Origin of the sequence: Rheinheimera tangshanensis (assembly GCF_014645135.1) — a bacterium.
GTDB lineage: Bacteria > Pseudomonadota > Gammaproteobacteria > Enterobacterales > Alteromonadaceae > Pararheinheimera > Pararheinheimera tangshanensis.
Map to the genome: position 1 here is coordinate 199,906 of NZ_BMLH01000005.1, position 57,671 is coordinate 257,576.

General features: G+C 46.2%; 58 protein-coding genes and 1 tRNA gene (1 of these 59 running past the window's edge). 16 read left to right on the forward strand and 43 right to left on the reverse strand.

Translation table 11 applies throughout. The features are described from left to right. Positions 1–178 precede the first annotated feature (178 nt). The 16 genes from IEW88_RS11590 to IEW88_RS11665 all read right to left on the reverse strand — a co-directional run bounded on the left by IEW88_RS11590 (position 179) and on the right by IEW88_RS11665 (position 15,969). A complete protein-coding gene (locus IEW88_RS11590) occupies positions 179–1,006 on the reverse strand; it encodes a flagellin N-terminal helical domain-containing protein (protein WP_188713508.1) in 828 nt (275 codons plus the stop codon). 251 nt (positions 1,007–1,257) lie between these two features. Further along, a complete protein-coding gene (locus tag IEW88_RS11595; RefSeq protein ID WP_185148647.1) occupies positions 1,258–2,808 on the reverse strand; it encodes a glycosyltransferase in 1,551 nt (516 codons plus the stop codon). 30 nt (positions 2,809–2,838) lie between these two features. Further along, positions 2,839–4,065, reverse strand: coding sequence for a flagellar hook-associated protein FlgL (gene flgL, locus IEW88_RS11600; RefSeq protein ID WP_053424493.1), 1,227 nt, complete (start codon positions 4,063–4,065; stop codon positions 2,839–2,841). Positions 4,066–4,067: 2 nt separating this feature from the next. Continuing rightward, a complete protein-coding gene (gene flgK / locus IEW88_RS11605) occupies positions 4,068–6,095 on the reverse strand; it encodes a flagellar hook-associated protein FlgK (RefSeq protein WP_147905263.1) in 2,028 nt (675 codons plus the stop codon). A gap of 86 nt (positions 6,096–6,181) precedes the next feature. Continuing rightward, positions 6,182–7,186: a flagellar assembly peptidoglycan hydrolase FlgJ gene (gene flgJ / locus IEW88_RS11610; protein ID WP_147905262.1), complete on the reverse strand. Its 1,005-nt coding sequence runs from the start codon at positions 7,184–7,186 to the stop codon at positions 6,182–6,184. Next, positions 7,187–8,284: a flagellar basal body P-ring protein FlgI gene (locus IEW88_RS11615; RefSeq protein WP_053424709.1), complete on the reverse strand. Its 1,098-nt coding sequence runs from the start codon at positions 8,282–8,284 to the stop codon at positions 7,187–7,189. A 13-nt stretch (positions 8,285–8,297) separates the two neighbouring features. Further along, positions 8,298–8,978, reverse strand: coding sequence for a flagellar basal body L-ring protein FlgH (gene flgH / locus IEW88_RS11620; protein WP_147905261.1), 681 nt, complete (start codon positions 8,976–8,978; stop codon positions 8,298–8,300). Between the two features lie 10 nt (positions 8,979–8,988). Then, positions 8,989–9,777 (reverse strand): flagellar basal-body rod protein FlgG, encoded by a 789-nt coding sequence (gene flgG, locus IEW88_RS11625; RefSeq protein ID WP_147905260.1) that lies wholly within the window; start codon positions 9,775–9,777, stop codon positions 8,989–8,991. Positions 9,778–9,799: 22 nt separating this feature from the next. Then, positions 9,800–10,543 carry a flagellar basal body rod protein FlgF gene (locus tag IEW88_RS11630; protein WP_053424488.1) on the reverse strand — a complete coding sequence of 248 codons (744 nt, stop codon included), beginning with the start codon at positions 10,541–10,543 and terminating at the stop codon, positions 9,800–9,802. Between the two features lie 159 nt (positions 10,544–10,702). Further along, positions 10,703–11,107 (reverse strand): hypothetical protein, encoded by a 405-nt coding sequence (locus IEW88_RS11635; protein WP_147905259.1) that lies wholly within the window; start codon positions 11,105–11,107, stop codon positions 10,703–10,705. A gap of 126 nt (positions 11,108–11,233) precedes the next feature. After that, complete coding sequence (gene flgE, locus IEW88_RS11640; RefSeq protein ID WP_147905258.1) at positions 11,234–12,535, reverse strand: flagellar hook protein FlgE; 1,302 nt, start codon at positions 12,533–12,535, stop codon at positions 11,234–11,236. Between the two features lie 20 nt (positions 12,536–12,555). Further along, positions 12,556–13,302 (reverse strand): flagellar hook assembly protein FlgD, encoded by a 747-nt coding sequence (locus IEW88_RS11645; RefSeq protein ID WP_053424485.1) that lies wholly within the window; start codon positions 13,300–13,302, stop codon positions 12,556–12,558. A gap of 10 nt (positions 13,303–13,312) precedes the next feature. Next, positions 13,313–13,729: a flagellar basal body rod protein FlgC gene (gene flgC, locus IEW88_RS11650; protein WP_053424484.1), complete on the reverse strand. Its 417-nt coding sequence runs from the start codon at positions 13,727–13,729 to the stop codon at positions 13,313–13,315. Next, a complete protein-coding gene (flgB, locus tag IEW88_RS11655) occupies positions 13,729–14,130 on the reverse strand; it encodes a flagellar basal body rod protein FlgB (RefSeq protein WP_053424483.1) in 402 nt (133 codons plus the stop codon). The genes flgC and flgB overlap by 1 nt, the downstream gene beginning before the upstream one ends. 62 nt (positions 14,131–14,192) lie before the next feature. Beyond that, on the reverse strand, positions 14,193–15,032 hold the full coding sequence (locus IEW88_RS11660; protein WP_221411454.1) for a CheR family methyltransferase: 840 nt from the start codon (positions 15,030–15,032) through the stop codon (positions 14,193–14,195). A 7-nt stretch (positions 15,033–15,039) separates the two neighbouring features. Further along, positions 15,040–15,969, reverse strand: coding sequence for a chemotaxis protein (locus tag IEW88_RS11665; RefSeq protein WP_147905257.1), 930 nt, complete (start codon positions 15,967–15,969; stop codon positions 15,040–15,042). Between the two features lie 152 nt (positions 15,970–16,121). On the opposite strand from IEW88_RS11665, the gene flgA reads away from it, so the two are divergent. The 3 genes from flgA (at position 16,122) to flgN (ending at position 17,666) form a co-directional block, all read left to right on the forward strand. After that, complete coding sequence (gene flgA / locus IEW88_RS11670; protein WP_185148646.1) at positions 16,122–16,817, forward strand: flagellar basal body P-ring formation chaperone FlgA; 696 nt, start codon at positions 16,122–16,124, stop codon at positions 16,815–16,817. A gap of 76 nt (positions 16,818–16,893) precedes the next feature. After that, positions 16,894–17,235 (forward strand): flagellar biosynthesis anti-sigma factor FlgM, encoded by a 342-nt coding sequence (gene flgM, locus IEW88_RS11675; RefSeq protein ID WP_147905255.1) that lies wholly within the window; start codon positions 16,894–16,896, stop codon positions 17,233–17,235. After that, positions 17,232–17,666, forward strand: coding sequence for a flagellar export chaperone FlgN (gene flgN / locus IEW88_RS11680; protein WP_147905254.1), 435 nt, complete (start codon positions 17,232–17,234; stop codon positions 17,664–17,666). Before flgM ends, flgN begins: the two co-directional genes overlap by 4 nt. A 63-nt stretch (positions 17,667–17,729) precedes the next feature. Here flgN and IEW88_RS11685 read toward each other — a convergent pair whose 3' ends face one another. Continuing rightward, positions 17,730–18,185: an LPP20 family lipoprotein gene (locus IEW88_RS11685; protein ID WP_053424478.1), complete on the reverse strand. Its 456-nt coding sequence runs from the start codon at positions 18,183–18,185 to the stop codon at positions 17,730–17,732. 154 nt (positions 18,186–18,339) lie between these two features. On the opposite strand from IEW88_RS11685, the gene IEW88_RS11690 reads away from it, so the two are divergent. Further along, positions 18,340–19,503 carry a flagellar assembly protein T N-terminal domain-containing protein gene (locus IEW88_RS11690; protein ID WP_147905253.1) on the forward strand — a complete coding sequence of 388 codons (1,164 nt, stop codon included), beginning with the start codon at positions 18,340–18,342 and terminating at the stop codon, positions 19,501–19,503. A 98-nt stretch (positions 19,504–19,601) separates the two neighbouring features. Further along, positions 19,602–19,676: transfer RNA gene (locus tag IEW88_RS11695), tRNA-Arg, on the forward strand. Positions 19,677–19,721: 45 nt separating this feature from the next. On the opposite strand, the gene IEW88_RS11700 is transcribed toward IEW88_RS11695, so the two are convergent. From IEW88_RS11700 to rppH, 7 genes are all read right to left on the reverse strand, one after another. Beyond that, positions 19,722–20,633, reverse strand: a complete 912-nt coding sequence (locus tag IEW88_RS11700; RefSeq protein WP_147905252.1) for a FlgO family outer membrane protein — start codon at positions 20,631–20,633, stop codon at positions 19,722–19,724. Positions 20,634–20,655: 22 nt separating this feature from the next. After that, complete coding sequence (locus IEW88_RS11705) at positions 20,656–21,402, reverse strand: FlgO family outer membrane protein (protein ID WP_053424475.1); 747 nt, start codon at positions 21,400–21,402, stop codon at positions 20,656–20,658. A 3-nt stretch (positions 21,403–21,405) separates the two neighbouring features. Continuing rightward, positions 21,406–21,948 (reverse strand): FlgO family outer membrane protein, encoded by a 543-nt coding sequence (locus IEW88_RS11710; RefSeq protein WP_147905251.1) that lies wholly within the window; start codon positions 21,946–21,948, stop codon positions 21,406–21,408. Positions 21,949–22,116: 168 nt separating this feature from the next. Then, positions 22,117–22,950: a thymidylate synthase gene (locus IEW88_RS11715; protein WP_147905250.1), complete on the reverse strand. Its 834-nt coding sequence runs from the start codon at positions 22,948–22,950 to the stop codon at positions 22,117–22,119. After that, positions 22,947–23,762, reverse strand: a complete 816-nt coding sequence (lgt, locus tag IEW88_RS11720; RefSeq protein WP_053424472.1) for a prolipoprotein diacylglyceryl transferase — start codon at positions 23,760–23,762, stop codon at positions 22,947–22,949. Before lgt ends, IEW88_RS11715 begins: the two co-directional genes overlap by 4 nt. A gap of 96 nt (positions 23,763–23,858) precedes the next feature. Next, complete coding sequence (ptsP, locus tag IEW88_RS11725; protein WP_147905249.1) at positions 23,859–26,126, reverse strand: phosphoenolpyruvate--protein phosphotransferase; 2,268 nt, start codon at positions 26,124–26,126, stop codon at positions 23,859–23,861. A 2-nt stretch (positions 26,127–26,128) separates the two neighbouring features. After that, positions 26,129–26,647, reverse strand: coding sequence for an RNA pyrophosphohydrolase (rppH, locus tag IEW88_RS11730; RefSeq protein WP_053424471.1), 519 nt, complete (start codon positions 26,645–26,647; stop codon positions 26,129–26,131). A gap of 381 nt (positions 26,648–27,028) precedes the next feature. Here rppH and mutH point away from each other — a divergent pair, with 381 nt between their 5' ends. Continuing rightward, positions 27,029–27,697: a DNA mismatch repair endonuclease MutH gene (mutH, locus tag IEW88_RS11735; RefSeq protein WP_147905248.1), complete on the forward strand. Its 669-nt coding sequence runs from the start codon at positions 27,029–27,031 to the stop codon at positions 27,695–27,697. On the opposite strand, the gene IEW88_RS11740 is transcribed toward mutH, so the two are convergent. The 10 genes from IEW88_RS11740 to IEW88_RS11785 all read right to left on the reverse strand — a co-directional run bounded on the left by IEW88_RS11740 (position 27,694) and on the right by IEW88_RS11785 (position 37,189). Continuing rightward, positions 27,694–28,536 (reverse strand): substrate-binding periplasmic protein, encoded by an 843-nt coding sequence (locus IEW88_RS11740; RefSeq protein ID WP_147905247.1) that lies wholly within the window; start codon positions 28,534–28,536, stop codon positions 27,694–27,696. The two genes, mutH and IEW88_RS11740, sit on opposite strands and share 4 nt — an antisense overlap. A gap of 160 nt (positions 28,537–28,696) precedes the next feature. Beyond that, the gene (dbpA, locus tag IEW88_RS11745; protein WP_147905246.1) at positions 28,697–30,073 is read right to left on the reverse strand and encodes an ATP-dependent RNA helicase DbpA; all 1,377 of its coding nucleotides are present in this window, start codon (positions 30,071–30,073) and stop codon (positions 28,697–28,699) included. 172 nt (positions 30,074–30,245) lie between these two features. Beyond that, a complete protein-coding gene (locus IEW88_RS11750) occupies positions 30,246–31,049 on the reverse strand; it encodes an acyl-CoA thioesterase (protein ID WP_147905245.1) in 804 nt (267 codons plus the stop codon). 41 nt (positions 31,050–31,090) lie between these two features. Next, positions 31,091–32,170 carry a fatty acid desaturase family protein gene (locus IEW88_RS11755; RefSeq protein WP_147905244.1) on the reverse strand — a complete coding sequence of 360 codons (1,080 nt, stop codon included), beginning with the start codon at positions 32,168–32,170 and terminating at the stop codon, positions 31,091–31,093. Positions 32,171–32,177: 7 nt separating this feature from the next. After that, on the reverse strand, positions 32,178–33,296 hold the full coding sequence (locus IEW88_RS11760; protein ID WP_147905243.1) for a flavin reductase family protein: 1,119 nt from the start codon (positions 33,294–33,296) through the stop codon (positions 32,178–32,180). A 660-nt stretch (positions 33,297–33,956) separates the two neighbouring features. Then, complete coding sequence (locus IEW88_RS11765) at positions 33,957–34,535, reverse strand: hypothetical protein (RefSeq protein WP_147905242.1); 579 nt, start codon at positions 34,533–34,535, stop codon at positions 33,957–33,959. 138 nt (positions 34,536–34,673) lie between these two features. Next, positions 34,674–35,129 carry a GNAT family N-acetyltransferase gene (locus tag IEW88_RS11770; RefSeq protein WP_147905241.1) on the reverse strand — a complete coding sequence of 152 codons (456 nt, stop codon included), beginning with the start codon at positions 35,127–35,129 and terminating at the stop codon, positions 34,674–34,676. A 110-nt stretch (positions 35,130–35,239) separates the two neighbouring features. After that, a complete protein-coding gene (locus IEW88_RS11775; protein WP_147905240.1) occupies positions 35,240–35,965 on the reverse strand; it encodes a transporter substrate-binding domain-containing protein in 726 nt (241 codons plus the stop codon). Between the two features lie 52 nt (positions 35,966–36,017). Continuing rightward, positions 36,018–36,515 (reverse strand): thiol peroxidase, encoded by a 498-nt coding sequence (tpx, locus tag IEW88_RS11780; RefSeq protein WP_053424463.1) that lies wholly within the window; start codon positions 36,513–36,515, stop codon positions 36,018–36,020. A gap of 41 nt (positions 36,516–36,556) precedes the next feature. After that, on the reverse strand, positions 36,557–37,189 hold the full coding sequence (locus tag IEW88_RS11785; RefSeq protein ID WP_147905239.1) for a methylamine utilization protein: 633 nt from the start codon (positions 37,187–37,189) through the stop codon (positions 36,557–36,559). 173 nt (positions 37,190–37,362) lie between these two features. Here IEW88_RS11785 and IEW88_RS11790 point away from each other — a divergent pair, with 173 nt between their 5' ends. Further along, on the forward strand, positions 37,363–38,610 hold the full coding sequence (locus tag IEW88_RS11790; RefSeq protein WP_147905238.1) for a hypothetical protein: 1,248 nt from the start codon (positions 37,363–37,365) through the stop codon (positions 38,608–38,610). Positions 38,611–38,622: 12 nt separating this feature from the next. On the opposite strand, the gene IEW88_RS11795 is transcribed toward IEW88_RS11790, so the two are convergent. Together IEW88_RS11795 and IEW88_RS11800 are read right to left on the reverse strand one after the other, a co-directional pair. Further along, positions 38,623–39,246, reverse strand: coding sequence for a LysE family translocator (locus tag IEW88_RS11795; RefSeq protein WP_147905237.1), 624 nt, complete (start codon positions 39,244–39,246; stop codon positions 38,623–38,625). A gap of 72 nt (positions 39,247–39,318) precedes the next feature. Further along, entirely contained in the window at positions 39,319–40,152 is an 834-nt protein-coding gene (locus IEW88_RS11800) for a DNA ligase (protein WP_147905236.1), read from the reverse strand. 257 nt (positions 40,153–40,409) lie between these two features. On the opposite strand from IEW88_RS11800, the gene IEW88_RS11805 reads away from it, so the two are divergent. After that, a complete protein-coding gene (locus IEW88_RS11805; protein ID WP_147905235.1) occupies positions 40,410–41,681 on the forward strand; it encodes a DUF3422 family protein in 1,272 nt (423 codons plus the stop codon). A gap of 147 nt (positions 41,682–41,828) precedes the next feature. Here IEW88_RS11805 and upp read toward each other — a convergent pair whose 3' ends face one another. Then, positions 41,829–42,482, reverse strand: coding sequence for a uracil phosphoribosyltransferase (gene upp, locus IEW88_RS11810; protein ID WP_147905234.1), 654 nt, complete (start codon positions 42,480–42,482; stop codon positions 41,829–41,831). Between the two features lie 140 nt (positions 42,483–42,622). Here upp and IEW88_RS11815 point away from each other — a divergent pair, with 140 nt between their 5' ends. The 4 genes from IEW88_RS11815 (at position 42,623) to IEW88_RS11830 (ending at position 48,268) form a co-directional block, all read left to right on the forward strand. Continuing rightward, positions 42,623–43,474: a M90 family metallopeptidase gene (locus IEW88_RS11815; RefSeq protein ID WP_147905233.1), complete on the forward strand. Its 852-nt coding sequence runs from the start codon at positions 42,623–42,625 to the stop codon at positions 43,472–43,474. Positions 43,475–43,642: 168 nt separating this feature from the next. Further along, positions 43,643–44,125, forward strand: coding sequence for an FKBP-type peptidyl-prolyl cis-trans isomerase (locus tag IEW88_RS11820; RefSeq protein ID WP_053424704.1), 483 nt, complete (start codon positions 43,643–43,645; stop codon positions 44,123–44,125). 121 nt (positions 44,126–44,246) lie between these two features. Continuing rightward, positions 44,247–45,089: a transporter substrate-binding domain-containing protein gene (locus IEW88_RS11825; protein ID WP_147905232.1), complete on the forward strand. Its 843-nt coding sequence runs from the start codon at positions 44,247–44,249 to the stop codon at positions 45,087–45,089. Positions 45,090–45,205: 116 nt separating this feature from the next. Then, the gene (locus tag IEW88_RS11830) at positions 45,206–48,268 is read left to right on the forward strand and encodes a transglycosylase domain-containing protein (protein WP_229670452.1); all 3,063 of its coding nucleotides are present in this window, start codon (positions 45,206–45,208) and stop codon (positions 48,266–48,268) included. Between the two features lie 61 nt (positions 48,269–48,329). On the opposite strand, the gene IEW88_RS11835 is transcribed toward IEW88_RS11830, so the two are convergent. From IEW88_RS11835 to IEW88_RS11850, 4 genes are all read right to left on the reverse strand, one after another. Continuing rightward, positions 48,330–50,744 (reverse strand): bifunctional diguanylate cyclase/phosphodiesterase, encoded by a 2,415-nt coding sequence (locus IEW88_RS11835; RefSeq protein WP_147905230.1) that lies wholly within the window; start codon positions 50,742–50,744, stop codon positions 48,330–48,332. Between the two features lie 5 nt (positions 50,745–50,749). Beyond that, positions 50,750–51,964 (reverse strand): hypothetical protein, encoded by a 1,215-nt coding sequence (locus IEW88_RS11840; protein ID WP_147905229.1) that lies wholly within the window; start codon positions 51,962–51,964, stop codon positions 50,750–50,752. Beyond that, on the reverse strand, positions 51,924–52,337 hold the full coding sequence (locus tag IEW88_RS11845) for a substrate-binding domain-containing protein (protein ID WP_147905228.1): 414 nt from the start codon (positions 52,335–52,337) through the stop codon (positions 51,924–51,926). Before IEW88_RS11845 ends, IEW88_RS11840 begins: the two co-directional genes overlap by 41 nt. Before the next feature lie 545 nt (positions 52,338–52,882). After that, positions 52,883–53,635: a type 1 glutamine amidotransferase domain-containing protein gene (locus IEW88_RS11850; RefSeq protein ID WP_221411453.1), complete on the reverse strand. Its 753-nt coding sequence runs from the start codon at positions 53,633–53,635 to the stop codon at positions 52,883–52,885. A gap of 106 nt (positions 53,636–53,741) precedes the next feature. Here IEW88_RS11850 and IEW88_RS11855 point away from each other — a divergent pair, with 106 nt between their 5' ends. Further along, the gene (locus IEW88_RS11855; protein WP_147905227.1) at positions 53,742–54,653 is read left to right on the forward strand and encodes a LysR family transcriptional regulator; all 912 of its coding nucleotides are present in this window, start codon (positions 53,742–53,744) and stop codon (positions 54,651–54,653) included. A 150-nt stretch (positions 54,654–54,803) separates the two neighbouring features. Continuing rightward, positions 54,804–55,328, forward strand: coding sequence for a lipocalin family protein (locus IEW88_RS11860; RefSeq protein WP_147905226.1), 525 nt, complete (start codon positions 54,804–54,806; stop codon positions 55,326–55,328). Positions 55,329–55,417: 89 nt separating this feature from the next. Here IEW88_RS11860 and IEW88_RS11865 read toward each other — a convergent pair whose 3' ends face one another. Together IEW88_RS11865 and IEW88_RS11870 are read right to left on the reverse strand one after the other, a co-directional pair. Beyond that, a complete protein-coding gene (locus IEW88_RS11865) occupies positions 55,418–55,669 on the reverse strand; it encodes a GlsB/YeaQ/YmgE family stress response membrane protein (protein WP_147905225.1) in 252 nt (83 codons plus the stop codon). Between the two features lie 19 nt (positions 55,670–55,688). Then, positions 55,689–55,904, reverse strand: coding sequence for a DUF3185 family protein (locus tag IEW88_RS11870; RefSeq protein ID WP_053424444.1), 216 nt, complete (start codon positions 55,902–55,904; stop codon positions 55,689–55,691). Between the two features lie 249 nt (positions 55,905–56,153). Here IEW88_RS11870 and IEW88_RS11875 point away from each other — a divergent pair, with 249 nt between their 5' ends. Together IEW88_RS11875 and IEW88_RS11880 are read left to right on the forward strand one after the other, a co-directional pair. Then, positions 56,154–57,197 carry an alpha/beta hydrolase family protein gene (locus IEW88_RS11875; protein ID WP_147905224.1) on the forward strand — a complete coding sequence of 348 codons (1,044 nt, stop codon included), beginning with the start codon at positions 56,154–56,156 and terminating at the stop codon, positions 57,195–57,197. A gap of 48 nt (positions 57,198–57,245) precedes the next feature. Then, positions 57,246–57,671: the start of an acetoacetate decarboxylase family protein gene (locus IEW88_RS11880; protein WP_147905223.1), read on the forward strand. 462 nt of this gene lie beyond the right edge of the window; only the first 426 of its 888 coding nucleotides appear in the window; the start codon lies at positions 57,246–57,248; the stop codon falls past the right edge of the window.

Below are 57,671 nucleotides of genomic sequence, written 5' to 3' on the forward strand. Positions count from 1 at the left end.
GCTTTTAATCCCTGCTTAATTAATGTATCGACCCGAGAAAGAAACTCTTTAGAAAAATATTCAAATAAAATTTGAAAAAGCTATTAAAAAAAATAAAAAAGGCTACACAATTTTGTGTAGCCAAAGAGCATAAAGCTCAGGAGTCGTCTAAATTTTTGATAGCAGTACTAACTAAGAATTAACCGCCTAACAGTGACAGCGCAGCCTGTGGCCGCTGATTTGCCTGCGATAAAATAGTGGTGCCAGCCTGCTGTAAAATCTGAGCACGAGTCAGCTCTGCTGTCTCTTTCGCGAAATCTGTATCCCGGATCCGGCTGCGGGCTGAGGAGATATTCTCCACAATGTTGGACAAATTTCGGATCGTTGACTGGAAGCGGTTTTGAATCGCACCCAAATCTGCCCTTTTGCTGTCAATCGCCTCTATGGCCGCATCAACAGAGGTGATAGCCGCAGATGCCAATCCAGTTGATGCGACTGACAACGGAGTAATACTCAGCCCCGAAGTACCGTAGCCATTGGTTCTTGATATGTTCACGCTGATCGTTTGACCCGCGTTTGCTCCGACCAAAAAGGTTGAAGAATACTTACCATCCAGTAAGTTCACGCCACCAAACTGAGTTGTGCTTGCAATACGGTTTATTTCAGTTTTCAGTGCCGACACTTCTTTTTGTAAGGCCGCACGGTCACCTGAGCTGTTGATACCGTTTTGAGACTGAATCGCCAGAGTTCGGATACGTTGCAGAGCGTTGGTGATCTCTTCCATCGCACCTTCAGCTGTCTGAGCTAACGAGATACCGTCGTTCGCATTACTGATACCCTGGTTCAAACCATTAATCTGTGACGTTAAACGGTTGCTGATCTGTAAGCCTGCAGCATCATCCGCTGCACTATTGATACGAAAACCAGAAGATAAACGTTGGAACGATACGTCTAATGATTTTCCTGAATTGATTAACTGCCGCTGAGCATTTAATGCTGAAATATTACTATTAACAAATAAGGCCATTTTATTTTCTCCTGAACATTATAATATATGCAGAGTATTTATTATTTTTAATCCCTGCTTAATTAATGTATCGGACAAAAGCAAAATTTCTTTAGGAGTTTTTTTATTTTATTAGTGATAAATCAGAAGGAGTCTTACATTACTTCAGTATAATTATTGTATATCGGCATTGAAGAGAAAAAGTTTAATCTTTTTTAGAAAAATTCTAAGCAAATCTAATTCCGGTAGATAGGCTTAGATTTCAGGAGGACTCAGACGGCAAAATGCTGATAAATGTACTGATCAAAATCAAGTAATAAGTGCTGAAGCAGACTGGCTGTATCAGTAGCAGCGTCATAGACAGCACGGCAGTGCTCATCGTAAAAACTACGACATTCAGATTCATTTAAATAGGTGCGAATAAACTCAACGCGTTCCTCATCATTGCAACAAACAAAAGCATCGCCAATATACTGATAAACGTCTCCAAAAGGTTCGGTTAAGACTGGAATGCCCAGACTCATCGCTTCTATTGCGGACGTCCCTCCTCCCTGGCGTTTTGGATTCAACATGAAATGACAGCTACCAATTAACTCGATAGCGTTGCTGACCAAACCGGTAAAATAGCTACATTGTTGAATCATAGCTGGCAATGCAGTCAAGTTGTCAGGCCCAATAAATACAAATGCTGCTTGGGGAAAATTTGTCTTTAACGTCACTAAGGTCTGAATGAAATCAGCTTTAATTTCCTGCTCCAATCGATGCCCCACCACAACGAAATTTAAAGCGCGATCCTCTATTGAGCTAGTGCGAAGACCTTTATTCTCTCTCAACCTGAAAGGTAAACGACTAATTAATACTGGCTTTTTATAGTCAATGTGCTGAAGACGCAGCTCATCACTCTTTGTCAGCTCCCTGTGTAATACAGGAACCGAATGTGGGGTAGTCACCAGCGATGTGACGCAAGGGATATTTAATACAGGTCGTTTTGCTGCTATCAACTCAAGCACTGGATTCATAGCTCCAACCCCAAGTATATAGCGAGGGTTAAGACTGTTTACTAATTGGATCAGCTCCTGTAAATGTTCAGGATCATCCATGGGAGCCAATTGAACGAAATCGAATTGTTCGCCCCAACACTCAACCATAACCCTGCCAGGCAATTCGGTCTCGGTTTTGTGATCAATGTTGAATAACGTATTATTTTTGAAGTACTCTGCTCTGACATTACCAAAGAACACCGGAGCTGGAAGCGGATATTTATACATAGTCACTTTAGGCACACAGGTCGTAGATATAACGATTGGATGCTTACCCATTCGCCGCAATGCGCTAGCATAATTGAGAGTAGTCAAGGTTGGGCCGTGAGACGAACCGACAAACAGATTCGTGAGCACGAATACAACGTCTTCATTCGCATCTGCTGTTAAATGGGCTGCCTGTCCAATAACACTGTGAGCCAAGGCAAACTCATCGCAAATAACTACAAATAAAGGATAAGTATCAATGCCCTGAGACTTTCCAACGAAACCAGCTCTGACTAACTGGCTATAAACCATGTATTTTTGACTTAGTGGCAAATCTCTAAACAGATTGTAGAAATCCGTTTTATCAACCTGTTCAGGTGCAATTAAATTCCATTGCATCCAATACCATAACTTGACCGGCGCGGATAATGGGCTAAAAGAGAACAATAACTCTGTTTTTTGCTCAACAGGAAGTGGCTCAAAGTTCTGCGCATCCCAGTTATGAAAATCTACAGTAGGCCAGACTTTTTCATTTAAATACAAATGATCGTAGTTCTTTAGCTCGTTCAGTAGCATGAATTTCCCTATCATCAACCCAGCTTATCCTTAATTAATATAATCAAACAAACTAATACCAGTGACTCTGCTAAAGGTTGCCTGTACGGCTTGTAGAGCAGTTTCTTGTTTGACTAATTCAGTAATGCCTGTGCTGTAATCAAGTTCTACTACATCTGCCTTGTGTGATTTAGTCGCAATAAGCACATCTTCATTACTACCAAAAATACTCTCGATGACATTTAAACGTCCGCCTATGGAGGACATAGCTGAATCAACTTTTGATGAAGCATTATCAATTTCTACAGTTGCATCCAGAATACGTTCATTTAACAGATTGCCACTGTCCCCGGCGTTAATCCCATTTATTAAGTCAGTTAAAGAATTGAGAATATTGGTTTTTTCCGGTGGCTGAAGACTAAAATCCACTGTACCTCCAGGCGCCGCACCTGTCACATCGATGCTCAAACCATTATAATTAATAGGTTCTCCCGCAGTGTAAGTACCGGTTACAGGAGGGACCTGCGATGCTCCATTACGCTGAACTTCATAGTTAGAAGGCGCAGAAAAGACTACAGTGTAATCATTATTCCCTGCCGTTAAACCGTCATAATTTTGCTTATAAAAATTATCGAATACACTTTGATTCGCCACAGATACTGAGGCTGAAGTCACTGGCGCCCCCACTGTTGGAGTCGTTGTCTGGAATCTCTTGTCGACACTATCAAAAATACTACGACCACTGTCATTGGCGGCTATAGATATAGACAAGGACAACTGAATAGATTTCTGACCTTCATCACCATTAAATTCGTATTTACCAGTGGTTGCATTAAGGCTATAAGGCTGAGTCTGGTCCTGAAAGCCAGAGAATAAAAAGCCACCCAACTCGTCGCGTCGATTCATCAGATCAAATAACTCGTCTCGGATGTTACCTAACTGTGCGCCTATAGCTTTACGATCATCTTCATCATAAGTACCATTGCCCAAAGACAAAGTAAGAACACGAGCTCTGTCCATAGCTCCGCGAATACTCTTATGGACCGTTTCCTGCAGTTCAAGACTATTACGAGCCGCAGCGTTATTGTTCTGATATTGAGTCGTCTGCTGAATATTCGCTTCCAGACCAACAGCTCGGGCGGCACCAGATGGATCATCCGCTGCAGTTAAAATCTTAGTCTGCTTATTTATCATTAAACTTGCAGTCTGTAATTTATCCTGGGTACTGATAATAGAATCCAGGCTCTGGGCATATTTCATATTAAAAGTGGTACGCATTATTACCTCGCCGCCTGCAACAGCGTGTCAAAAATGGTTTGTGACGTTGACAATATCTTGGCTGCTGCTGCATAGGTCTGCTGAAACCTGACCAGATCTGCAGCCTCTTCATCCAGACTGACGCCAGATAGAGATTCATGCCATGCCGTAGTTTGCTCTAACAAGGACTTAGAGGATGCTGCAGCAACACGAGCCTGACTGGTTTGAGTACCCACAGTCCCTATCAATTCAGAATAGGCCTGATTAAAGGTCTGGTATTTATCTGCATTGATTGTGGTTGCGGCATTAATACGCACCATATCTGCATTTTGTAAATTGCCCAGTAACAGACCATTTCTATTGTCCTCAAAACCACCAGTGTTGTAGCTGATACTGAATGTATCGCCCACTTGCGGCACACCTTTAACAGAAAAATCAAAACCAGCGTTAGTAAAGTTGACTGAAGCGCCTAACAGGTTCTGATAATCAGTGCCTGCAAATGTGACAGTTTCACTGATAGCAGGAGCACCAGAATCTTCTATCTGAAACTGATTATTCCCCAAGTACGTGATAGAAATAGGACCATCTGTGAAGTTTGCTGGCTGCGATAATCTGTTACCGGCTTGACCCACACTGCTGATCGTCAGCTTATCAATTTCTGCATTCCCCAAATTAGTCAGCGTTTTTTCACCTTTAAGTGGAGAGGCCAGGGCTATAGCCTCAGGCCTGTTGGTTGCTAAACTGATATTTTGAGCTGCAATACCCAAAGGTTTTAAGTCAAATTTATCCCCTGCCGCAAAAGCTGGCGCACCGTTAGTCAGTGTAATACTCAAACCGAAAAAATCGTTGGTATCATCAGAAGTCACAGTCGCAGGAAAAGTCACACCAGTGCGGCTTATTGCGGTGCCGGGTATCACATTACCGGACGCATCTAAAGCCTCGACCGTAAAGGCATCGGCGGCAGTAAAAGTGATACGTACATCATTGGCCGGAACATTTTTGCCTTGTCCAGGCGCTACGGAGGCAGTAATTGCCCCAGTACCAGTGTTGCTCGTAAAAGGCAAAGCAGTAAAATTTGGCAGCGTAAATAAATCGCCACCTAAGTTACCATCAGCATTCATCCCCAAGCGGTTTTGAGTATTCATCGCGTCGGTAAAAGCTAAAGCCAGTTGCCCCAACTCTCTTTGCGCAGGGTCCAGCACTTTAGTGCGAAACTCAAGCGAGGCGCCTATTTTGCCACCCAAATCAGTTTCAGCAACGTTAATCACCACATTCTGATTGACACCAGCCTTGAGCTGTAAAGTCTTACGATTTGGGTCTGGCTCACCTGCAACGGTAAATAAATTAAACTTACCATTTTCAAGCACTAAAGATTGGCCACTGCCCAGGAATACTTGTTTATCGCCATTTTCTGCATCAAGCACATTAATATCCACCAGAGCGGACAATTCTTTAATAGCCTGGTCTCTCTTGTCTAGCAGATCCAACGGTGGCGGCTTAGCTGGATTGGTTCCATAAGCCAGAATCTCCTGATTCAGACGAGCTATCACACCAATTTGCTCGTTTGCATCTGCTGCATCGGTTTCCAGTTGTTGACTTAAATATTTATTCTGCGCTGTCATTTGAGTAGATAGCGTATTGAATTTGTTTAATAAAGTTTGAGCTCCGCCCATCACTAATTGGCGTGAAGAGGAGTTAGTTGGGTCATTGATAGCGGTTTGTAGTTGGCTGAAAAAGGACGACATACCAGTGGAGATACTATTCGATTGATCTGACATCAAGGTATCAACTCTGCTTGCCTCAGATAAAAATTGATTGGCATAACTAACAGAGGAGGTATCACGCCACATTTGCTTCAGCGCAAAATCGTTCACCAGACGTTCGGTTGTGCCACGTCCAACGCCCAAGCCCAGTATATTCGATTCAAATTCAGTACGCTGCCTGGAGTAGCCTGGGGTATTCAGGTTAGCGATATTATTACTTGTGGTCGAAAGCAACGCTGTACTTGCCAGTATGGCTGAAGTTCCAATCCGCAGTAAATTATCCGACATCTCCATCTCCAGTAATGCTTAGCGCATCTTAGCTTTGCGAGTCGGTAGCCCCGACTCTATCTTTAATATGTATTCGCTACTCTTTATTATTTATTAACAAGCAGGTTTCGTGCCTGTTTGAACGTTTCACTGTTAAATACAGCCAAAATTTTCTGAGCGTAGTTTGGGTCTGTGGCATAACCTGCAGCCTGTAATTGCTGGAAATAAGCTTTAGGGTTATCAGCCATCGCCACGGCCTGCTGATAACGCGGGTTAGATTTAATAAAGTCGACATAATCACCCAAACTTTGCTCAGGCGACTCATAAGCACGGAATTTAGCTTTTTCTTTTTGTGCAACGCCCTGACGATACTCCAGAGTATCAACCACAGCCACATCACCCTGCCAACTATTGTGGGCTTTGATGCCAAAAAAGTTAAAGCTGTTATTACCTTCAGCCGTTTTAAAAGTACGTTGCCCCCAGCCTGTCTCAAGCGCGGCCTGAGCTAAGAGTGCTAAGGGTTCTAACCCCAGTTTCTGTGCTGCTTGTTTGGCGGCTGGCATTAGTTTTTGAATAAACTCACCCGGACTTTCAAAGCTCCAGTCTTCATTATCTGGATCCGGTTCAGAAGCCAAAGTTTCAGTAATCACCTGTGGCGCTTTTGTAACTATAGGTTGTGCAACTTCAGCTGTATTTTTAGCTGGAGCTATAGCAGGAACAGAGGTGTCTGCACTGGCTGTTTTATCTGGTACAGGCGCGGCTTCTGTTGGTAATTTCAACATAGATGCTGGCGTGGTTTTGCCTTTGGTAGGTCTTAGTTGTTGCACCAGCAAATCAGCCAAACCTAAACTGCCTTTTTCTGACAGTTCAGTCGATAGCTGTTTGTCGTACATATCCTGATAAAACTTAGTCGCATTACTGTTGAGAACGCCGTCATCTTCGAATACTTCGTTGGCTTTACGCATACTGCTGAGCAACATGCCCATAAAAATTGATTCGAATTGTTTAGCTGCTTGTTTTAGCGCAGCATCATCATCACCGCCTGAGCTATGTTTTAGCTGCGCCAGTCCGGTTAAGTCATGATAATTGACCTTGTTCTCAACTTGACTCATTTAGATCACCACAAGCTCGCCATGAATGGCGCCCGCTTCTTTTAAGGCTTCTAAAATGGCCATCAAATCCCCTGGCGCTGCGCCAACGGCGTTGATGGTGCTGACTAAATCATCCAGTGTTGTGCCTGGATCAAACTTAAACATACGTGACTGATCCGGGCGCACATCGATAATGCTGTTTTGCTCTACTGCGGTATCCCCGCCCGCTAAAACATTGGGCTGCACTACAGTTGGATTCTCAGCGATAGTCACAGTTAAACCACCATGAGTCACAGCAGCCGGAAACAACCGCACATCTTTACCTATCACTATGGTACCGGTTCTGGAGTTGATAATAATTTTAGCTGACTGACTGGCAGGCTCCAGGGTTAAATTTTCCAAAGTCGACAAATAAGACACACGCTGATCGATATCACGTGGGGCCCGAACCTGGACAGACGACGCATCCAGCGATTGGGCTGTACCTGGACCAATAAAATTATTGATCGTTTCAGCCAAAGTTTTGGCGGTGGTAAAATCTGAACTATTCAAATTAAAGGTAATAAAGTCACCGTCAGCAAAAGGAGACGGCACCTCGCGTTCAACAGTAGCGCCATTCGGAATACGACCTACGGTAGGAGTATTCACCAGAATTTTTGAGCCATCAGCCCCTTCCGCGCCTAAACCACTGACAATCAGCGAACCTTGGGCGACAGCATAAACGTTGCCGTCTAAACCTTTGAGGAAGGTTTGTAATAACGTGCCGCCCCGTAAGCCTTTCGCACTGCCCATAGATGACACTGTAATATCAATAGTCTGCCCGGGTTTACTGAACGCAGGTAACTCCGCATGCACTGCCACTGCAGCCACGTTTTTAATCTGTGATTTCATACCAGGCGGCATATTAATGCCAAAGTTACTCAGCATGGTTCTGAAGCTTTGTTCAGTAAAGGGGCTCTGCTCACCTGTACCAGGCAAACCCACCACCAGACCGTAGCCAACCAATTGGTTACTGCGAACCCCTTGTACACTGGTTAAATCTTTAATCCGGGCAGCTGAAGCCGGCAAACAAAAAGCACCGGATAACAGCACTACAAAAAGGCTTTGGATAAGTTTCATCATGTCACCTGCGTTAAAACGGCCACAATACGCCATTAAAGAATCGGGTTAACCAGCCTGGCCCCTGGCCGCCATGAGTAGCACCAGTGCCGCTGTATTCAATACGGGCATTAGCAATTTTGGTCGATTCCACTGTATTTCTCGAATCTATATCCTCGGCACGAATGACCCCTGTTAAACGAATAAACTCTTTACCCGTATTCAGCGTTAACCATTTCTCGCCACGGATCACCAGATTACCATTGGCCATGACCCGCAACACGTTGACAGAGATATCACCAACTAAACTGTTGCTCTGATCTGCTTTAGAATCGCCTTTAAAATCTGACGCTGAGTTGGCACCGAATTGCAGTGTATTTCCAAGTACACTGACATCACGGCCACCTAACCCCACCATAGGGTCAAAACTGGCGGAGCTGTCTTTACCAAACTCAGTTTTAGCTGTTTTGGACGCCTGAGTATTTTCTTTTAACACCACAGTGATAATGTCACCAGGACGACGGGCCTTGTTATCCGAGTACAAACCGTTCGACAAACCTTGTGCAAACAAAGAACCATTGTTGGACAAAGGAACGGCCTGTGGCTCAGGTGGCAAAGGCGCAAAGTTTGGGTCGTCCGGCATAGGCTCATTGAAGCCACCAGCGCAACCCACACAAAGTTGCAGTGTCAGTACCAGCAGAATTAACTTGTTCATCCACTTACTCCTACAGCTGCTGAATAGCAGTACCCAGCATCTGATCAACAGTTGATATCACTTTGGAGTTCATTTCATACACACGCTGACTTTCAATCAGACTGACCAGTTCTTCTGTCACATTCACGTTCGAAGTTTCCAGTGCGCCCTGAACTAAAATCCCGCGACCTTCCAGACCAGGAATACCTTGCACCGGATCACCGCTGGCCGCAGTGGCAGTAAATAAGTTCTGACCTACAGGTTCTAAACCGGCCGGATTCACAAAGTTAGTGACAGTTAACTGCCCTACGACAGCTTGGTCGACCTGACCTGGTAAACGCACAGACACTTCACCATCCTGTGAGATAGTGATGCTTTGGGCATCTTCAGGAATAACGATGTTGGGTTGAATTTGATAACCAGCCCCTGAGGTGACCAGATTGCCGTCACTGTCCGTAGTGAACTGGCCATTACGGCTGTAGGAGGTAGTACCATCCGGCATCAGCACCTCAAAGAAGCCATGGCCCTGGATCATCACATCCAGACTGCCTTCGGTCGTGATCATATTGCCTTGCGTAAAGCTTTTCTGGGTCGCGACCACTTTGGTACCTGCACCTAACATCAAACCATTCGGTAGCTCTGAGTTCTGAGAAGAACGTCCGCCTGGCTGGTTAATGTTTTGATACAGCAAGTCCTCAAATATCGCGCGACTTTTCTTAAAGCCTATAGTACTGGCGTTGGCCAGGTTATTGGAAATCACCGAAATATCACGCTGCTTCGCGTCTAAACCGGTTTTACTGATCCATAAAGCTGGATGCATGCTAACCTCCCAGGCTCAAGCCTTAGATTATTCTCATAATTTGGTTGTGTTGCCGATCAATCTCTTCGGCCGTTTTCATCATTTTGACTTGAACTTCAAACTGACGTTGTAAACTGATCATCTGGGTCATTTCACCCACTGCATTGACATTACTGCCTTCAACTGCACCGCTGAGCACCCTGACCGTTGCATCTAATTCTGCAACTTCACCATCTTTGCGACGAAACAAACCGTCCGTGCCTTTTTCAATATCCTGAAACTCTGGTTTAACCAGCTTTAGTCGCCCCACATCCTGCATTACATTTGCTGGCGCGCCTTGAGGTCGGATGCTGATGGTACCGTCTCCACCAATTTCCATTTTCGCTATAGGTAAAGGCAACTGAATAGGGCCATCTTCGCCTATCACATTTAAGCCTGAGGCTGTTTGCAGTACTCCAGTCGGACTTAGCTGTAAATTGCCTGCTCTGGTATAAGCTTCGTTACCTTCAGCGTCTTGCACCGACAACCAGCCTTTGCCCTGCACTGCGACATCAAGCTCACGCTCAGTGATAATAAAAGAGCCATCGTCAAAATTTTGACCTGGTCGCTCAGTCAGAGAAAAAACCCGAGTCGGCAACCCCTCACCAAAAGCTTGCATAGCACGAGCCTGCTCTAAATCAGCTTTAAAGCCCGTCGTAGTGCTGTTTGCAAGGTTATTCGCTTTGATGCTGATGCCATTCATATTTTCTTTGGCACCGCTCATTGCGATATAGAGTAAATGGTCCATAGTCTGGCCTCCACTTGAGATAAGTTAAGTAAAGCAAGACTGATGCCAACAAGGAAAATCAGAATATTTAGAAAGAGGCTCAAAAACTATATGTCTGTAGTTAATAGAAAAATTACAATCGGGATTCTTTGTAATTTGTGGCCATGACAATGACAGCCTCTAGCGGACTGAGCAGACAAACTTAAATCTGTTGATCACGGAAAACCTGGTCGTAGCTTGGGTGAAATTATTATTACTCACCTCAATTTGCGCCTTAAACTGAGTTGTAGCGGGTAATGACTGCGTAAGACTATGATTCTGACGTTCGGCACAATTATAGCTGCCTAGTAGAACATCGGACCCTGTGTACAACCGCACTACGCAATCAACAGCCAAAGCTCTGACCGGATTGAATCCAATCATCACCAACTTTTCCAGATGTTCTGGTTTCTGTATAGACAAAGTACGGATTTCAGATGCACCAGCTTTCAACACAAAATCGGTCGTCAACAGCACTTCCTGCTCAGACGCCACAGAAGAAAATGTCGCGAGCGTGCAAGAGAACAGAATAATTCTGAAGTTCACTATAACCTCCATATTCTCTCAGTGAGCCTTGGACGGATAAATTCGTCTGAGCACTCACAGAGAACGTAAAATACAGGGAATAAAAAAGCCCAAAGTAACAAGACTTTGGGCTTTTTGAGGATCTTATTATCGTATCTGCAGTACAGTATTTTGTAAGGTACTATTGACTTCAAGCGCCCTGGAGTTAGCCTGGAAGTTACGCTGAGCCGCAATCAAATCGACCAGCTCATTGGTTAGGTTGACGTTTGAACTTTCCAAAGCGGACGAGTTAATAGCTCCAAAAGTACCAGAATTGGCCTCACCAGCTAAAGCTTCACCTGACATCAGGCTTTGACGCCACGAGGTATTGCCAGACTGGGTTAAACCTTGTGGGTTAGCAAACTTCACCATAGCTACCTGAGCTAAATAGGTTTGATCACCATTAGAATAAGACGCCATCACTTTACCTGCCGCATCAATATCTACGCTGGTTAAACGCCCCACTGTAGTACCGTCGCCATCTAAGCTGCCCAGCTCAAACTTGGATGAGTATTGTGTTGGGTTTTTCGTATTGCCCTGATCTGTAAAGTTGATAGAAACATCAGTAGTGAACTGAGCACCGTTCGCCAATAAACCATCCAAGGTAGCTTTTGGCATCACCAACGAAGGCATAGGAATAGTAGTTGGGTTACCGTTTAAATCAAAATCCAACACAGGGGTTGCCGCAGGTAATGTAAAAGGTGTGCCCGTATTATCATCCAGCACCGCATACACTTCCCAGTCGTTATCTGTCACCGGGTTGGTACGACGGAAATACATAGATAAAATATGTGGCTCCCCCAAACTGTCATAGACAGTGGTAGAAGTCTGGTTATTATAGGTTGCCGAGTTAGTGGCATCAAAAGCCGGCAACGGGTTTGCTTTAGGTTGCTGACGTGAATCCAGGTTCATCGTCAGAAACACGTTTTGTGTCGCACGAGGCGCACCAGCCGTGTTCGGGATCTGAATAGGCTGAGTGGTACTTAAACTGACTGAAGTTGTTTCACCATTGGCTGGATTCACCGGAAAGCCCTGCAAAAATCCACCATTGTTATCAGAAATAAAGTTGTTCTTATCTAACTTAAAAGCACCAGCTCTGGTGTAGGAATAATCACGGTTACCAATCTCAGGAGAGATAGCAAAGAAACCATCACCGGTAATGGCTAAATCCAGTGAGTTATTGGTAAATTTTAACGAGCCTTGCGAGAACTGTTGTGCCACTTTAGAGGTGGTCACACCATCCCCTACTTTAGTTTTATTCGAGCTAAATACCGAAGCCGCATACACATCAGCAAATTCAGCGCGGGATTCTTTAAAGCCCGTGGTATTGACGTTAGCAATGTTGTTTGCCGTGGTATCAATATCTTTTTGAGCTGCAGCCAGGCCGCTTAACGCTATATTAAAACTCATAGATCACCTCAATTCGTTGATTAGGTAGCAATTTCTTCAATATCAGATAATTTTTTCTGGCCTTGGCCATACACATTCAATAACAGGCCTTGTGTGGTGCCGTTGCCTAAAGTAATACTGGTCACAGGGGCATAGATAGAAGTCACAATAGCTTCGTTTTTCCCGGCGATAGAACCTTCCACCGATATGGTGTAAACGCCTTTAGGAGCGAGCTCCATCACAGGATTGCCCTTATCATCCACCTTAGGTGTGCCATCTTCATTCAATACCTGAGTATCCGTAGTTCCATCCCAGGGCAGCTGTAAACGCCCGGCTACTGTATCTTTGTCAGGTAAGCTGACGGAGCGAATAACAACACCTTCAGCATTTTTGATCTGCACTTTGACGTTAGTTGCATTTTCAGGGAAGTTTGCACTAGCAACGACTTCATTTTTTCCGTCAAATACGATGTCATCTGATTTCACCAACACATACTGTCCAACCAGAGATGACGCCTGCAGCGCCTGACTGGAATTCATGGTGGTAGCAAAATCTTTAAAATTGGTATTCAGCGAAGAGATACCATCGGCCATAGTAAAATTGGTCATTTGAGCAATCATCTGATCATTCTCGACCGGTTTGGTCGGATCCTGATAGGCCAACTGCTGAGTCAACAGCGCAAAGAAATCAGATTGAGTTAAAGCGCCATTATTATTTTCTGTTGTAGTGGGTTTATCTCCCCAATACATACCATCCAGCGGATTCGTCGTATTATCTACTTTACTCATAGCCTACTCCCTAGCGTTGGCCTAGCATCAGCGTACGGCTCACCATTTGTTTAGCCGCATCAGCCACCTGCACATTGGTCTCGTAAGAGCGTGAGGCAGAAATCATGTTTGCCATCTCTTCCATGATGTTGACATTGGGTTTGTAGATATAACCTTTTTCATCAGACAAAGGATGATGTGGTGCGTACTCGACATTCAGCGGTGCATCAGATTCAACAATACCCAATACCTGGACCTTGGCGCCTTCCTGGCCCTGCTGAGCTTGCTCTAACGCAGTGGCGAACACAGGGTGGCGCGCTCTGTAAGTTTGGTCGACACTGCTACTAATACTATTGGCATTCGCCATATTACTGGCAGTGGTGTTCAGCCGCACTTGTTGCGCAGACATTCCGCTCCCGGCAATATCAAAAACGTTGTAAAGACTCATTATTGAGTACCTCCGGTAATAGCTTTTTTCAGGCCGCTTATGCGACTGTTCAGGAAATTCAGCGTAGTTTGATACTCCATGCTATTGCGGGTAAAAGCATTCCGCTCTTCATGGATATCCACAGTATTGCCATCCCCTGTGTCAGGTTGATTAGGAATACGATATTGAGAATCAGCATGGCGGGCTGTAGAAATTTCAAAATGCTTTGGGTCAGTCCGGCCAAGCGAACCTGACTGGCGCGACTGAGCACCCGCTAATGCGGTTTGAAAATCCATGTCTTTTGCCTTGTAACCCGGAGTATCGGCATTTGCGATATTTTCGGCCAAGACTTGAGAGCGTTTATCACGGATCAGTAGTGCATCGGGGTGAAGCCCGAATGCTTTATCGAAGCTGATTGCCATTATTGCCATCCTGTTTTTCAGAGATGGCAAATACTAAGCAAAACTCAGGCCAGAATTTATAGTCAGATTTTTTTGCGGTAGACAATGCCTGGATTACAACGCACCATATCAAAGTCGTTGTTCAGGCTAGAGAGAGACTCAGAAGCGCCCAAAAACAAGTAACCACGCGGGTTTAGGGCTTGAGAGAACTGTTTGATGATCTTCATTTTCACTTCAGGGGAGAAGTAAATAAGTACGTTACGACAGAAAATAATATCGAACTTGCCAAGCAAGGTATAACTGTCTAACAGATTCAAATGCCGGAAAGACACGTTTTTACGAACGGCATCTTTTAGCCGCATCATGCCGTTGCCTGAATCGTCAAAAAATTTACTGCGCCGCTCAGGTGATAAGCCCCGCGATAAAGCCAAGCCGTCATATTCAGCGCGCTGGCAATGTTCCAGCATCGCATTAGATATATCAGTGCCTAAAATATGTAAACCCATAGGGAAGGCAGAAGGCCGACTTTGCTGGTACTCCAGCCCTGTCATTGCGATAGAATAAGGTTCTTGTCCGGAAGAACTTGCAGCCGACCAAATTTTGACAGTTTTATGGTCTTTCTCAAACTCAGGCAGAATTTGCTTCTTTAAAAGTTCATAAGGGTAATTATCGCGAAACCATAAAGTTTCATTAGTCGTCATGGCATCGATAACAGCGGAACGTAGTTGCCGTTCAAAAGGACTTAACGTTTTGTTTAATAACTCTGACAGCGAAGATAAACCAAAACGCTGCATCAAAGGCGCCAGGCGACTTTTCACCAGATATTGTTTGTTGTCACCCAGCACAATACCGCACTGCTGCTCGAGAAAATCCCGAAACAATCGATACTCACTTTCCTGCAGCTCTTTGTTTGCCACTAACATAAAACCTCTAATCAGTATGCAACCATTTGCGCACGGATTCGGCTAATTCATCCGGGTTAAATTTCGCAATAAAATCATCAGCGCCCACTTTCTGCACCATCTGCTGGTTAAATACACCGCTAAGCGAGGTATGTAAAATAACATGCAATGGTTTCAATTTGGGATCCAAGCGAATTTCAGCAGTCAGAGTGTAGCCATCCATCTCAGGCATCTCGATATCGGAGATCAGCAAACCTACTTTATCCGTGACTGAGTTCTGGCAAGCGGTCGCCGTTTCCTGCAAAAAGGTTAAAGCTTCCCGACCATTATTCACCAGGTGCATTTTAACACCCAGGCCCTCTAACGCCCTTTTCACCTGATTTCTGGCCACAACTGAGTCATCAGCAATCAAAATTAATCTGTCGCCTAAATCTTCGCTGATGGTAGACGTCACTACTGAGCTGCTGATTGTGGTTGGCGATGGAGAAATTTCTTCCAGAATTTTCTCCACATCAATGATCTCTACCAGCTCTTTATCTATCTCAGTAATAGCAGTCAAATAACTCTGTTTACCACCTGTGCCTTTTGGCGGTGGCATGATAGAAGCCCAGTTAATATTGATAATGCGTTCAACAGACTGCACCAAAAACCCCTGCACTGAGCGGTTGTATTCAGCAATGATGATAAAAGAGTCTTTGGTGTTTTCTATTGCACGGCCACCTGTAGCCAAACTCAAGTCAATCACTGAAATGGTCTGTCCCCGGATATGGGCAATACCTCTGACATATTTATTGCGTTTAGGAATGGCGGTTAAGGGCGGACATTGCAACACCTCACGCACTTTAAATACGTTAATGCCAAAACGTTGATTACCCTGCAAGCGGAATAATAGAAGTTCCAGTCTGTTCTGGCCAACTAATTGAGTGCGCTGATTGACTGAATCCAGAATACCCGCCATTGAAGACTCCCTTACCTAAACGAATTCGTGAACCTAAAAAATCGGGAACGATTCTTGCTTGGACCACTCTAGAATGAAAAATGACTGAAAATTGACATACTTAAGTATGTTATAACCCTTTGCCGATAAAGCATAGCTGAAACCATATGAAAATGTACGATAAATTTTCGAAATACTCGCTGCTCTGCGCTTTTGCAGCCAGCACTTTTTGTGCGGTATTTTCACTACAAGCGGCAAGTTTTAGTCCTGCTCAGTTGACTGCTGCAACCTCTGACTGGTTAAAACAGCAAGACCAAGTACCGGCTGGTACCCACAGCCAGATCTCAGCATTGGACTCCCGGCTCCCAGATAAAGAGTGCGATCAGCCTTTGCAGTTTAGCTTTGCAGGGCCGGTGAACAATCAAGCAACAGTACAGATCCGCTGTCCAGGTCCAAAACCCTGGCAGCTTTTTGTTTCTGCACGCTTCTCTGAGCAAACTGAAGCTGTGATTAGCCTGCGAAATATTACTCTAGGTTCGCTGATCAGTGCCGATATGTTAACAGTGGGGCAAGCTGATTTACGTTTGGCGCGAGGCTCTTTAGTTAAAGAACCGGCGTCAGTGATTGGAGCCAGAGTAAAAAGAAGCTTATCAGCAGGACAAGTGGTGACATTGCAGGATCTTTGTCTTGTATGTAAAGGCGATATAGTTACAATTAGTGGGTTAAATAACGGCCTTGAGGTCAGAACCGCTGGCATAGCACAAATGGACGGCATTTTGGGTGACCAGATCAGGGTCAGCAACAGGCAATCCAATCGAATCGTTGTTGCAGAAGTAGTAGCAGTGAAAAAAGTCGAAATAAAATTTTAAATAATGCCTAAAGTTTTGTCAGTCGATGCCGTTATACAGAGTAAGGGATCCGAAACCGGATGAAGAGGATAGAGAAATGGCGATTAATGTAAACACTGGCCTGCCAGTCACTCAACAGGTGAAAGCAGATAAAGCCGAACAACAAAACATTCAAAAACAGCAGGTTGCACAACAACAGGCCGTTCAGCAGCAAAGCACAACAGGCACAGCTGCACAAAAACAGGATTCAGTTTCGCTGACATCTCAGGCCCAGCAGTTTAGTAAGGCCCAGGAAAAAGCAAAAGCAAGCTCAGGTATTGATCAAGAGAAAGTGGACAAGATCAAACAAGAGATCTCTGAAGGCAAATACAAAGTGAATGTAGAGCAGCTGGCACGCCGTATCGTTCAGTTTGAAGGCGAGTTCTTCAACAAAAAATGAGTAACGCCTACTCTTCTATCCTCACTTTGTTAAATGAGCAAGAGCAGCAGCTGGATGTGCTGCTTTTGTTGCTTCACAAGGAACTGGACGCCATCCAGAGCCGTGATGTTGAAGCATTAAAAACTAACACCGACGAAAAAATCCACATTCTTGACTTAGTTCAGGCCACTGACGAGCAATTAACAGCATCGCCTGAGCTTGACGCAGCTAAACAACAGGACTGGTTTAAAGAGCAGTTGCAACGTCTTGAAGAGAAACTGGCTCAATGTAAATTCCAAAATCAGGTCAACAGTCAAAGCGTCGAGCAAAGCCAACTGGTGATAGAACGCTTTAAAACTGAGCTGTTGCAAAGCCGTGGTCGGGCTGGTTTAACCTATACCAATAAAGGCAAAGCAGCTCAGGTTGATAAAGGGCCAGGCATTAAAGCCTAAGCTCCTTATCCAACAAAAAAACCGTCTGATGACGGTTTTTTTGTGCACTGATGTAAGAAGTGTTTAGTAATACTTCACATTTTTTATCCGACGGGCCGGTTGGCTATTTAAATACAAATCATAGACTTGCTTAAAATCCAGCTCCAGCTCTGTCGCATATACATCACCGACAGGATAAGTTTTCACTACGCGGGCACCACGAATAATGCCACTGACGGATGAGGTCAACTGATCATTTCCAACCATCATTTGTTGCATATTGGCTTTAGCGTCAATTCTTTGGCCATAGACCTGTTCGGCCAGTTCTCTGTACGCTTCCAGTTTCGAAGCTTTCATCGCCATCAGCATACGTTCCTGCTCAGTGGCACCTGGCTGCTGACTCAAAGGAGCATAGCCAACAGCTTTTAAAATAGGAAAACGCTGGGGCTCTACAGTTTCCCACTCCACGTGGCGATCCGCGACCAGACTGCAACCAGGTAACAAGGTTAGCAATAAGGCGCTGATGGTCAGTTTGTTCATAATGGCGTGCCTCTGCCCTTTTCTGCATCAATTCATTGTGGTAAACGATGCACAATTCATGCCTCTTCTACATTATTCTTGTTTTTGCCTCAGGCTCTGCATTCAGGCATAGCTTTTGCTACTGTAGTCTTAATTCTATTAATGAGGGTTCGTTATGCGTCTAACCGGGTTTCGCATATCACTGCTGGCTTGGCCACTGCTTTGCAGCTACGCCAACGCGGATTGGTATGAGGCCACAGGCCAGGCTGTACTGCGTGCTGGCGACATGACGTCAGCCAGAGCTGCAGCTACAGAAGATGCGGTACGTAAAGCCTTGTTGTATTCAGGGGCTTCAATCCGCACAGTACAACAGGTCACCGACGGTTTATTGACTCAGGAGTCGATGTTTTTACAAACTCAGGGCGAAGTACACAATGTACAAATCGTCTCTGAGACCGAAGAAAATGGCTACGTCAACGTCACCATCAGAGCGGATATTTACCCAGATCAAAATCAATGCGCCAATCTGCAATTAAAAAAAGAGCTGTTGATCAGCCCATTTTTTATCGAAAACAGAGAGCAGGCTATTGTAGGACAACTGTACGAACTGGATGAAGCGAGCACTAGTTTGTTTATTCAAAAACTGGAAGAGTCTTCAGGCTCGAGTCTGATCAAGTTACTGCCCCAATCCATCCGGCAACCAGAGCTGAGTTATGCCGATCGTGGTGCTTTACAGCGTAATTACGGTGGTCGCTATTTACTCAAAGCCAGCCTTGGAGATGTCTCGCTGGGTGAGCGAGTCGGTACCAATTGGTCGTTTTGGTCCGATCAGGACAGAGAACGTTTTTATCAGCTGCAACTGGAGCTCACTGATATTCAGGAGCAGAAAGTGTTGTTCAGCCAAAAATACCAAACCTCTGCGGTCTGGGGGTTTAACAGCACGACAGTGATCAGCCCCAAAACCCAACGTTTCTGGCAAACCGACTATGGTAAGTCGATAGAGCGAGTACTCAATGCCGCGGCTCAGGATGTAGAGGAAGCATTGCGCTGTGAAACTATACTGGCGGATATTACCCTGGTACAACAACACAAAGTGCTGCTCAATCTTGGCAGTCGACAAGGTTTAAAACTGGGGGATGAGCTGACTATTTTGTTCCGTCGCCAGCATAAAGATAGTTTTGGCCAGCTACAGGATCAACTGACCGTCAGTGAGCTAAAAGTTAAAATCACTGAACTGAACCACAAGAATGCCTGGGCTGAAAGCATCAATATGGATTTACTGGCTAATGTCCAGGTGGGTGACGCAGCTACATTGATCACGAACAAAGAACAGCCTTGATAAAACCAAAGCCTCTGAATTGCTCAATAAAGAACCTGTTGATTCAACTAGAGTTCACAGAAATCATCAGCTGTGCTAGTTTAAGGCCTTCTGAAATCCGCCCTATAGTTAAATGGATATAACGGCCCCCTCCTAAGGGGCAGTTACAGGTTCGATTCCTGTTGGGGCGGCCATTTTCCTGCTGATATTCTCTTTCGCGTTTCCCAACTAAACAGGACTTAAAGTTGCTGTAAGACCAGAGCAGGGATCAGAGTGCTCGCTGAACTTATCACGACATTATCTCTGGTTGACACGACCCTACTGGTAATTTGTAAACCACGGCGCGTTGGCGTCATAGTGCCCGTCAATACGTAGTCCATTCCCTGCGGATTTCTGAGCTTTGAGGTACTGCGGGATAAAGACAAATCGCCTGTTGGTCCCACAGTAATATGTTTGGTGAGCTTGTATTCAATCACTGCAGCGCCATAGCCTGGCAATACTGTGCTGAGCTCTTCAGCCAGTTGGTTCCCGATAGCGCTGGTTTGCTCGAGCTGGGAATCAAAAAGTACAAAACTCGCAACTCCAACCTTCACTCCATGTAATTGTTGGTTTCCAGCCAGTTTAAAGGCAAGCTGAGCCACATAATCGCTCAAAGATTTGCGACTTTGCTGAAACATAGCTGCGGATTGATACAGCTGTGGTTCAGTGCCTGCAGCGGCCAATTCAGATGGCAAGGTTCTGCGGCTCATTTGTTTTATCGCCAAACCAGGAATAGGTTGGCCATTGTTAACTGCTGCACTGTCCAGTTGCGAGCTGCGCTCCATACCCATAGCAGGCTCTGCTTCCTGATAAGGTTGAGTTAAACCAAACCATTCGGTATCTCTGTTCTGTGTCGTTGCGCCCAGAGTTTGCGACGATTCGGAGGACGAACTGGAATCACATCGGCAAAGCTCACCGGATGCACTGGCCACAACAGAGGACTCGACAGAACCGCTATCAGAGACCTGATGGGTGTCCGTGGTATCAGACTGGCTGGCTGTTGCTTCTGAGTGTTGGGCAGATGAGGTCGCGCAACCGGATAACACCAAGGCTACAGCTATCAGCAAGGCTTTAGCTGATGCGGCGGTCATAGCTGAATTCAATGAGTTCATAAAAAGATCCAGTGTCAAGGTACTAGGGAGTTTCAGCGGCTTTGAGCTGTAGCAGAGGTGCACTCTGAGTCGCTTTTAAGGCCTGAACCACATTTTGTGGAATAAAGGTCTGAGCCGTTGCCAATACTTTTTTATCATTCACATTGATCATACGGGCATTGACCAATACACCGTTCTGATGACGAACCAGAGTGCCACCCAACACCACACTGATGGGGTATTGTTGGGTCAGTTCCAGAAAGTCACGGCTAAAGGTAAAATCACCTGTGGGTGTAACCCGGATATAATCTGTGGTTTTAAAATCTGTCACCGCAATACCAAACTGAGTCGCTTCGTGCATAAAAGCTTCAGACAGCTGATTGCCTAATAAATCGCCTTGCTGATAATCGCCATCCAAATAAACAAAACTAGTGACTCCAAGGCTAAAGGTGGTACTTAACACTTCAAGATTGGCCGCTAAATCGTGCATCATACTTTGTACATAGTGATTCACGGTCACAGCAGGTTCAGGTTTGTAACTGGTTGGATTCATCCCCGCCATACGGGCGTGTTGTGCCGTCGCGCTGTCATATTGATTAACAAACAGCTGATCAGGCTCAACAACAGCATCATCTTTGCTGTAAGTCACCCGGCCTTGTTGCAGTTCAACTTTATTGGCGGGCACAACAGGTTTTCCTTGCGGATCAGTATCAATCAAAGGCGCACAACCAGAAACAGCAACTGTAGCCGTCATGCCACATAAAAGAATAAGCTGGCGAAATGTAGTCATAAATTAAGACTCCGAATTGCGATACAACTTATTATGGCGCAATTGCAACTGCTCGTTGGGCCATAACACGGCGACAGGAATAACACTGGATGCAGCAGCGAGTACGCGCTGACTTTTCAGGTCAATTAATTTGGCATTGACTGTGATATGAACTTCGCCTTCCGTCAAAGTGCCGGTAATTACATAACGCGCTTGCTGATCCTGCGCCAGCTGACTGACGTCACGACCTAAGGTATTTTCAAAACCAGGATGTACCAGTACAGCGTCGTTTAAACGGATCTCACTGACTTGATAGCCCAACTGAGTCGCGACAGTCTGCATACTTTCTTGCAGCTGCAAAGACGCATTGTAGCTGGAATGACGACTAGTATCCGGCGCCATCAGTTGCACGTCAGCAAAAGTAGTGACGGCAATAGCGCCGGATTCCAGAGGCTGGAGTTGATAAAAAAGTTGATCTGCTAAACGCTCAGTGTAATACAACAGAGGCGGATGCTGATCTTTCTGTGATAGTTCCGCCGGCTCGGCAACTTCTTGCCCTTGCGGCAAAAAACTGCAGCTGCATAACAGCAGAACTGTAATTACTAATCCGACTATCCGCACTCTGGCCCCCGGTGTAGCTGTCGATTGTTGGTCTCTGTCTGATACACAGCAAAATTAGTGCCATGAATCACGGACTTTTGCACAACGCTACACCGAGTGTTTTTAACAGCTATTTTAAATAGCTATAGGCGCTTTAATCGCAGGATGCGCCAAATAATTGACCAGCTCAAAATCGTCTATAGTAAAACCAAAAATATCTTTAATGGCAGGATTGAGTTTCATCTGTGGTAACGGATGTGGAGTACGGCTGAGCTGTTCATTCACCTGATCCAGGTGGTTGCTGTACAAATGCGCATCCCCAAAAGTATGCACAAAATCACCGGGTGTTAAATCACAGACTTGCGCTACCATCATGGTCAGCAACGCGTAGCTTGCGATATTAAAAGGCACGCCCAGAAAAATATCAGCGCTGCGCTGATACAACTGGCAGGATAATTTGCCATCGTGCACATAAAACTGAAATAAAGTATGGCAAGGAGGCAAGGCCTGTTTGCCCATAGCCGCATTGTCTTTTGGGCTGAACTTTGTATCTGGTAATACTGCAGGATTCCAGCCACTGACAATTAATCGGCGTGAATCCGGATTCGTTTTAATGTCATGAATCAGTTGGCTGATTTGGTCAATCACCCGACCATCCGGTGTTTGCCAGCTGCGCCACTGTGCACCATAAACAGGGCCCAAATCGCCCTGCTCTGTCGCCCATTCATCCCAAATCGTTACTTTATTATCTTTCAGATACTGAATGTTGGTGTCGCCTTTAAGGAACCATAGCAACTCATGAATAATGGACCGCAGATGACACTTTTTGGTGGTCACCAACGGAAAGCCCTGACTTAAATCAAAACGCATCTGATAACCAAACACGCTGATAGTGCCAGTGCCAGTACGGTCTGATTTTTTATGGCCATGTTCCAGCACATGGCGCATTAAGTCTAAATACTGCTTCATGCCTTGCTCTCTTTAGCTGAAATTTTATTCTGACGGCTATAGCCCCAGATAATAAGGCCTGAACCAGCAATAATCATTGGAATACAGAGCCACTGCCCCATCGACATACCCAGCGACAACAAGCCTAAATGCGCATCCGGCTCGCGGAAGAATTCGATAATAAAACGCGCTGTCCCATAGCCAAGCAAGAATAAACCCGCGACGTTACCGGCTGGTGGATTTTTGCGTTTGTACCATTGCAGCAAAATAAACAGGATGATGCCTTCAGCCAACAGCTCATACAGCTGAGACGGATGGCGTGGCAACATACCCGCATTAGGGAACAATACCGCCCATGGCACGTCTGTCGTGCGCCCCCATAATTCGCCGTTGATAAAGTTACCCAAACGACCAAAAGCTAAACCTAAAGGCAGCAGCGGCACAACAAAATCGCCCAGTTCCAGATAGCGCTTTTTATTGCGCCAGGCAAACCAGGCCATAGCGGCCATCACACCTAACACACCACCATGGAAGGACATGCCGCCTTCCCAGGTACGGAATAAATACAGTGGGTCGGCAATAAAGTTACTGAAACTGTAAAACAGTACATAACCCACCCGACCACCAACAATGACGCCTAAAAAGCCGAAAAACAGCAAGTCACTGACCTGATCGCGGGTCCAACCTGAACCTGGTTTATCGGCTTGCCGGTTCGCCAGCCAGTTCGCCAGTAAAAAAGCAATCACATACATAAGACCATACCAGCGCACGGCCACTGGCCCTATGCTGAAGATCACCGGGTCAATTTGCGGGAATAAGAAATAAGAATCCACTATGAAAAGTCCTGTTCTAATCAATAAATCAGTAGTGCATCCACCCGGATGCACTCATCTTGATAAGGTCAAACATTGTAACAGCCCTTGGTCCTTTTAGGCACGCAATTGGTTCAACAGCTGTTTTTGATCAAGGAATCGCTGTACGTGCAGACGAACTTGTTTTGGTGACTGACACGCCAGAATTTCTGGCAGCAGTAAGTGCAGCTCTGACATATTCACTCTGCGTAATAACCATTTAATTTTTGCCAGGTTACTGCTGTTCATACTGAATTTGTCATAACCCATAGCTGCTAAAATCAGCACACCAGCAGGTTCACCTGCCAACTCACCACAAATACTCATAGGCAACTGTAAACCCTGAGCCTGTAATGACATTTGATGCAAAGCACGCAGTACCGCAGGATGCATCGCATCATACAAACCCGCGACTCGTGGGTTGTTTCTGTCTACCGCCAATAAATACTGAGTTAAATCGTTGGTGCCGACAGAGCAGAAATCAATTTTACGTGCAAGTTCAGGCAACTGATACATGATAGACGGCACTTCAATCATCACGCCGACTTTAGCTTTCGGCAGCTGCACTTCTGTGCCTGCTAATTCATCCGTCAACTCGAAAGTTGCTTGTTTAATCAAGCGTAGCGATTCATCCACTTCAGCCAAATCAGAAATCATCGGCAACAGAATATGTAAGTTGCCCTGGCCTATATTGGCTTTGAGCATGGCGCGGATTTGAACCAGGAATATTTCAGGGTGATCCAAAGTTAATCGAATACCACGCCAGCCTAAAAAGGGGTTTTCTTCAATAATGCTGAAATACGGCAGAGCTTTATCACCGCCAACATCTAAAGTGCGCATCACCACGGCTTTGGTGGGGTGAGAAGCCAGCACTTTTTTATAAAGTTCGATTTGCTCCGCTTCGGTCGGGAAACGGTTGCGCATAATAAAAGGGAATTCAGTACGGTATAAACCAATACCATCTGTATAAGACGGCTGAGCACTCTCAAGCTCTATCGCCAGACCAGCATTGATCATTAAGCTAAAAGGTGCACCACAAGCGCTCTGGGCGTTTAAATGCATCTCAGACTGATAACGGGCGCTGAGCTGCGCATCTTCACTGATCAAGGCCTGGTATTCAGCCACTATGGCCTCAGCAGGACCTACTAAAATTTGACCACGGTAGCCATCGACAATTAAACGCTGACTTTGCCAGTGGAATAGTGGCAGCTCGTCCAGCCCCATCACAGCAGGAATACCCAGAGCACGGGCCATAATAGCGGCGTGTGAGTTGACAGAGCCTTTGAGCGACACTATCGCGACAAGCTGAGCACGAGGGATTTCTGCCAGCATAGTGGCGGTGACATTATCGGCCACTAACACAACTTTTTCCGGCAATTTATGATGGCGCTGTTCAGTATCAAGCAAATGATTCAGCACCCTCTGGCCTAAGTCCCTGATATCAGTACCGCGCTCGCGAAGATAGGGATCGTCCATATCGTCAAACTGGCGGGCAAACTTTTCAACCACACGTTTCAGTGCGCTTTTAGCACACCAGCCTTCGTGGATTTGTTTTTCAATTTCGCTACCCAGACTGGCTGCGTCCAACAACTGATGATAAACATCAAAAATAGCCAAAGCGTCTGCTGGCAAATGCCCGGCCATGCGCTCGGCTAATCGATTAAATTCTGCTTTGGTGATTTTGACGGCTTTGTAAAAGCGCGACAGCTCTTTCTCCGGATCATCGACCTTTTTCAGTGATATCGCATCGAAGTCACTGGAGGGCTCCAGCACAAAACCTTCGCCAATGGCTATGCCAGGAGCACCTGGTAAGCCCTGCAGCTGTCCTGTACTTTTTTGTTGTTTCGAATTCTGACTGGCAACCTGGCGCATCTCGGCGTTGACTAACACAGAGGCCAGCTGGACTCCGAGAGTAACCAAAAAAGATTCTTCATCTTCACTGAACACCCGTGATTCACCCTGCTGTATGGTTAAGACGCCAAGCACTTTGCGATGATGAATAATAGGGCAGCCTAAAAAAGCCGAAAAACGATCTTCACTGACTTCAGGGGTGACTTTAAAACGCGGGTGCAGATGGGCTTGCGCCAGGTTAATCGGCTCTTCACGCTGACCAACCCAGCCAATTAATCCCTCGGAGAAACCTATCGCAATGTGGCCAACAGCTTCAGGATTTAAACCGTCTGTGGCCATTAGCATAAAATGCTGCTGTTCATAGTCGGCTAAATAAACAGAACAACACTCTGTTTTCAGAGCATTTTTTACGTTCGAAACTAAGCCAGCCAATGCGTTATTCAGTACCGGCTCTTGCGCCACATCCTGCACTATGCGCCTTAACTGGCTCAGCATTCTTAACCCCTTCTGATTAACTTGTCATTTTTTCCATCTCTACGAAGATACGGCAATGCAATAGGGGCAAACTCTTTCATCACCTTGCGGTACACTTCCCGCTTAAAGGCGACGACCTGACGCACCGGATACCAATAACTAACCCAACGCCAGTCATCAAACTCCGGATGCGAAGTTTTTAACAGATTTACGTCTTCATCCTTACAGGTCAGGCGCAACAAAAACCATTTTTGCTTTTGCCCTATACACACAGGATTGCTGTCACGCCGGATTAAACGCTTGGGTAACTTGTACCTTAGCCAGTGTTTGGTGACCGCAATAATTTCTACATCGTGCGGCTGTAAACCAACTTCTTCGTTTAACTCGCGGTACATGGCTTGCTCAGGGGTCTCCCCTTCATCAATGCCACCCTGTGGGTACTGCCAGGAATGCTGACCGTATCTCCTTGCCCAAAACACCTGTCCCTGGTGGTTGTATATTACAATGCCGACGTTGGCCCGGAAGCCTTCAGCGTCGATCACAAAAACCTCTAGCTTAGTTACAGCTGTTGTTTCATCGATTCTTTCATAAAGTCACGACTTCGGCAAATTGTATTTTTTACAGAGTTATCCACAATTTAACTGATTAATTAGCGCTCACTGTGAACTTCTACACAGGCTCTGTACATAAAGCTGTGCATAAGGGTGTTTTTATTCTTGAATAACTTGCAAATGCTGGAATAACAGCCAAACCAGTATTGATAAATATTTATAAAAAACAGTAAGTTATATCGAAAAGCTTGGTATTTAAGCAGTGTTACAACTGTGCATAACTTGCTTTGCTTGCTTTTTGAGCAGCAAACCAAAGCAAAAAATGGTAATGTTTTTAAAGACCTGAAACACTGCTGTATAGAAGAAGTTTTTATGAGCCAGCCCCCGAAAAACATCGAAGAATTAGCGGAACGCTGCGCCATGATTGCTGGCCTGACCTTGGGCCAATTAGCAGAACAATGCCAGCTGCAGTTGCCTGCTAATCTGCAGCGCGACAAAGGCACAGTGGGCCAATTGCTTGAACTGGTGTTAGGCGCCAGTAGTGGCAGCAAAGCTGAACCTGATTTTCCACATTTAGGAGTTGAACTGAAAACCCTGCCTGTGGACAGCTTTGGTAAACCTCTGGAAAGCACTTATGTTTGTGTGGCACCTTTAACAGATGTTGCAGGTCTGCGCTGGCATGACTCATGGGTCTGCCGCAAGCTCAGTAGAGTGCTGTTTGTGCCAGTACTAGCCGAGCGTGGCATCCCTTTGGCAGAACGCCAGATAGGCACAGCTTTTTTCTGGAGCCCGGATACTCAGGAGCAGGCTCTGTTGCAACAAGACTGGGAAGAGCTGATGGAACTGATTGTGTTAGGTGGCATAGATAGAATTAAAGGCGCTCACGGTAAAGTACTGCAGTTGAGACCTAAAGCGGCCAATAGCAAAGTTTTAACTGCTGCTATTGGCGCTGATGGGCAACCTATTCAAACCCTGCCCAGAGGTTTTTATCTCAAAGCCAGCTTTACTGCATCGTTGCTGGCTCGCCAGTTTGGTGATTAGCTTTGATACTTACCTATCAGTAACTGATAATCGCCACTGTCTTTGAGTTGTTTAAGCGCCTCGTTAAAGGAGCTAACCTGTTCTGGCTGAACGGTTGATTTACTAAACATCACATAAATGGGAGTTTCAGGGAGTTTCACCTTATGTGGCTGAATCTGTTGCTCTAGTCCTTTACGTCGGATAATAGCGGCGCCAACAAAACTATCTTCCAGTACAGCATCAACCTGATCGTCCAACAGCACAGCTATGTTTTGCTCACTCATGGTTGATTCAACAAACTGGGGGCGCATCTGATCGTCATCGTACAAGGCACTGATTTGTTCGCCATAGTAATAATCACTGATAAGCCCCACCTTATGCTTAGCGGCAACCATTTCTGCCACAGAAGCAAAGTTGTATTTACTGGCGTCATCCTTGCGGACAAATAGCTGAAACTGCTCAGCACGGTAAGGCTCTGAAAACAAAGCAAACTCTTCACGGGCTGGTGTTTTGGATGCGCCCAACAGCACATCCAACTGCCCTTGCCTAAACTGTCCTAGCAACTCCTGCCAGGTGCCATGCTGCAGCACCAAGCTGCAATTCATGCGTCCGGCAACGGCTTGCACTATTTCAATATCCAGTCCGCTGGCTTGCTGTTCAAGTCCGACATATTGGTAGGGTTCCCAGGATTCAAAACCCAGTTTTAGCTGACAAGGCGCAACTTTGGGTTCAGAAGGCGTTTCTGCCACTTTAGCGACAGCATCAGGAGTCATAACGGCAGAATTTTGTGTTTCAGCAGGTGTACAGCTAAACAACAGCAGACAAACTACAGCGCTGCATAGAAAGTATTGAACGTTCATAAGCGGCCTCTTTTTTAGTGTCTATCCGCTTTGAGCTTAGTGCATTCGGCTGATTTTTCCTCTTACATCAGATACTTTTTGTAGCCATAAGTAAAAATGGGGTCAGATCACATTGTTAACAGTTAACAATGTGATCTGACCCCATTTTCATATTTTTTTCTTAGACAAAACGGCAGCGGAATTGGCGGCCTTTGATTTTGCCTTCGCTTAAGCGTTTCAAGGCAGCACTTGCCATATCGTTACGCACGGCAACAAAACTGACCATAGGCAGCACGTTTATTTTACCCAGTTGCTCGAAAGACAAACCCAGTTCCCCTGTTAAGGCACCGACTATATCACCTGGTCGTACTTTGTCTTTTTTACCGCCATCGATCATGATGGTACGCATAGGAGCACGAGCTGGTACAGCGTCTTTAGCAGGATAAGCAGTTAACTCTGCCCACTGTGCTGTCAGAGCCAACTGATCTTCCAGTGCCGCCAGACGACCCATTTGCGAGGGTGTTACCAGCGTTAAAGCCAGACCTTCGCTACCGGCTCGGCCAGTACGCCCTACTCTGTGTACATGCACTTCAGGATCATTGGCTAAATCGTAATTTATGACCAAAGGCAAAGCACTGATATCCAGACCACGGGCTGCTACATCTGTGGCCACCATAATCAGGCAACTTTGGTTGGTGAACTGCATCAATACCCGCTCACGGTCTCGCTGCTCTAAGTCACCGTGCAACGGCATTACACTGTAACCGGCAGCAGATAATTCGTCGCAAATGTCCTGAGTATCCTTGCGCATATTGGAGAAAATCAGCGTGGGCTTGGCGCCATGCCAAGATAATAGTTGCTTTAAGGCCGGTATTTTGTTTTGCGCTTCTACTTCAATAAACTTTTGCTCTATGTCAGTTTGTTCAGCATCTTCAACAAAAACCTGCACGGCATCGGCTTTTAAGTGGCGTTTTAAGTCGTTGACTTTGTCCGGATAAGTGGCGGAAAACAACAAGGTTTGGCGATCAGCAGGCAAGGCGTTCAGAATAACACCAATATCATCAGCAAACCCCATATCCAGCATACGATCTGCTTCGTCCAGCACTAGCGTTTCAACATCAGACAGGTTTAGCAGGTTACGGTCGATCATCTCAAGAATACGGCCCGGTGTGCCGACAATAATATGAGCGCCATGTTCTAACGAGCCAATTTGGGGACCTATAGAAACACCACCGACCAGGGTCAAGACTTTGATATTGTGCTGGCTGCGGGCTAAACGACGGATTTCCTGCGCAACCTGCTCAGCCAATTCACGGGTAGGACAAAGCACCAGCGATTGGATACGGAAACGCTTCACCGCCAGTTTATGTAGCAAAGTCAAAGCAAAAGCCACTGTCTTGCCACTGCCGGTGCGGGCTTTAGCCAGCATATCTTTTCCTTCCAGCAGCACAGGCAAAGCCTGTTGCTGAATAGGCGTCATCTGACTGTAACCAAGACTATCAAGGCTTTGTAATAAGTGTTCTGCTAAAGGCAGACTGGTAAAAGTGGTATTGCTCAAAAATGGGTACTCTCTATTGACACAGAAACTGGCACGGGAAAAAGGGCGCGCACTATAACAGAAGCGTCCGTGCTCAGCGAGTATAAATTTTAACCAAACCTAACCTTCAATCAAAAGTCTGCACTATGTCTAATACTGGTAAGTACTCTATATCCGATATGTGGCTCTGAGCCTATGCGAATACTGTGACCGTTTGACGACTGATCGCCGCTAACTGACCATCCGGTTGCCATAACTTGGCTTCAATATGGTGATAACCATCTGCGCCATGCTCAATACTGGCCAAATAAGACCACCAGTCTGTCGTCAGAGCTTTAGTTTCAGCGCTCTGATGCGGCTGAATAAATTCAATAGTCCAGGTTAAGGAACTGGCAGGAGCGGGTTGACTCAGTAAAGTTAAACTGACCGGTGGCCAGGCATCGACCAGAGCCAGTAACTCCAGCACGCCTACAGCACAACGTTGACCTTCAGCAAAACGGATAAGTCCACCTAACTCTGTGCCTGTGCCACCAGAAAAAGGCATAACACCACGAGTGATGTGGTAATCAAAATGGCGGGTAAATTCTGGTACAGGACCCTTTTTGGGCATCACTAAAGCGGTTTCGACAAAAGCCGGCGCTGTTTCGCTGGCCACTTTATATTCCGAGAACCGCTCCGCCCCAAAGCTCGCCAGCAGTACTAATGCCACCTGATCCTGCTGCGTAATTTCCACCATCGCCTGAATAACTGATTTGCCCTGGCGCAAAATACGCCGCGATACAACAGCAGGTCCAGCATTTAACGGCGCAACAAAAGACACGGACACTGAGCGCAGCGGGATCTTCGTCGGCAGTTCTGTCAGTAAATGCGCTAAAGCTAAAGCCGATGCCATCCCCCCAAACACAGCGCGGCCCTGGCCCCATTGCTCAGGCACTTCAATCTGCAGTGTATCTGGCTGTCCAGCTTTAAACTGTTGCATCACATCGGCAAATAACATTGTTCCGTCCTTATTTCATACTGGAGTAGTTCGGCACTAGCTTAAGCTGGAGTGGCTTTACCGCCAGGGAACGAATATCGGATGATCCGCCCGACTACGGTAGCGTACTGACGTAAAAAACTTCCGCTGTTATAAGCAATACCATATTTTTTAGCAATAGCCTGCACTTGCGGTGCCACTGTCAGATAATGCAAAGCTGGCATATCTGGATAAAGATGATGCTCAATCTGGCAGCTTAAGTGCCCCGTCAAAATATGAAACCAGCGTGGCCCGGTAAAATTGGATGACCCCAGAATTTGCCGGTAGTACCAGTGACCGCGGCTTTCGCCTTCGCATTGCTGCTGAGTAAAAGTATGAACATCAGCAGTAAAATGACCACAAAAAATCACAGTAGATGTCCATAAGTTACGGATCAAATTCGCCAGTACATTGCCAGCCAACACCCATAACCACATAGGCCCGGCGATTAAAGGGAAAAATACATAATCTTTAAACAACTGACGCGCACCTTTACCAAAAAAAGCTTTTTTCAAATCGCTGTGACTAACACTGTTGACCCGATCAGCTTTCTTTTTACCAAAAAATACCCGCTCCCCCGCCAGCTCGTGATAAGACACACCCCATTGAAACAAAGTGCTTAACAGCAGATAGGTGACAAACTGCCATAAGTTACGCAGACGCCAGCGGAAGTCGTTACTTAAGCGTAATAAGCCATAGCCAAAATCGCGGTCTTTTCCGATGATATTGGTGTAAGTGTGATGCTCAAAATTATGGGTGCGTTTCCAGGAGCCAGCATCACAGGCGATATCCCATTCAAAGCGCTTTGAATGCAACACAGGGTCATTCATCCAGTCGTACTGACCATGCAAAACGTTATGGCCTATTTCCATATTGTCGAGAATTTTGGCCAGTGCCAACAGGGCAACACCGAATACCCACAACCATGGCGTAACAAAACCCAACACCATCAGGATGCGACCTGAAATAGCGCTTAAGCGCTGCGTCAGCAGCATACGGCGTATATAGCGTGCTTCTTTGTCACCCAATTGGTTCATCACATTGGCTTTCACCTGATCCAGCTCAGCAGCCAGTTCGGATAATTGTTGTTCTGTAAGTTTCATCGTGATCCTATAACTCGATTTGCAGATCGCTGTGCGCAGCACTGATACACAACTGAATTTGCTCAGGGCCATCACCTGAAATCTGCCCTGTACGTAAATTCAGTACCTGTCCTGATTTTTTCTGACACACACACTGATAACACACGCCAATACGGCAACCAAAACGCGGACTCAAGCCTTGTTGTTCCGCAGCCTGCAATAACGGCACTCCGGCAGCGGCTTCTATTGTTGTGACTTTTCCCTGCTCTATGAGCAAGGCTTGCTTAACAGGTCCTTGTGTTGCAGCCAGTTCTAAGCCAAACCGCTCTGCATGAACAGCATCTGATGGCACACCTTGTTGTATCAAGTCATCCTTGTACTGACGACTCATAGCAGCGGGACCACAGAGGTAGTAAAGAGCATTGGTCAGAGAAACCTTAGTGTTTTCTTTTAACTGCTGAACTAAGTTCAGCCGGCCCGTGCTTGCTGTTTCAATCAGCTGCAGTTCAAACAGGGGTTGTTTTGCCGCCAGTAGTCTCAGCTCAGTCAAGAAAGCGGCCTGTGCTGCATTTTTAACGCAATAAAACAACACAACAGGCGAAGTCCAGCAACGCAAACTATTTAACATGGACCAGAGTGGCGTTATGCCAGAGCCTGCAGCCACCATCACTATACTTTGTTGCGGCGCACCATCTGTCTGGGGCTCCAGCACAAAGTCGCCTGTTGCAGCGCTGATACTTAAATGAGTCAGCTTAGCAATGTCTGCCGCTAAGGCTTTCGTGAACTGACCCTGAGGCTGAATTCGACAACTAATACGAATTTGCTTTTGCTGTGCAAATAACCCGGATGATGAGCTGATACTAAAACTACGACTGATATAACGCCCCTGATGCAACAAAGTCACCAGCAGATGCTGACCTGGCGTAAAACCAGTCCAGGAGGGTTCTGGCTCTAACCAGACACTCAATATCTGTTCGGTTTCCCAGCCAGAATCGACAATGCGGGCACTGTAATAGTCCGGATGCAGCTCGGCGTTGTTCCAGCGCAGCAAAGGCTGCAGGTAATAACTCAGCTTCGGCTGATTGGCCAGCATTAAGCTAAATTGGCGATAGAGGCGCTGGCCCCATAAAGAGATCGTTTCGTTCACACTGGTCCTTCCACTTGAATTCAGCGCACAGTTGTACACTAAAAATAAATGAAACTCCACTTTCAGGATTTAAAAACAATAAACAAAACAATCAAACCAATGAATTTAAACAAGTTATTTATATTTATAATTTGAGCGAAAATACAAAAGTGAGTGAACAGATGTTAACTTTTAAAAATAAAACACTTTAAGGAGGGAAAGTTGAACACAAGCCCTTTGGAGTTGGACAAAGGCAATAACAGAAAAACAAAAGCAAACTGAGGTTAGGGCCAGAGCTTTACATCAGGGCTTTGGGCAAAATCGGCGCGTTGTGGCATCACCAGACAAAATCGATGGACGAAGAGCACCGATCAGTTTAAAGAGTGGCATTTGTTTGATAACAAAAGCGCCCAATTTGCTCAAGCGATCCACTTCAGCCGCACTATTGTCAGTCTCACTATCCTGGTAAATATGGCTTGGGTGTTCAACTTTTTGCAGCAATAGTTTGGGCTCAGTGGATGTATTGTTCAGGTAGGCATAACGCTCGGTCCACTGCGGATCTGCAGGCAGTTGCTAATAACCTAACGCCTGGCTCCAAAATTCACTGGTCTGCTAAATATTGTCCACTTTGCTATCCAGAACAAAAGCGGCTAAACGACTTTTATGCATGCTCTGCTCTCCCTATTGCGGCCAGTTACTACCAGCGTCACAGTTTTCGACCCACAACACATTGTTACGAGAATCGTTATTGATATAGACCTGATTCACAGCAGACTTAGGATAAACCAGACCATCGCCACAATCGGCACTTTGACCTGGCCCTACCACAATTTTACTACCCACTTTTAATGTACAGCTGCTCATTTGGTTTAATACGCTCCAGTTTGGACAAATAGCATTGGCTTCTCTGTACTGCTCTGTTGGACCTTCAGGTCGCATAAATGACCACCAGCGACCGTATAACGTATAGCTTTTGCTCTGATCCCAGACTCGATAGACCTTCACTGGCGCTGTAGCGACAAACACCTGCCCCATGCAAAGCTGGCCTTTATCAGGCTGGCCTAAAGCAGATTGCAGTAGATCTGGATCCGAAATGGCTTTGAGTCCTGCAGCTGGAGCCTGAATTATGCCGATACAATGACTTGGTTGTGCTGCAACAGATGAATTGGCTTGTGATGAGGTAGAAGAAGGTAAAGCACTACAACCTGCCAGCAGAGACGCCGCCAGCAGTATCCATAATTGGGTAGTCCAAACACGCATAAATCCTGTTCCTTGTATCCTTTGTTATCGGGGGGATGCCTGATTAAAGTACATTAATCAGGAACAAGGAACAGCTTAGCTCAAAAACACACGACTGATCAGTAAGTAAGCATTTTTCCTGGAGAAAAACTGGCTGAGTTAAAGACGCTTTTCCATAAACACACTTAAGGGATCTAGCTGATAAGAGCCAAAGGGAGCCCTGTAGTGATATCCTAACTTTTCATAAAGTCCTAATGCTTCGGGCTGAGAAATACCTGTTTCAAGCCGGACCAGCAGGACTTGTTGTTCCACAAGATGAGCTTCCAACGCTTGCATCAGCTGCTTTGACACACCACGGCCTCTGAAAGACTCCAGCACATAAACCCGCTTGATCTCACCATAACTGCCATCATCATTCATTATTTTAACAGCACCACAGCCTGCCAAGTCACCATCCAGATAAGCCCCTAAAAATAGGACATTGGGCAATGCCAAAGCCGCTGGGCTTTCCATATGATTACTTTCAGCCGGGTATAAAGACGCCATATACGCATCAGACAATGCCAACAAATGTGCAGCCGGTGCAGATAAAGGATCTAGGGTTTTAATATACATAAACAGATTCTGCAGGGATAAAAGTAAGTAGTATTCAAACAAAAACAACGCTACCCACGCAATGCTTTTCACTGTCTAAAAAGCAAAAATCAGCCAGCCGGACAGTTGGATTAACGACAACCTTTAAGATAACTGCAACTATGAGCCTTGGCATACTGCTGCAACACTTCAATAACACGTTGATGATCAGCGGAAGCAGCAGAGACAACAAAATAGGCATCTATTTCTGCCAGCTTCTTTTGTTTTAAGCCAGCGACCACATCAGTGGATTGCGTATCAGCATAAGCCACAAAAGGGCCTTGGTAACTAATTAAGTGTTGAGTACGCTGATGCAAAAATAACTGAATTGCACTAATACTGTCCGGCATATCGACTAACTGATAGCCTTGTTGCAGTAATTGCTGACGCTGACCTAAATAATCAAAGGAGCGGATCGCTGCCACAGTTTTATCTTGTGGCGCATCAGTGCTCAACTGATGGCTATACAGCATCAACTGCATCGGCATATAGGCGGGTTCAACAAATTTATGTTTTTTACTGATAGCCGCTGTGGTTTTTACATTGATACTAAAATCCACCTCGCCTTGGTCCAGTAACAGATACATCCGGGCAGGTGTGGTACAAACTGCTTTTAACTTAAAGCCTGCTTGCGAAAAAAGCCGCTGAGCCAATAGATATCCATCTCCGGCACAAGTTTTACCATCAGCACTGACAACAAAATCAGGTGGAAAATTATGGATCCCCATGCGCAGCACTTTGTCTGACAGAATTGGCAGATCGGCCACCACAGGAGGCTGTATCAGCAAAGCTAAAACACAAAGAAGTCTGTATCGCATCAAGCACTCTTCAAATGAGGGTCAGAGTGCGCGACTCTGACCCACAACACTATTAAGCTAACACAGCCAAAGCACCTTCATACGAAGGTTCATCTGCAGTTTCAGCCACTTGCTCTGTGTACAACACTGAACCGTCAGTGCCAATGACAACTACAGCACGGGATAGTAACCCTGTCAGAGGACCTGTAGAAAAAGCTACACCGTAGTCTTTGCCAAAAGAGCTGCGGAAACTTGAACCATTTTTCACTTGCTCTAAACCTTCAGCACCACAAAAACGAGCCTGAGCAAAAGGTAAGTCAGCAGAAACACACAAGACTGTGGTGTTGCTTAAGCTTGATAAGGCTTTGTTAAAAGTACGGACAGAGGTAGCACAAGTTGGAGTATCCACACTCGGGAAAATATTCAGTACCAAACGTTGTCCGGCAAAATCTGATAGTTTCACATCCGCTAAACCTGCACCTGTTAAGGTGAAATCAGGGGCTTTACTGCCCACTGCCGGCAGTTCGCCTACGGTCTGAAATGGATTACCTTTTAATGTTACTGTGGCCATGAGTCGGCTCCTTTAGGTTAGAAAATCGGGTTAGTTAAAAATCAGGGCGTATAGGAAGCACCAAAGCCTTTTTTCGGCTTTTTGGGTTTTTCCTGAGCGGTAATAGCCAGTTGATAACTCATCATCTGGCCTTGTTTAATCTGAATTTGTTGTGTCACCCAGTCGGCATTTTGCCATGGATGCCAGAGTTTGAGCTGATAGCTGCCATCAGGAACATCGTTAAAAGTCACCAGCCCTTTAGCATCTGTCACCTGTAAAAACGGGCTTTGCCCTACATAAATATAAGCCTGCATATAATCGTGAATATTACAGCCTAAAGCGACAATACCTGCCTGGTCAAACAACACAGGAGCCTCAGGTTTGTTGGCATACAACTTTAATTCAAAGACTTTGGCAGGAGAAAAAGAATAAACATGATGCCGGGTTTTATCCATATTCGGAAAGTCGACTTCGGTACCTATTTGATAGGCTGACACAAAAGGAATAAAAGTCAGGTCCTGTTGTTTTACTTCTGCCTTTTTTACGGAAAAGGTTTTGTTCGCCGGGTCAAGCAATTCAACCACAGCATCTTCCAGTGGCTGGCCTTGTTGATCCGTGATGCTCAGCTTAACATCAGCTGTGGCATGGAAAGACAGTAAAAAAACCAGACACAAAACAGGGGTTACAAAGGTCATTCAATCATCACTCCGTGAGCCGGACCTGGCTAAAGTCTGCTTAAACTAAAGCAGTTTAGACCTGTTGTCATCATCTACCAGATAAAGCAGCAGAAACTTTTCAGATCTCCGTGTTTTTACCCGTTGATACAAACTGCTACTATCAAGGCAGAATAAAAATAAGGAATCCAGGGATGTCCCCCACTCGTCCGACTGCTTTTTTAATCAGCCTGATCCCAGCACTGCTGTTCAGTGTCACCACAGCAGCATCCGAACAACTGAGCCTAAAAGGGCGAGGCGAATTTTATCTTAATAAACAAAATGATACAGCAGATTATTTAGCGCCCTGGTGGCAAAAAGGCACAGGACAATTTGGCTATCACACAAAGGCCGGAGCTGGACCACAGTATCTGGTTGCTTTACTTGAAGGCGATTCTGATTTTTCGGCAGTAGTGCATGCACAGTGGCACAGAGCACCAGAAGCAGGGGTTGGAGTGACAGAAGCCTGGCTAAACTGGAGCCCTTTACCTGCCTCAGGCTACAGAGTTCGAGGCAGAGCTGGCGTATTTTATCCTGCGATGTCGCTGGAAAATACCGACTTGGCCTGGACTTCGCCTTATACCCATTCATTTTCTGCCATCAACAGCTGGATGGCCGAAGAAATCAAAACCAGAGCAGTTGAATTGTCAGTCAGTCGTCCCGGCCGTTTTTTTAAATCAGACCATAGTTTTCAGTGGGTTGGCGCGTTATTTCAAGGCAACGATCCGGCAGGTTCTATCTTAACCTGGCGAGGTTTTGCTGTGCATAATCTGCAAAGCGGCATCGGCGAACGCATTGATTTTGCCAACTACCTCAGCATAGCGCCAGGCGGGACCGTGGAACCACAACCGGCCTGGGTCGAACCCAATCGCGAGTTGGATCATAAAACCGGCTATTACGCAGGACTGCACTGGCAGCACAAAGACCAGACCGAAGCCCGGCTTTATTGGTATGACAACAGAGGCGAACCTACGACCTTTAAAGATGGCCAGTATGCCTGGGACACCCGTTTTGTCAGTCTGGCTTTGCAACATCAACTGACAGAACAGTGGCGGCTGCTGGCGCAGTATCTGAATGGCGATACCGCTATGGGGCAAAAGGTGGTTGTCGCAGATTATCGCAGTAGTTACCTGATGCTGAACTATCAATCAGAGCAGCACAGTATCAGTGTCCGTTATGACCGTTTTGAAGTGACAGATCAAGACCAGACTCCAACAGACGATAACAATGGCAAAGGCCATAGCTGGACTATCAACTGGACCTATCAGCTGACAGACCATTTTGATATTGCACTGGAGCACAGCAGCTTAACCAGCGTTCAAGCGAACAGGACCCAGTGGGATGACTGGCTGGCAAAAGCGAAGCAGCGCTCCAGTAGTTTGATTTTGGGGTATCGATGGTAACAAGAAGCCGTCTTACCCCAGTAGCATCCATAACGCCACAGCAAACATTAAACTGGCCGCAATACGATTGAGCCACTGCACTTTGTTTTGTTGCTGGAAAAATGCACCTAATGCTTTACCACCACTGGCGTACAGCAGCATCGACAAAAACTCCAGCACAAGAATAATACACACCAGCACCAGCAACTGCGGCCAAAACGCCAGTTGGCTGTCGATAAAAGGTGGCAACAACGCCATATGAAAAGCCCAGCCTTTGGGATTAGACACTGCGGTGACAAACCCCTGGCTAAATAAAGTGCGCCTTGGCATCAGCTCCCGACTGATACCGGCCTGAGGAATAGCTAACTTGCCTTTGGCCCACCACATTTGCCAGCCGATATAAGCTAAAAAAAGAGCGCCTGCAATTTTAAACCACTGAAATACAACCGGAAACTGTAGCATCATAGCTGCGACACCACACACAGCCAGAATAGCGACCAAGGCCACACCTAACATCTCGCCCCACATCATCCAGAATGTACGGCGCACGCCCTGTGTCATGCCAAGCGTCATAGCCAGAGTCATGCACATACCCGGCGTAACCGAAACAAATAAAAAAGTTGGAATAAAAGCGCCCATCAAGGCCAGATTGATCATAGCTACCTCATCAATGAAGAGCGCTATTCTGTCTGGTTGTGCAGACGACAACAAGAGTGGCTGACCTACTTTTTAAGGCTCTGGCCGCTCCCGCACAAATACCGCAAAACGAGGTGTGCCTTTGTGAGTTAACCCACGGTATTGAAAAGTCACCAAACGCCCTATTGGCGGCGGGTTTTGACGTTCATCCAGACTAAAACCTGAACCTAATTTAAAGCGACGACCATCAGGTAATTCCACCAATAAAGCCCCGAGCATGCCGCTAAATTGCCCCTTGCCCGGCAAATGTGCCACAACCCTGGCCTCCGCATCCTCCACCAGCTTTAGTTTTTGCAGATGACCGACTCTGCCACTTTGATAAAGCGCCTTTACATGATGCAACATCAACCCTTCGCCACCTTCGCTGACAACCTGCTTTAACAGCTGTTCAAGTTCTGCTTTGCTCTGCAGTTGCTGTTGGGGGATCAGTTGTAGAAAAGTCGAATCCGGTAGTTGCTGCTGCAAAAACTGCAAGCGTTCGGTAAAGGTGCCGGGATGTTCTGGCGCATCAAATACCATCAGGCGAATCGTCTGCCAGTGAACGTCTGTTGAACTATGCTGTAAAGCCTGCATCACCTGTTGAAACTGCCCCCGCCCAGCCCACAACTCGGCATCAAGCGCAAAAGCAGGTAACTGTTTTCGTAAAGGCTCTGGCAGCTTAATCCATTGCCCGCTGCGGCTACGTAATTGATGGCCATCCCAAAAGGCCCGCACACCGTCCAGTTTCTCACTGATCCAAAAATCAGCCACTGCGTCTTGCTGCTGATAGGAATTAGCTAACTGTAACTGGGGTAAGGTTTCAAGGCCAAAAGCCGGCACAGTCGCCAACATAGCCGTACAACACAGTGACAAATACAAAGTTCGCATTGGTTTGCCCTCCTTGTTGTGTTCCGGTTTTAACTGTAGCTCGTTTTATTTGAAAATAAAGTGTTAACAAAAATGCACTATTTTAGTGCTGAATTGAACAGGAAAAGTACATTAAGGTATTGATCAGCCATAAAAAACTGAAGCAACCACACTAGATTTACCAATAAAATCAAATAATTGACATCAGACTGTCATAGCTGGGTACAGATACTGCTTCTGGTATTTGAATTGTTCGTGAAGCCGTTTGGGAGTCGAGTATGGTTCAGCTTTATTTACGCCAACATCCACAACGTGACCTGCTGGAGCAAGAGTTGCAACAGCGCTTTTTCCCGGCTCTGGATTCCCCTTGCCAGCTCTGCCAGTTTGTACTGACCTTATCCAGTGTTTCACGTACTGCTGAATACCAGGCTATGCACCAGTTAGCTCAGCAACATGGCAAAACCCTTGAACCACATGAACAAGACTGCAATCTGCAGTTGGGCACTAGCTGGTTACGCTGGGAGAGGCACAACGAATTTTCGACTTATACTTTTATTCGCAGTGGTGTAGCGGCCAGCTTATTTTGTGATCCGCAGGACTTAGTACCGGACAACGAATGGTTTGCCAGCTTACCGGGGCAGCTGTTCCGGGTGGTGCAGCTGAGTATAGTGCAGCCAGCTCAACTGGCACACCAAGACCCTGCCACTCTTTTTGTCAGTGAGCATTTGATCAGCAGTATGGTATTTAACGGCAAAGCCAGAATTTGGACGGACTTTCGTAAACACAACGAAGGGGCGGGTCGCATGTTAGTGCTGGATCATGGTTTGAGCCGCAGTGCTTTAGGTGCTTTGGTTCAACAACTGTTCGATTTAGGCAACTACCGCAAGCTGGCGCTTTTGGCCTGGCCTTATTGCAAGCTGGCGCTGCATCAATTGCCACAGCAAGAACAACAACTGGCGGTGATCACCTCACGTATAGAGCAAAAACAAGGCAATGACGAGCAGTTGTTGGATGAGTTAATTCAGTTAGCTGCACAGACCGAACATCAAATCTCGGAAAACAGCAGCAGATTACAAGCCAGTCATGCCTATTACCAGTTGACACTGGACAGGCTCAAAAGTCTGGATGAACAGCCTGTCGAAGGACTGCTGTCATTACAGCACTTTACCGAGCGGCGTTTAACACCGGCCTGGCGTACCGCTCAGTCCGTGCTGAAACGTCAGCAGCACCTGGCAGAGCGTTTAGGCCGTTCCACCGAATTACTCCGTACTCAAATCAACTTAAAGCTGGCCTGGCAAAACCAAACGCTGCTGGCTTCGATGGATAAAAGAGCGCATTTGCAACTAAAACTACAAAGTGCGGTTGAACGTTTGTCAGTGGTTGCCATCAGCTACTACTCATTGCAACTATTAACCAAAGCTCAGCAAGCCATACTGCACTGGTTGCCACAATGGCCAGCTAAAACCATAGAGTCCATTAGTATCCCGCTGGTGGTGGCTATGGTGCTATGGTATTTCTGGCATTTACGGAAAAAGTTGGCTCAGCATTAAAACATTTAGTTACGTTACCGGTTTCAAACCACACTGTATCCATTCGCTGTCACAGCGACAGTCAGCAGGCTTCACACAGCAATAGATGATTGAGCAGCCCTTTACAGTGAGATAGCCTCCGCCTGCCTGTTTCCCGGCAACCTTCGCTCAGAGCTTGGGGCCAAAACACAGGTCACCAGCATCCCCAAGGCCCGGCACTATATAAGCCTGCTCGTTCAGACGCTGGTCCAGGGCACCTAACCACAGATAACTGTTTTGCGGTAAATGCTGACGCAAGGCATCCACCCCTTCGGGCGCAGCAATAGCTGCAACTACATGAACTGAGCGAGGACTGGCCTGACTTGCGATCAGTTGCCAGACCTTAAGTAACGATCCGCCTGTCGCCAGCATAGGGTCTATTAAAATCAGATCACGGCCAGTTAAATCCGGCAAAGCAGCGTAGTTCATGCGGACCTCCAGTTGTTCTGCACTGTCGCCCTCAACCCGATAAGCACCGATAAAACCGCTGTCCGCCTCGTCAAAAGCGTTGGCAAAGCCCTGATAAAAGGCTAAACCAGCCCTTAGCACAGTCACCAGTACAGGAGGCTGGGTTGGGACCTCTATCTGGGTTGAGCCCAGCACAGTGTGCACTTCAACCTGATGCACAGGCAAAGTTTTTGCCAGTTCTGCAGCCAGTAAAAAACCCAGGCGTTCTAAATTAAACTTAAAACGCAGTCTGTCTTTTTGTACGTGCGGATCACGCAGTTGTAATAAAATGCTGTGCACTAACCCAGGATATAAATTCAGTTGAAACAGATTCATTCGCAGACCCGATCGTTGATTCGTCTGCAAAGGGTATAGTTTTTTTCCGCCAGGACGCAACTTGTTCTGCCAGTCTGGCCTTGAATTTATTAAGAGTGGCGCCATAACTGCTCAATGACAAAGCGACTGGAGCAGCTGCGGTGCCTTTATTGTTATTAATTGTGCTGACGTTAATAGTGTTAGCAGCGATATTTTTACCGCCTGTCTGGAGGCAATATCACCGGAACAAAATTCAGCAGCAGCCCTTTCCTGCTGCATGGCGACAAATTTTAAAACACCGCATGCCTTATTTTCGTGCTTTACCCGCTGACTTGCAGCTGCAACTGAAAAAGTTGATCCAGGTTTTTGTCGCGGAAAAGCAATTTGTAGGTTGTGCTGGCCTCACTGTTACTGACGAGATGAGAGTGACCATTGCGGCCCAGGCTTGTTTGTTGTTATTAAATAAACCCGCTCATTATTACCCTAAACTCAAGCAAATTCTGATTTATCCCGCCGCTTTTGTGGTACCAACACAGCAGGCTGATAACGCTGGTGTCGTCAGTGAAATGACACAAGTGCGATTGGGGGAGTCCTGGCAAACAGGTCAGATTATTTTGTCCTGGGTTGATACCTTAAAATCTGCCGCTATTTGTAACGATGGACATAATCTGGTGATCCATGAATTTGCGCATCAATTGGATCAACTCAAAGGCCAAGCGACCGGAGCACCTCAACTCAGCAGCGCTCAGGCTTATAAAGAGTGGTCTTTGGTGTTATCCCGCGAATATGAGCAATTACAAAAACAACTGGCGCTGGACTTACCAACCTTGTTTGATGCGTACGCAGCGACCAATCCGGCCGAATTCTTTGCGGTAATTTCCGAGGTATTTTTTGAACAACCTGATTTATTTGCCGCACAGCATGCAGCCTTGTACCAGCAGTTACGATCTTTTTACGCATTGGACCCGTTAAGCTGGGTTCAGACTCATCCTGTCAATGCACCTCGTCCCTGAAGTAGTGGCTTTGTTGACTATATACTCTGGACTCACTCAACTGGCGTTTGCCTGCAACGCCTCTGACTTTGGGTATAACAGCCCCTTACTGACATAAAAAAGTCGACCCGATAGCGCCATTGCGTAATAATGACGGCCATTTTTGAGCAAGCAGCGGATAAACAAACAATGCAAATCACTAAAGATACCGTGGTTCAGTTCCACTACACCTTATCAGACGAAACAGCTGTGTTAGAAAACTCCAGAAGTCAGGACCCGGTTTTATATCTGCAAGGTCATGGCAACCTGATTGAAGGTTTAGAAAAGGCGATGGAAGGTCATCAGGCTGGTGATAAATTTCAGGTGACTTTAGCTCCGGCAGACGCCTATGGTGAACGCACTGAAGACGCGATTCAAAGTGTTCAGGTTAAACACCTGATGGGCGCTAAAAAGTGGAAACCAGGTATGGTGGCTGTGGTGAACACAGAACAAGGTCAGCGCCAGGTCACTGTAGTTAAAGTCGGTATGTTTAAAGCAGAAGTAGACACTAACCACCCATTAGCAGGTAAAACCTTAAGTTTTGATATCGATGTGATAGATGTTCGTGCAGCCTCTGCAGAAGAAATTGAACACGGTCATGCCCATGGTGTTGGTGGTCATCACCACCATTAATCAGACTCTGCGCTAATAAATTCAGTTCAGCCGATTTGAGGCTGAACTGAATTAAACCTTGTTCTGACACGATGCATTGGTTAGATTAACAATATGTTAAAGAAACCAAGGCATAGTACAGATGCGATTTGTGTTGGCGCTGCTGGTACTGCTGTTGAGCAGTAACAGCTTAGCAAGTACAACCCAACCTTTGCTGAACTGGGCAACCAATACAGCGCCTCCTTTTCATATTGTCGGTGGAGCCTTTGACCAGCAGGGGATCTGTGATGCACTGGTACATAGCATTCAAAGACACTTGCCTCAGGTCAGACATCAAGTTTTTCTGATGCCACAAACCCGCATCCATCAGGCACTGAACAATAAAGAGCCTCTGTGTTTTCCTTGTATGATCCACAGAAATACCCCGACCGATACAGCAGTATTCAGTCAGCCGACCCATTGGTACAGACCACAGGGTGTGATCACCCGTAAAGCCTTAGCGAATCATTTTTCTGAACAATTTGGCAGCCCGCTGGTGCTGGCGAGCTTGTTGGAAAATGAAACTTTTAAATTGGGTTTAGCCGCAGGTCGCCGATACGGCGAGCTGGAATCTATACTGGAGCCTTACCGCAACAATGGTTTAGTACGCTCTGGCGATGATGGCCCTGTGGCGTTGCTGAAAATGATCCAAAGTGGCCGAATTGATTTCACTCTTGATTACGACATTATTCTGACCTACCTGAAAAAAACCGCACCAGAGCAGGCAAAAGGTTTAGTTCACGTGCCTTTGGCTGAGCTAACGCAGCCTGTTGCCGGAGCTGTCGGCTGTAGCAACAGCAGATGGGGACAACAACAGGTTGAACTTATCAATACAATATTGCCCAAAGTGAAAGCTGACCCGGAGTTTAGAAAAAGTCTTGAACTATGGTTTGATAGCCAGGTCTTGTTGCCTGATACAGAGGTCAAAGCAGAGAAAAAGCATTAAATGGAAACAAATCAGTATGTTTGCTCAACAAAGTTCAACAAAATTCAGCTGCAAATCCCACTTAGACCAGTTAAAATCGTGCCACATGGCAGATGCCTGAACTCATGGATAAGAACTTGTCATCCCCATCAGATTTGAATCAAATGCAATTTGATAACTACCGTGGCGAACGACCGTCAGCACAACCAGCACCAGAGGGTAAACCTCGCCGTCGCAGCCTTATCCCATCGCTGTTAGTTCTGCTTGTGCTTTCAGGCGCTGCATTGGTGGCCTATGAGCTGCATACAGCTCATTATCAGTCGACAGAAATTAGTCTTTATGCCAAAAAACTGACCTACCAACTGCAGTCAGGTGCGACTGAACAGGTGTCTTATCCTATAGCCGGACCTTTTGACCAACGATTAGGGTATTCGAAGTTATCCAAATTTATTCCACGTTTGACTCAAAATAACTTTGTGATTGAACAACAAGCCGCCTTCTCACCTGAATTGCTGTTTTATACCCAGCTCGGTTTTTTTCCGCCTTATCGTGAAAAAGCTCAGGGCGGATTACTGATTGGTGATTGCCGCAACGAAGAGTTGTTTTCCTTCGCTCATCCACAACGCGTCTACAGCCATCCGGCTGACGTCCCAGCTGTAGTGCGTAACAGCTTATTATTTATAGAAAACCGTAAACTTTTAACCTCGCCTTCTCGCGCCAACCCCGCTGTTGACTGGCCACGTTTTATTATGGCCGCGGTTTCTCAGGTGACTAAGGTATTAAATCTGGAAGGGCAGTCCGCAGGCGGCAGTACCCTCGCGACTCAGATTGAGAAATACCGCCACTCACCTCAGGGCTTAACTCAAAGTTTTACCGATAAGTTTCTACAAATGGTTTCGGGTTCGGTCCGTGCTTATCGCTACGGCGCTGATACATCCTTAACCCGGCACGAAGTTATACTGGACTACTTAAATTCAGTCCCCCTGTCTTCAGCTCCTGGTTTTGGTGAAGTACACGGTGTGGGTGATGCCTTGTGGGCTTGGTTTGGCACTGACTTTGGTCGTTTTAATCAGGTGTTAAACGCAGAACCCACTGAACAAAACAGAAGTTTAAGGGGCTTGGCTTTACGTCAGGTTTTAGCTCTGATGATAGCTCAGCGCCGTCCTTCGTATTACCTGCTGCAAGGCCATGATGATTTAGAGGAACTGACCAACAGCCATTTGCGGGTTTTGGCTAATGCTAAAGTGATAGACAAAGATTTGGCCGATTCGGCTATGTCACAGCGTCTATTATTTAAAGGTGGCAAAGCACCTGGTATTAAGCAGGATGCACAAACCCTCAAAGGCATCAACGTTGCCCGGGGACGTTTAGGTACGCTGCTGAACCAACAACTGTATGATTTAGACCGGCTGGATCTAACGGCCAAAGTATCGTTACATCATGAGCTACAACAAAAAGTCAGTCATTACCTCAATAGTCTGGCCTCCCCTGCTGTTGCGGAAAAAGTTGGGCTCTTAGGAGAAAGGCTGTTAAGTGCCAGCAACACAGACAAAGTTACGTACAGCTTTACTCTGTTTGAGAAGACGCCGAGCGGCAACAGAGTAAGGGTACAAACCGACAATACCGACCAGCCTTTTGATTTAAACGAAGGCAGTAAGCTGGAGTTAGGCTCCACAGCTAAATTGCGGGTTCTGACGACTTATCTGGAAATTGTCGCTGAATTGCACGACTCCTTTATCGATGAACTACCAGAAAATCTGCTGAACCTTGAGATAGCGCCTAACGATCATTTAACCCGCTGGGCAGCGACTTATATGGCACATACAGCAGACAGAGACTTGTCCAAAATGCTGGATGCAGCCTTACAGCGCACCTACTCTGCATCACCTGCCGAACGCTTTTTTACCGGCGGTGGTTTGCAGGTGTTTAATAACTTCCAGAAAAAAGAAGACAGCAGAGTGCCGACTGTGCTGGAGTCATTAAAAGAATCTATTAACCTGCCCTTTGTCCGTCTGATGCGAGACATAGTGGCGTACAGCAGCAGCTACCAAACCGCTGGCAGTACTTCGTTGCTGTTAAAAAATGATAAAGATCCACGTCGCGAGGACTATTTACGTCGTTTTGCCGACAAAGAAGGCAGCTCTTTCCTGCAGCGTTTCTGGCGGAAATACCAGAAGAAAACTGAAGAAGACCGCTTAAGTACCTTCTTTGAAGGCTTAAAGCAAACACCGGATCGTCTGGCAGCAGTGCATCGTTATTTATTGCCGGACTCTGACTTTGCTAAATTCAGTGCTTTTCTGCAGCAGCGTCTGCCAGAAGAAAATCTGACAGTGAAAGATATAGATGAACTGTACAACAAGTACGGTCCGGGTAAGTTCAGTCTGATGGATCAAGGCTACATAGCCAAGGTTCACCCGCTGGAATTATGGTTACTGAGCTTTATGCAGAAAAACCCACAAGCCACCTTCAAAGAGGCTGTGGAGGCATCGGCAGAACAACGCCAGCAAGTGTACCGCTGGTTATTTAAAACCTCGAATCGTAGTGCCCGTGACACCCGTATCCGCATTATGTTGGAAGTCGAAGCCTTCCTCGACATTCACCAGCGCTGGAAAAAATTGGGTTATGCTTTTGACCACCTGGTGCCTTCTCTGGGTACAGCCCTGGGGAGCTCAGGTGACAGACCCGCCTCTTTGGCGGAACTCATAGGTATTATCCAGAATGACGGCTTGTTGTTACCTACAGTCCGGGTAGATCAGCTACATTTTGCAGCCAATACGCCTTATGAAGTGAAGTTAAAATATCAGCCAGATGAAGCCAAAAGAGTAATGAAACCAGAGGTTGCCAGAGCGCTGCGTTTTGCCCTGTCGCAGGTGGCCGATGGCGGCACTGCACGTCGTTTGCAAGGTTCGTTCACCAAAGCAGATGGTTCACCTTTGGTGATAGGTGGTAAAACAGGTACGGGTGACAACAAGATGGCAACTCAAGTGATCCGGGGACGTACAGTGCAGGCCACTACCATTAACCGTACTGCAACTTTTGTGTTTTATCTGGGCGAGAATCACTTTGGTACTCTGACGGCTTTTGTACCAGGTAAAGAGGCTGAGGACTTTAGTTTTACTTCAGCTTTACCACTGCAAGTCCTCAAAGGCATGGCGCCTATTCTGAATCCATATATCCAACAAGGTCAGCTGTGTCGTTAAGTCTAAAGATCGAATCACATTGTTAACTGTTAACTGTTAACAATGTGATTCGATCTCATTTTTAATGACCCCGCCAAATCCCTTTCGGGAAATGCTCTTCTAAAAAGCCTGTCAATTCAGCTTGTGGCACAGGTCTGGCGATCAGGTAGCCCTGCGCTATATCGCAGCCTTGCTGGCGCAATAATTCCAACTGTTCCCGGGTTTCAACCCCTTCAGCGACCACTTGCAATTGCAGTTTTTGCACCATGGCGATGGTGGAGGCAATGATTTGAAAATCAGCGGCATTCTCTAACATGCCAGACAAGAAGCTCTTATCTATTTTGATGCAATCCATCGGCATTTTTTTCAGATAGCTTAACGATGAGTAGCCGGTACCAAAATCGTCAATTGCAAAATGAATCCCCATGGCTTTGATTTGCGACATGATACTTAGCATTGTCTCCATACTTTGTACCAAAGTACGCTCTGTCAATTCCAGCTCAAAATAAGTACCCTGCAGCTCATATTTATCCAATAGCAGCTTTAACCTGGGGATCAGATCAGGGTCAACAAACTGCTCTGCCGATAAGTTAATGGCGATACGAAAATGATGCCAGCCACTGTGCAATAAGATCAGACACTGCTGCATACATTGCTCAATAATCCAGTACCCCAGCGGTACTATTTGTCTGGATTGCTCCAACACTGGAATAAATTCATCAGGCGGTACCATACCCCGCACCGGATGGTGCCAGCGGATCAACGCCTCAAAGCCATACAAAGCCCCCGTCGCTATGATCATCTGCGGCTGAAAGCTGATACTGAACTGCTTCAGTGTCAAAGCCTCTTTGAGGTCTTGTTCCAGTAACACCCGCTGTTGCACCCGCTGGTACATATCGAGGTTATAAGCCTGTGCCCCATTACCGCCGTTGACTTTGACTTCATGCATGGCTAAATCGGCTTGTCGTATCAAGTCATCAGGGCTTACAGATGCATCAATACTCATGGTTAAGCCGATACTAGCGGTCATCACAAAGTTTTGTTGATCGATAGTCAAAGGCTGTTGAATACGCTGCAAAATCTGGCTGGCTAAATGAAAAGGGGTATCCACATCTTTTAATTGCGGCAAAACAAAAACAAACTCATCACCACCAAAACGACATAATAAGTCCTTGGGACTGCAGCAGTCTTTTAAGCGCAGCGCCACAAGTCTTAGCAGCTTATCGCCATAAGCGTGACCTAAGCTGTCGTTAATACGTTTGAAGTCATCCAGATCAACAAAGAGTACAGCCAGGAATTTTTTTTCTGCGCTTTGGTTGCTAAGCATACGCTCCAACTGATATTGCAGCATATTCCGGTTCGGTAACGTAGTAAGCAAATCATACATCGCTACTTTTTCAAGCTCATTGGTATGTTGCTCTACTTTATAGTTCAGTTGTTCCAACTCGACACTTAACTCTTCAGCGGCCTGGCGCAATAAATCTACTTCATCCGGCCATACGCTGGGTTGAAAATGACTTTGTTGACGAAAGCCGGCATATTGTTTCTGCGAAAGCAGAGGCAAGGCTTTACTCAGCGTTTTTAGTCTCAGGCTGATCCGTCTGGTGATCAGATAAATTAAAACCACCATACAGCCAAACAAGATCACCGAGGTCACAAGTAACTGACGCCGATAACCGTTATTAGTGGCAACGAAGTCACTGATATTATCGACCACGGTCAGATACATGCCTTTACTTTGCATCTCAAATGCAGAAATCAGGTAGTGTTGCCCCTGGTATTCAAGCTCCAGCCCTCTGGTTAAAGCCAAATCAGCTTCCAGATCAGACACTTTTTGCAGCAGCGCTTTTAACAAGTCGGGATTTGAGCTGGAAATTAAGTCGCGATTGATTTTTCCGGCTTCAGTTTTACTGGCTCGGATCAGAGCCACATCTGAATTTAAGCTTTGATGTAAAGCCGATAAAATATCCACCAGCGTCGTGGTGACCGTCATCACAGCCACCTCTCCGGCGCTGTTTAATACCGGCAAACTTAGCTGCTTCACACAAAACTGCACGCATAAATTAGCGGTCAAAGGTCTTTGTTGTTCCAATACGTTCTGCACCAAAGCAGGCGAAAAATAAGGGGTTTGCTGGCCACTGCTAAATAGCAACTGCATGGAACTGTCATGCAACCAAATTTGTTCAATATTGAGGTGCAACTGCATATTGGCGCTTTGTTCAGCCAATTGTTGAACAAAAGAGGAAAAATCAGCTTGCTGGCTGAGCCGGACCAGATCAGAAAAACTTTCCAGCCACACCCGCAATTGCTGCTCAATGATAGCGTTTTGTTGCAGATACTGTTGCCGTGCCGATTCACGTTTCACCAGCTGTTGCCGATCAAACTCCTCGCCCATCCGCATCAGGCCCAAGCTGGTTTGCAGCACCGTCATACAAAGCAAAGCACTGATGGTGGCCAGCAAAATTTTCCAGGGTAAACTAAACACAAAAGGTCGCATAAGGGTCAAAACCAGTACATCAGTTGCATAGCCCACATTTGCCAGTATTCAGATTTATTATGTTGCAGATCAGGCATCACAGGATAAGCCAGACGCGCCGTACCTTTCACCCAGTGATGCTCCATAGTTAAGCGCAAATTATCTTTAAAATCATAGGTGATGCCCAGGGTGAGGTCATCCTGATAACCAAAATAGGCAGGGACCAAACCGCCTGTACTCTCTGAGAACTTGCGGCCGCTGCGATCATCTTTATCCAAATCAAATAAATCGACACTCAATAAAGCCCAGGTCTTGGGCAGCAGATTGTAACGGCCCTGCAGATACCAGCCCTGACTAAAGCTGTTTCGTTGAAAGCCTGGAGCGTAAAAATCACTGATATCCAGCCTTTCCTGCACCCATTCGCTACTTAACTCCCAAAATTCAGCTGCATAGCGCCCATTGAACATCACCCTTTGCACTGTCATGGCGCCATCGCTGTAATAATCCTGCTCAGCTTTTTCATAGGTAAAATCGGAATCGAGCAACGAGATGCCAAGCTGCCAGGCCGATTGGTCCGGACGCCAGAACAAACTGGCCTGATGCACATACTCTTGCTCAGCATCGCCCTGTGCCAGCTGGCTCAGCAGAATTTGGCTTTGCTCTTTGCTTAAATTGGTTGCTCCCCAACTCCAGTTCAGTTCCACTTCACCCAGGCTGGTATTACGGGTCAGTTTAAAGGCCAAACCGTCACTACCCACTGCAATGTCACGGAAGGAATCAAAATAAACAGATTGCGGCAGCACAATCGCATTGCGGGTAAAAGGCACATCACGAGTAGCGGAGTAAAGCCAGTGCTGATTTTTAAAACGACCAACGAACATGTCCAGCCGCCAGTCAAAATCACTGTGCAAGGTCCAATCTAAAAACAGGTAATCCAGCCTGGTCCCTTTGGTATAACGACGACCGCCATCCAGATACACCACTTGTCCTGCCAGTCGTAAATTATCCGTTAGAGCCCAGGACATATTGACGCCGAGATCGGTCAACTCAGCGGAGATACTGTCATCCAGATTGACAAAGTTCGTTTCAGGAGCCTGGATCAGGCCCTGTGAAATAAAACCATGCCATCGTACTTTCTCTGCTGTCAGTCCTTCTGCCTGCGCCTGTACTACAGAGCCCAGCAGCAGTAACAGACACAGCTTACTGCGTAACACGAATGACTTTAAGCTTGGATAGTTCATCTGAATTCTCGATATAACCGATTGCACCTTCGGTATTAGCTACCATTTCGCGCATCTGCTGCTCAGAGGTCAATACAACTGGTGCAGCCCCTAAACCTGAATAAGTTATTTTTTGCCAAATTCTGTCCAATTGATAAGGAAACATCTGTAGTTTTTCTTTGGCAAAGGTCTGATGTATTGGGTTTTTCGCAGGCAACACGAAAACCCGGACCGCGGTACCGTCGGGCCAGTTTTGTTGTCGCATGGAATAGATACCGCGCAGCTGAGTAACAGTCAGCTGATCCATGGGCACGGCGGGATGGGTCACTACTTCTGTCGCTGAGGCATATCCTGTCCAAAGCACAACACAAGCAGTAACAAACTTGATCTTCACGTCTTTGTTGATCCCCAAGTCTAAAGAATGCTAAACGGCCAACACTTTAAGAAAAGCCCTACAACAGGCGCAGGTTGTCCGCGCTCAGTATAGTAGCAGTGCTTGACATTGTATTGTAACCTTGCAAAAAAAGTAGTGTTTTCAGTGGAATGAGAACTCAGAGGACCATTATTGCCCCTATTTTCAGCACAACAACCCATAGTCTGGGCTGGCCTCCCTGTTCCTCAACAGCAGTGCATAGAATTGTGCTGCCCAGTAGCGCTCAAGCCTGAGTTTTACCACTTGCCTGTCCATGGCTAAGCAGTTCAGGGCCTGGTTAATCCGCGCTGCGATTCAGCTTTTCCCCGCTCTTCAGCATTCGTAGCATCTGGACAGTAACATATAAAAAAGGGCCCTCGCAGGGGCCCGGAAATCACCAGGAACAGTGATGCATGCAACAAGTTTAAGCCTTTGTAGCATACAGAACTGAGTTTGCAGCAGTGTGACAACAATACGAAGTTTTGATGAAAACCCAGACTCCCCTGCTGCAGTAAGCAGTCTGAGGTTTACTTACTCTTTAGCAAACGAACCAAAGCCTGCCCCACAGCAGCGGCAGATTGTGGATTCTGGCCTGTGACTAGTCTCTGGTCTACCAGCACTTTCGATTGCCAATTGGCTGCCGCGCTGAAGTGAGCGCCACGTAGTGTTAGTTGATCCTGCAAGGAAAATGGTACGACCTGAGCCAGTTTCACTTGCTCTTCCTCAGTGTTACTAAAGCCTGTGACTTGTTTACCTGCAATCAGATAACTGCCGTCCGCCAGTTTGATGTTCAGTAAAGCGGCCGGGCCATGACAGACTGCAGCCACTATGCCGTTGTTCTGATACAAATCTGCGGCAAATCGCTGTAAGGCTTTATCTTGTGGAAAATCCCACATAGTGCCGTGCCCACCGGCAAATAACACAGCTTTATAATCTGACGCCTTTAAATCTGCCAGCTTCAGCGTCTGCTGCAGCTTGGTCTTGTGTTTGCTATTCGCCATAAACCACTGATTGGTTGCATCGGCTTCCGCCAGACTACGTTCATCTACTGGCGCTTTACCACCGGCGGTACTGGCAATATCCACCTCAATACCAGCATCTGCCAACTCTTTGTAAGGATGTGTGACTTCACCTAACCAGTAACCGGTTTTCTCATTGCTGGTGCCCATTTGACTGTGGCTGGTGACCACTATCAGTACTTTTTCTGCCGCCATAGTGAAGCTGCTAAATGCGAGAGCAGCTGCCAGTCCCAGTTGTATCATGCGCGTCAATAATCTCATGTGTTTACCTCGTTACTATAAATTGGCTTTCGATTTGATGGTGCTCAGTGTGCCGCAGAGCTAAACTACAAAGAAGTGAATTGATTCAATAATAGCGATTCAAATAATGAATATTAAAAATAAAGATCTGAATTTATTGCTGCTGTTCAAAGTACTGTACGAGGAGCTGAATGTCAGTGCATCAGCAAACCGGTTGAATCTGAGTCAGCCAGCTCTGAGCCATAAACTGAATAAACTCCGTCACGAATTTGCCGATCCGCTGTTTGTCCGTGCCGCCAGAGGTTTAACGCCAACACCTAAAGCCATTAGTCTCTCTGCAGATATTCTGCAACTGGTGTCCTCTCTGGAAGGTTTTTACCAGCATCAGAGTGAAACCAACTTTTTGGCGCAGGCTGATCAACTGGTGATTTACAGCACCGACTATATAGAAAGTTTATTGCTACCTGATTTACTCGCCGTGCTGACAGAACAGGCACCACAGGTTCAGTTAGTCATGCGCCATACCCAGGGCATATTGCCAAAACAACAGTTAGAACGTGGCGACTGTGATCTGGCTATAGCAGGCTTTTATCGCGATTTGCCGGAGAGTTTTTATCAGCAAAAACTACAGACTGAAGAGTTTGTGGTTTTGTTGCGCCGCCAACATCCTCTGGCACAACAGCCGCTTAGCCTGAGTAACTATTGTCAGGCGCGTCATATAGTCACGACCTTGACGGGAGATCTGGATGGTTTAGTTGATCAGGAGTTGGCTAAATCAGGTTTACAACGTCAGGTCTGCGCTGGTCTTTCTGGTTTTTTATCACCCGCTCATGTAGTCGCCAGCAATGATCTGCTACTTACTTGTTTAACATCAGTCGCAGACATTGCGCAAAAGGCAAACCCGGACTTATTGCTCAAGACCTGTCCTGTCGCATTACCTGCGGTCCAAATCAGTCAGGTTTGGCATTCCAGAACACAAGACGATCCGTTAAGACGCTGGTTGCGTAAGCAGATCCACCAACTGTTAACCAGAGAGTAATAATCGCCCAACGGCTTCTGACCCAAACAGTTAGTGTGTTTAATGCACCATCTGCGCCAGGGTCTATATACTGAAAAAAGAACACAAAAAATGAATAGGTCAATGCTATAAATCCAGGCTTGGCGCGTATACAAATAAAAAGGAGTTCTTATGCGTTATTTTTTTCTTCTGATAGCAATTCTGCTCAGTAGCTCATGCACACAAATACCTGCCGGGGTTACACCTGTCAGTCCGTTTAACCTCAATAACTATCTGGGGGAGTGGCATGAAATTGCCAGGCTGGATCATAGCTTTGAGCGTGGACTGACAGAAGTCACAGCTAATTACAGCATGCGTGAAGATGGCGGAGTCAAAGTGATCAACCGTGGTTACAACGCAAAAGACGACCAGTGGCAAGAGGCCGAAGGCAAGGCCTATTTTGTGGCAGATAGCAACACAGGTCGGCTGAAAGTGTCTTTTTTTGGCCCTTTTTATGGCGCCTACAACATTGCCAAACTCGAAGCGGATTATAGTATGGCCTTAGTGATTGGACCTTCTCTGGAGTACGCCTGGTTACTGTCTCGCAACCCGACTCCGTCTGCTGAGTTATGCCAGCGCTATTTCAGCAGTGCGGAAACCATCGGCATTGAGCCTAACGCCTGGATCCAGATCCGTAACTGTAAAAGCAGCGAATGAATTATGTAAAAAGGCATAGCGAATTTAGCAAAGCTAAGTCCGACCTGATGTGACTGACAGCCAATAAAAGTAAAAAGACGAGCCTGAAATCAGGCTCGTCGGATCAAACCGGCGATAAAGAGTAAAATCACGGCACCCGCTGTGGCAGTGATGATAGAACCCAACATGCCACTGGTACTGATACCCAGCATGCCAAATAAAGCTCCCCCTATCACAGCACCGACAATACCGACGATGATATTCCCTAAAAGACCAAAGCCGCTGCCTTTCATAATAAGACCACCGAGCCAGCCTGCTATGGCACCTATCACAAGAGTTATTAATAATCCACTTAAGCTCATGACCACTTCCTTTTGAGGTTTAACGTTTTAACGTCAGGAAAAGACCAGCGACAACACTGATGGCGCCACCTATATAAAACTGCATCACTTTGTCGGTTTCTGCACCCGTCACTACTTCAGTCAGTTCGGATTGAATGGAGTCTGATAATTGAAAGCCCCAATACGCCAGGCCAACACCCAGTACAAGCAGAACTAAACCAACCAGTTTTAATAACGAATTTGTTCCATTAGCCATAATTTATCCCTCTGTGTCGCATCAAAAAATTAGAAGCAAGGTACTGAAAGAGCGCCTTATCTGACTACAGTATTAGCTATTTCTGCATGAACCTCACCTGAAGACTGTAATTAAAAACAAAACAGCAGTATTTAATACCTTTTAATTGGCAAAATAATTTCATACAAAACATACCCTTATCAGAAACATCTGCTAGGCTTTTTATCGACATCAAAAAAGGGACATTCCAACCACAAAAGGAACAGAGTTATGTCGTCACATACAGCCCCAGCTTACACCGAACGTACAGTCCCCTTTGTCACAGACGATGGTGTAGAGCTGAATTTGATTCATATCCGTGGCGACAAAACACCAGACAAAGGCCCTGTGATTTTGGTGCATGGTGCAGGCGTCCGGGCCAATATCTATAGGGCTCCGGTAGAAACCAGCATAGTCGATGTACTGATTCGTGAAGGTTACGATGTCTGGTTAGAAAACTGGCGTGGCAGCATTGTTTTCGCTCCAAATTTATGGACTTTAGATCAGGTTGCTTTATACGACCACCCTAAAGCCGTACAAACTATTTTGGCTGAAACTGGCGAGAGCCGTTTAAAAGCTATTATTCATTGCCAGGGCTCCACCAGCTTCATGATGTCGGCTATCGCAGGCTTAGTGCCTGAAGTTACTACTATTATCAGTAATGCTGTGTCCTTGCACCCTGTAGTACCAGATTGGTCCAAATTTAAGCTGCAATATATGGTGCCGCTGGTGCGGCAAATGACTCAGTACCTGAATCCACACTGGGGCGTAGAAGCGCCCGGAGTTGTCGCCAAACTGATTAGCCTGTTGGTGAATTTAACTCACCACGAATGCAATAACGCGGTTTGCAAACAAGTCAGCTTCACTTATGGCAGTGGTTTTCCTGCGCTGTGGCGCCATGAAAATCTCAATGAACAGACCCACGAATGGCTTAAGGAAGAATTTGGCGCCGTACCTTTGCGGTTTTTTCAGCAAATCACCCGCTGTGTACAGCGCGGGCATTTAGTGTCCTTTGAAGATTTCCCAGTATTACCCAAAGACTACGCAGCACAAGAGCCTCTAACAGAGGCTCGTTTTGCCTTTTTCAGTGGTGAAAAAAACCTGTGTTTTTTACCACAAAGCCAAATCCAGAGTTTCAATTATTTTAATGCGTTAAGGCCAGATTACCACAGCCTGCATCTGCTGCCTGAATACGGCCATCTTGATGTTTTTATGGGAAAAAATGCGGCGGTGGATACCTTTCCACTGATTATTGCAGAGCTGAATAAAAGCTAAAGCGCTCAACTGAGCCCGGCAAAAACGAAACTAACGAGGGAGTGTTTTATGTTTGGTTTACCAAAACGGATAAAAAATTACAGCAACAGATTTTCACTGGTCGATGGTATTCCATTTAAGTTGCCCGTGGCAGCGGTCAATTCACCAGCGCTGATGGCGGTTTTTCCTATAGATGCAGAAAAAGCCAAAGACTTTTTACCCGCAGGTATTCATCCGCTGCGGCTCTGGAACTCCGCTCTACTAATTGTCACTGTGATTGATTATCGCGAAACCCCTATCGGCAAATACGTGGAGTACAGCATCGCCATAGGCTGTACTCATGGCGAAAAACCTGCCCCCAGGCTCTTGCCCGCCATTTTTATGAACTGGTTTAAAACCGGTCAGTATGTGGTGGATTTACCTGTGTCCTCAGAAGTGTCGGTCAAAGGTGGCAAAGGCATTTGGGGCATGCCAAAACATCAGGGCAGCCTGAAC

Excerpts from the sequence above, each read along its gene's own strand:
- IEW88_RS11820 (WP_053424704.1), top strand. The coding sequence starts at position 43,643 with ATGCAAATCACTAAAGATACCGTGGTTCAGTTCCACTACACCTTATCA.
- IEW88_RS11835 (WP_147905230.1), bottom strand. The coding sequence starts at position 50,744 with ATGCGACCTTTTGTGTTTAGTTTACCCTGGAAAATTTTGCTGGCCACC.
- IEW88_RS11790 (WP_147905238.1), top strand. The coding sequence starts at position 37,363 with ATGTCCCCCACTCGTCCGACTGCTTTTTTAATCAGCCTGATCCCAGCA.
- IEW88_RS11840 (WP_147905229.1), bottom strand. The coding sequence starts at position 51,964 with ATGAACTATCCAAGCTTAAAGTCATTCGTGTTACGCAGTAAGCTGTGT.
- flgN (WP_147905254.1), top strand. The coding sequence starts at position 17,232 with ATGAGTAACGCCTACTCTTCTATCCTCACTTTGTTAAATGAGCAAGAG.
- flgB (WP_053424483.1), bottom strand. The coding sequence starts at position 14,130 with ATGGCAATCAGCTTCGATAAAGCATTCGGGCTTCACCCCGATGCACTA.
- IEW88_RS11860 (WP_147905226.1), top strand. The coding sequence starts at position 54,804 with ATGCGTTATTTTTTTCTTCTGATAGCAATTCTGCTCAGTAGCTCATGC.
- flgJ (WP_147905262.1), bottom strand. The coding sequence starts at position 7,186 with ATGAGTCAAGTTGAGAACAAGGTCAATTATCATGACTTAACCGGACTG.
- IEW88_RS11785 (WP_147905239.1), bottom strand. The coding sequence starts at position 37,189 with ATGACCTTTGTAACCCCTGTTTTGTGTCTGGTTTTTTTACTGTCTTTC.
- flgG (WP_147905260.1), bottom strand. The coding sequence starts at position 9,777 with ATGCATCCAGCTTTATGGATCAGTAAAACCGGTTTAGACGCGAAGCAG.
- IEW88_RS11825 (WP_147905232.1), top strand. The coding sequence starts at position 44,247 with ATGCGATTTGTGTTGGCGCTGCTGGTACTGCTGTTGAGCAGTAACAGC.
- IEW88_RS11685 (WP_053424478.1), bottom strand. The coding sequence starts at position 18,185 with ATGAACAAACTGACCATCAGCGCCTTATTGCTAACCTTGTTACCTGGT.
- ptsP (WP_147905249.1), bottom strand. The coding sequence starts at position 26,126 with ATGCTGAGCCAGTTAAGGCGCATAGTGCAGGATGTGGCGCAAGAGCCG.
- tpx (WP_053424463.1), bottom strand. The coding sequence starts at position 36,515 with ATGGCCACAGTAACATTAAAAGGTAATCCATTTCAGACCGTAGGCGAA.
- flgK (WP_147905263.1), bottom strand. The coding sequence starts at position 6,095 with ATGTCGGATAATTTACTGCGGATTGGAACTTCAGCCATACTGGCAAGT.
- IEW88_RS11595 (WP_185148647.1), bottom strand. The coding sequence starts at position 2,808 with ATGCTACTGAACGAGCTAAAGAACTACGATCATTTGTATTTAAATGAA.
- IEW88_RS11665 (WP_147905257.1), bottom strand. The coding sequence starts at position 15,969 with ATGGCGGGTATTCTGGATTCAGTCAATCAGCGCACTCAATTAGTTGGC.
- flgL (WP_053424493.1), bottom strand. The coding sequence starts at position 4,065 with ATGCGTACCACTTTTAATATGAAATATGCCCAGAGCCTGGATTCTATT.
- IEW88_RS11630 (WP_053424488.1), bottom strand. The coding sequence starts at position 10,543 with ATGGACCATTTACTCTATATCGCAATGAGCGGTGCCAAAGAAAATATG.
- IEW88_RS11805 (WP_147905235.1), top strand. The coding sequence starts at position 40,410 with ATGGTTCAGCTTTATTTACGCCAACATCCACAACGTGACCTGCTGGAG.
- IEW88_RS11700 (WP_147905252.1), bottom strand. The coding sequence starts at position 20,633 with ATGAACTCATTGAATTCAGCTATGACCGCCGCATCAGCTAAAGCCTTG.
- IEW88_RS11590 (WP_188713508.1), bottom strand. The coding sequence starts at position 1,006 with ATGGCCTTATTTGTTAATAGTAATATTTCAGCATTAAATGCTCAGCGG.
- IEW88_RS11765 (WP_147905242.1), bottom strand. The coding sequence starts at position 34,535 with ATGCGTGTTTGGACTACCCAATTATGGATACTGCTGGCGGCGTCTCTG.
- IEW88_RS11865 (WP_147905225.1), bottom strand. The coding sequence starts at position 55,669 with ATGAGCTTAAGTGGATTATTAATAACTCTTGTGATAGGTGCCATAGCA.
- IEW88_RS11875 (WP_147905224.1), top strand. The coding sequence starts at position 56,154 with ATGTCGTCACATACAGCCCCAGCTTACACCGAACGTACAGTCCCCTTT.
- IEW88_RS11705 (WP_053424475.1), bottom strand. The coding sequence starts at position 21,402 with ATGACTACATTTCGCCAGCTTATTCTTTTATGTGGCATGACGGCTACA.
- IEW88_RS11855 (WP_147905227.1), top strand. The coding sequence starts at position 53,742 with ATGAATATTAAAAATAAAGATCTGAATTTATTGCTGCTGTTCAAAGTA.
- IEW88_RS11690 (WP_147905253.1), top strand. The coding sequence starts at position 18,340 with ATGCGTCTAACCGGGTTTCGCATATCACTGCTGGCTTGGCCACTGCTT.
- IEW88_RS11645 (WP_053424485.1), bottom strand. The coding sequence starts at position 13,302 with ATGAGTAAAGTAGATAATACGACGAATCCGCTGGATGGTATGTATTGG.
- IEW88_RS11870 (WP_053424444.1), bottom strand. The coding sequence starts at position 55,904 with ATGGCTAATGGAACAAATTCGTTATTAAAACTGGTTGGTTTAGTTCTG.
- IEW88_RS11755 (WP_147905244.1), bottom strand. The coding sequence starts at position 32,170 with ATGAAACTTACAGAACAACAATTATCCGAACTGGCTGCTGAGCTGGAT.
- IEW88_RS11850 (WP_221411453.1), bottom strand. The coding sequence starts at position 53,635 with ATGAGATTATTGACGCGCATGATACAACTGGGACTGGCAGCTGCTCTC.
- IEW88_RS11770 (WP_147905241.1), bottom strand. The coding sequence starts at position 35,129 with ATGTATATTAAAACCCTAGATCCTTTATCTGCACCGGCTGCACATTTG.
- IEW88_RS11775 (WP_147905240.1), bottom strand. The coding sequence starts at position 35,965 with ATGCGATACAGACTTCTTTGTGTTTTAGCTTTGCTGATACAGCCTCCT.
- flgA (WP_185148646.1), top strand. The coding sequence starts at position 16,122 with ATGTACGATAAATTTTCGAAATACTCGCTGCTCTGCGCTTTTGCAGCC.
- flgH (WP_147905261.1), bottom strand. The coding sequence starts at position 8,978 with ATGAACAAGTTAATTCTGCTGGTACTGACACTGCAACTTTGTGTGGGT.
- flgE (WP_147905258.1), bottom strand. The coding sequence starts at position 12,535 with ATGAGTTTTAATATAGCGTTAAGCGGCCTGGCTGCAGCTCAAAAAGAT.
- flgC (WP_053424484.1), bottom strand. The coding sequence starts at position 13,729 with ATGAGTCTTTACAACGTTTTTGATATTGCCGGGAGCGGAATGTCTGCG.
- IEW88_RS11795 (WP_147905237.1), bottom strand. The coding sequence starts at position 39,246 with ATGATCAATCTGGCCTTGATGGGCGCTTTTATTCCAACTTTTTTATTT.
- IEW88_RS11740 (WP_147905247.1), bottom strand. The coding sequence starts at position 28,536 with ATGAACGTTCAATACTTTCTATGCAGCGCTGTAGTTTGTCTGCTGTTG.
- IEW88_RS11715 (WP_147905250.1), bottom strand. The coding sequence starts at position 22,950 with ATGAAGCAGTATTTAGACTTAATGCGCCATGTGCTGGAACATGGCCAT.
- IEW88_RS11660 (WP_221411454.1), bottom strand. The coding sequence starts at position 15,032 with ATGTTAGTGGCAAACAAAGAGCTGCAGGAAAGTGAGTATCGATTGTTT.
- upp (WP_147905234.1), bottom strand. The coding sequence starts at position 42,482 with ATGAATCTGTTTCAACTGAATTTATATCCTGGGTTAGTGCACAGCATT.
- IEW88_RS11750 (WP_147905245.1), bottom strand. The coding sequence starts at position 31,049 with ATGTTATTTGCCGATGTGATGCAACAGTTTAAAGCTGGACAGCCAGAT.
- IEW88_RS11615 (WP_053424709.1), bottom strand. The coding sequence starts at position 8,284 with ATGAAACTTATCCAAAGCCTTTTTGTAGTGCTGTTATCCGGTGCTTTT.
- flgM (WP_147905255.1), top strand. The coding sequence starts at position 16,894 with ATGGCGATTAATGTAAACACTGGCCTGCCAGTCACTCAACAGGTGAAA.
- mutH (WP_147905248.1), top strand. The coding sequence starts at position 27,029 with ATGAGCCAGCCCCCGAAAAACATCGAAGAATTAGCGGAACGCTGCGCC.
- IEW88_RS11800 (WP_147905236.1), bottom strand. The coding sequence starts at position 40,152 with ATGCGAACTTTGTATTTGTCACTGTGTTGTACGGCTATGTTGGCGACT.